Genomic DNA, 55,181 nt, shown 5'->3' with positions numbered 1-55,181 from the left:
TCCGTCGCGGGCAGGTGCGGGTCTATTACACGGCGCCGTCGGGCCGCGAGATCACGCTCGCCTATTGGACGCCGGGCCATTTCATCGGCGGCCCGGAGATTTCCGGCGGCGGCATTCACATGTGGTCCGGCATCGCCATCGAGGCCTGCGAGATCACCGCACTATCCGGGCCCGCGCTCGAGAAGCTGCTCACCGGCATGCCGCGCTTCGCGCTGGCGCTGATCGACGGGCTCATCGCCAAGGGCAAATGCTATTCCTCGATGGCGCAGATCCTCGGCACGCGCTCGGTGATCGAACGGCTGGCGCAGTTCCTGCTCACGCTGTCGGAGCTGCATGGTGTCGCCGACGGCGACACCATCATCATCAACCGCAAGATCACCCATGACCAGATCGCGGCGATGGTCGGCTCGACCCGGCAATGGGTCACGATGATGCTGAAGCGCTTCCAGAACCGCCGCATCATCGCCATCGACGGCAGCACGATCCGGATCAGGCGGATCGATCTGCTGGAGCAGATCCTGTTCAAGGATTGAAGCAGACGAGCGCGAGACGAGGTCTGCCTTCTCCCTTCTCCCCGTTCTTACGGGGAGAGGTGACAAGAGCTCACCTTGCCTCTTCGAACCCAGCCAGCACCGAGGTCAGGTTGGCACCGAGGATATCCGAGAGATAACCGCCTTCCTGCACGAACACGGTCGGCAGGCCCATCTTGGCGATGGCCTGGCCGATGCGGCGGAAGCCGGGTGTGGTGACGGCGAGGCCCTTCAGCGGATCGTGCTCGGAGGCATCGAGGCCGAGCGCGATGACGAGCGCGCCGGGCGCGAAGGATTCGATGGCCTTGCGCGCGACATCCATCGCCTGGATGTAGCCGTCATCGCCGGTGCCGATCGCGAGCGGGATGTTGAGATTGGTGCCGAGGCCGGGTCCCTCGCCGCGCTCATGCGCATAGCCCCACACATAGGGATAATACGCGACCGGATCGGCGTGGATCGAGACCGTGTACACGTCCGGCCGCGCGTAGAAGATGCCTTGCGTGCCGTTGCCGTGGTGGACGTCGACGTCGAGGATCACGACGCGCTCGTGCTTGAGGCGCAGATGTGCGGCGGCGATCGCGCTATTGTTCAGGAAGCAGAAGCCGCCGGCCATGTCGCGATAGGCGTGATGGCCGGGCGGACGGCAGAGCGCGTAGACCGCATCTTCGCCGTCCATCACCATCTGCGCCGCGGTGACCGCAACGTCCGTCGCAGCACAGGCCGCAGCCCAGGTGCCCGGACCGATCGGCGCGGCGGTGTCTGCGGTGTGCCAGCCGAGCTTGCCGACAATGTGGGTAGGATAGGTCGCGGCATGGCGCACGGGATGGATGTTGCCGATCATCTCCGGACCGGAATCGCCGAGCGCGGTCCAGGCGTCCCAGGCCTCGCTGAGGAACGACAGGTATTCCGGGCTGTGGATGCGTGCGCGGGGTCCCTGCCCAAACTTGGTCGGCTCGACCAGCTGATGCTTGCCGTCCTTGAGACCCTTGAGCAGGCGGTCGGCGCGCTCGGGCTGCTCGGTGGTGCGCTTGACGACACCGCGAACCAGGAAGAATTGCGGATCGTGGCTGCGATGCAGTTCGGTATGGACGGCTTTCACTCAAACACTCCGTGGTCGCATGGGCTCTACCACAGAAGTCTTGATCCCTGCGGCGGCCAGACGCAAGCAAGAAGAATGCCGCCTATGTCGCGTCGCCCTGCGCCGGAAGCAGATCGCCCCTGAGCTCAGCAACGTCCGCGCTGGAGGCAGTGCTCGCGGCCCTGCTGGTCGGTGCGGAAGGACTCGATGAAGCCGCCCTGGCGCTGGGTGACGAAGACGGTCTTGCCGTCGCTGCCGCCGAAGGCAAGGTTGGTCGGCTCCTTGGCCTTCAGTGCGATCTCGCGCTCGACCGCGCCATTGGGCTTCATCAGCGCGATCGTGCCTTTGAGGATGCGCGCGACGTAAAGGCGGCCGGCCACATCGGTACGCAGGCCGTCGACGGTGTCGGGCTGAAATGCCTTGACGAGTTTTGCGCCGGTGAGTTCGTTGCCTTTGATGATGTAGGACCAGATCTGGCCGTTGCTGGACTCGCCGACATAGAGCGTCTTGCCGTCGGGGCTGAGATCGATGCCGTTGGTCGTTCCCATCGCACGCGGCGCCGTCATGACCTGCCCCTGCACCGACCCATCCGCGGCTCTGGCAATCCGCCAGATGTGGCCTTCCCTGCCCTTCCAGTTCGGATCGGTCGCATAGATCGTGCCGTCGCGGGCGATGGTCATGTCGTTGGGCTGATTCATCTCATCGGAGTGAAACCAGACGCCGGGCTGGGTCGCGCCCTTCGGAATCGCGAAAATGTTGTGTTTCTTGTAGTCGGCAATGAACATGGTGCCGCTGCGGTCGAAACGGATCGCGTTGCCGACGCTGCCTTCGGGAAGAGTCGTGAACAGCACCGACGCCGCACCACCCGCGGGCAATTTGCCGATGGTGCCGGGCTTGCCGAAATTGACGACGAACAGATTGCCGTCGAGATCGGCGGCAGGCCCTTCGATGCCAGACGTGTATTCGCCCGGCGGAGTCACCTGAACGCTTTCAAACAGCTTCGTGTCCGCTTGCGCGGACGCCGTCGCGATAACGAGGAAGACGCTACTGCACAGGCACCAGAAATTCCTGCCGGATGTAATAGCCATCGTCGTCGCTGCACTCGCCGTTCAGATAGGGATCGGCCGGCCGGAAGAATCGGCTGAAGCCGGATTTGTCTACAGCGCTCCTTTGTGTCACGACGACGACCTTGCCGGCCGGTATTTCGCCGCATTCCTTGTTGGTTTTGCCGTAGAATTTGCGTTGCGGCGGACCGGGCTTGATCCGCATCCGCGTGCCCGGAACCATCTTGGCGACGAGCAGGTCCGCGGTATCGAGCAGGCGGGTGTAGCCGGGCTCGGTCTTCGGCAGGCGCTCGCCGCCGGGCGGCATCAGCTTCTCGGCGCCGAGACCGTGCAGCCGCGTACGCAGCCTGCCGGCGTTGGGGTCGCCGGGATAGATCCAGCCGTCCTGTGACAGCATGAAGCGGAGCGCCGTTGCATCCTTCTCCGCGTCCGATTGTCCTGCCTTCAGGCCGAAATCGGAATGGCAGCCGACGCAATGCTTCTCGACGAGACCCTTACGCAACGTCGTGAGACGAACGCTGTTCTGCGCGTCCCTGGCGACGAAGGCCGCGAGCTGGTCGATCATCGCCTGGCTGCGTGTGTCGCAGGGGAGCGGCGGGGGCGGATCGCCTGCGGCGCGATCGATGCGGATCACCGTCTGGTTCTTGTCCTCGACCAGCCAGATCGCGCCGTCCTCGGCGACCGTCATGCCGACGGGAGCGCCCTGCGGCCGCGCGCCGTTGACGCGATGCCAGCCGGCGATCAGCTCGTCGAACGGCGCGGCGGCGACGTCGACACCGTCGGCTTGAAAGCTGTGGGTCGGATCGGCCGCGCAACTGACATGATAGCGCACCGGCGGAGGGCTCGGCTTGGGAAAGCCGTGGTCATCGACATCGTAGACGATGAGGCGGCTGCCGGTCGGGCGATAACCGTGCAGGCCGACCAGCAGCTTGCCCTCCAGCTCCGGGAATTTTGCTCCGTGATAATAGAGCATCGCGAGCGGCGCGCCATGCGGCGGCATCAGCGAGAACGGCGCCTTGTAGAGTGCATTAGCGGTGCAGAGCGATTTGTAGACGCCGGATTGCAGCACGCTTTTGAATTCGGGGCTCGGCGTCGACAGGTCATAGCAATAGGGCCAGCCGTAGTGCCTGCCCTGCTCTATCGCGTTGATCTCCTCGTTCGGCTTGAAGATATCGGGCAGGTCGCGGCCGTTCTCGCCTTGCAGGAAGGCGTAGCCGGCATCGGGAAAATTCGGGTGCAGCGCGAGCGCCATCGAGTTGCGCAGGCCACGGGCGTAGACGATGTGCGGCGGGTCGGGATCCTTCGGCGCCAATGCCGGAAAGACGCCTCCGGCGGGCGGTGTGAACAGCCAGATCGAGGCCATCGCGGAGGTGCCCTCGGCGGCCGCGCATGGCTTCGTGATCGGCGCCGGCGTGATGCAGTCGTCGCTGTGCGCGCCGATATTGACGAACAGCCGGCCGTTCCTGTCGAACACGAACTGCTTGAGAGGGTGCGCGCTCTCGTCGAGTTTGGCGCCGTCGGGCAGCGTGATCCGGCGGCCCGGCATGTGACGGATGATGGTCTCGACGGTGCTGCGCGGATTGTCCGCGAGCGGGTCGAAGCGAAAGATGGTCTCGGCGGTCGCGGCGTAGAACTTCTTGTCCGGGGCGATCACGAGGCCGAACGGATACTCGACGCCGGTCAGCAGCTCCTTGAACCGCTGGCCCTGGGGCGCGCGCGGATCGAGCAGCAGCAGCCGTCCGTCGGTGTGGCCCCAGCCGCCCATGTCGGCGATCACGAACAGGTCGCGGCCGGGCACCTGGACGATCGAGCGCGGGAATTTGAGACGGTCCTCCTCGCTGGCGACGAGGCCGGCGCAAAATCCAGCCTTCATGTCGATCTGGAGTCTGGGAAAGGCGAGATCGCCGCTGCCGCAGGTCTCCGTGCCGATCGCGTAGCCGCTTTTCCTCACCGGTTCGGAGGAGACGCCGGGGGCAAGAGCGAGCAGCGCCCCAGCGACAGCAACCGCGAACAGGCGCGAGCGGCGGCGTTCGCGCCGGAATGTGAGGTGATGCACGGCAGGCTCCGGACTTTCCGGCCAGAGTTGTTCCATGTCGAGGGAACGCCGTCCAGTTGATCATCACCCGCCTGTGATGAAACCCGTAACGACCTTGGTGGCGACCAATCTCCGTAGATTCCCTTACCGGGCTCGCCCCGAATGTTTCGCGAATGCCTCGGGTGGTATCGGTTTGCCATCCCAATCGCTCCCAGTAGGAGACGGATATGGTCCAGGTCTACTTCCACTGCTCCAACACCGACGGCACCCTGATCGATCGCAGCGGCACTGCGGTGGCCAGCCTGACCGAGGCGCGTGACCGTGCGGCCCAGATCATGAATTCGATGATCCAGACGCCCGGCACTGAGGACTGGCGCGACTGGGTGATCCATGTCAGCGGCTCCGACGGCGAGGATCTGTTCGACCTCCCCTTCACCGCCATGCTCGGCAAGCCGCATTGAGGTGATGCCATGCTGTTCGCCTCACTGACCATGCTGTGCCAACCCCTCACCTTCGTCGCCACAAAATGGCAGAAGCTGGTGCGGATCGCCGGCAACCCCTACCGCCCCGAGCTGCACTACATGCGCGGCCCGGGCCCGAAATGGCGCGCCAAGTATCAGGCCAGCCGGCTGGACCGCGGGCTCTGAGCGCGCTTTCATAGAATCCCCACTGATCTCAGTCGTCATGGCCGGGCTTGTCCCGGCCATTTGCGTTTTTGGGAACCCGTCTTCACCTCCCGGTAAACTTCGCCTTCCGCTTCTCGACGAAGGCATTGCGGCCTTCGATGGCATCGGCGCTCTTGCGGATCGTGGCCTGAAGCTCGATCTCGCGGCGGAATTGCGCTTCGTAGGTCGCGTGCTCGCTCTCCTCGACCAGCGCACGGGTTGCGACCAAGGCGCGCGTCGGGCCGTCGGCGAGACGGCGCGCGAGGACCAGCGCCTCGTCCATCAGCCTGGCGTCGTCGACGACCTGCCGTACCAGGCCGATCTCCCGGGCGCGCTCCGCCGTGAGCGGCTCGTTCAGCAGCATCAGCTCGAGCGCTCGCTGGCGGCCGATCAGGCGCGGCAACATCCAGGTCGAGCCGAGATCGGGCACCAGCGCGATGCGGCTGAACACCTGGATGAAGCTCGCCGACCGCGCCGCAACAATCATGTCGCCGGCCATCGCCAGGCTGAAGCCGCCTCCGGCCGCAACGCCGTTGACGGCGACCACCACGGGCACGCGGCACTCGCGCAGCGCCCTGAACGCCGGCCAGTAGAACCGCATCACGCCGGCGGCGATGTCCTCGCCGAGCGCTTCGGACGCCTTCAAATTCTGCCCCGAGCAAAAACCACGCCCGGCGCCGGTGAGGATCAGGGCGCGGACGTCCTCATCCCCGGTCATCTCGGCGACGGCAGCGGCGAGTGCGCCAAGCAGGTCCGGCGTCATCGCGTTCAGGCTTGCCGGCTCGTCGAGCATCAAGATCCCGACCGCGCCATCCCGCGCCTGTTTCACACCTGCCATGTCGCGTCTCCCTTTGGATGTTCTCGTTGACGGCAATGTGCCATTCTTCGCGCGCTCCGCCAATTGCGGAGCTTCGACGTCAGCGCAACGAAGCCAAGACAACTGAATCCAGAGTTCAAGACGACATCATGCCTCATCAGTTCAGCCTCAACCAAACCGTCCGCAAACCCGCCGTCACATCCAAGGGCGGCATCGTCGCCTCGCAATCGCGGCGGGCGGCCGAGGTGGGGGCGCAGGTGCTGGCGGCGGGCGGCGACTGTGTCGACGCAATCGTGGCGACCACCTTTGCGCTGAACGTGCTGGAGCCCTGGAATAGCGGCATCGGCGGTGGCGGTGCGATGGTGCTCTACCGCGCCAAGGAAAATCGCTACGAGGTGATCGACTACGGCATGTGCGCGCCGCAGAGCATCCGCGCGGCCGATTACCCCATCGTTGGAGATCGCCTCGCGACCGACCTGTTTCCGTGGCCGCGGGTGAAGGACGACCGCAACGTTTACGGTCCGGGCGCGATCGCCGTGCCAGGTGTCGTTGCTGGCATGGAGCAAGTGCACCGTCGATACGCCCGGATGTCGTGGAAAGACCTGGTCGCTCCGGCGGTGGCGCTCGCCGGCGAAGGCCTGCTGGTGGATTGGTGGACCACTCAGACGATCGCGGGTTCGGCGGCGGATCTCCGGCGCTATCCCGCGAGCGCGGCAATGTTCTTGAAGGACGGCCTGCCCCCGAGCCCGCCCTGGAGCATCGCGGCCGAGATCCGGCTGCCGCAGGACAATCTGAAGGCGACGCTCTCGCATCTCGCCGAGGCCGGTCCGCGCGACTTCTATCAGGGCGATCTCGCCAGGAGCATCGCGTCCGACGTCAAGGCCGATGGCGGCTCGCTGTCGGTCGAGGATCTCGCCGCGTTCCGCGCCCATCTGCGCGAGCCGTTGGTAATCCCCTATCGCGGCGGCAAGGTGCTGGCGACGCCGGAGCTCACGGCCGGGCCGACCATGGCGCATGCGCTGCGCCTGTTGCAGCAGAATTTGAAGCCGGCAGCCGCGCCGGATGCGGCCGCCTATGCCGAATATGCCATTGCCCTGCAGGAGGCCTATCGCGAGCGGCTCAAGGACATGGGCGATGCCGACGGCAAGCGCTCGCTCGGCGCCGAATATCTGGCGCCGGCCTGCACCACGCATTTCTCCGTGGTCGACCGGGACGGCAACATCGCCGCGGTGACACAGACACTGCTCTCGTCCTTTGGCTCGAAATATGTGACGCCGCACACCGGCATTCCCATGAACAACGGCATCATGTGGTTCGATCCGACGCCGGGCAGCACCAACTCGCTCGCCCCCGGCAAGCGCTGCCTCACCAACTACACCCCTGTTATCGCCGAGACCAAGGACGGCAAGCGCCTCGCGGTCGGCGCCTCCGGCGGCCGCCGCATCCTGCCTTCGGTCATGCAGCTCGTGTCCTTTGCGATGGATTTCGACATGGACCTCGATGCCGCCATCCATCAGCCCCGCATCGATTGCAGCGAAGGCGCGATCGTGCTCGGCGACATCAGGCTGCCGGCGGATGCACGCAAGGCGCTTGCCGCACGCTTCGACTACAAGGAAACGCCGGTGCAGACTCTGCCGCAAAAGTTCGCTTGCCCGAGCGTGGTGATGCGCGACGGCGACATCAACTCCGGCGCGACCGAGATCTTCCAGCCTTGGGCCGACGCGGTGGCGGAAGGCTGAGGCCAAGCCGCCTTACCTCGCCCCGCTTGCGGGGCGAGGGAGCACATCTTCGCCGCGACTACAGCTCCGCCTAATCAAATCCCCAGCCGGTCTCGCACGCGGCCTGTGATCACGGCCGTTGTCACGCCCACCGGCCAGAACGCGTGCATCGGGATCGGCTTGATGCCGGTGACGGGCATGTCGATCTCGGCCTTCGCGCCGCCGATCAGCCGGCGCGCGAGCTGCGCGCCCATCGCGGTCGAGAGCGCGACGCCGCGGCCGTTGCAGCCGAGCGAGATCAGGACGTTTTCGGCCGGCTCGTGCACGTGCGGATAATGATCCTTTGTGATGGCGAGGCGGCTGTTCCAGCCATGGGTCCAGGCCACGCCCTTGAGCTGCGGCCACAGCCGCTCGGCATAGCGGATCAGATAGGCGACGTCGTTTGGCGAATTGATCCAGCGCATCGGGCCGCGACCGCCCATCAACAGGCGGTTCTGCTGGTCGATGCGGTAATAGACCGTGATATGGCCGCTCTCATAGAGGACGGGCCGCGTCGGCATGATCGAGCGGGCGACGTCATCCGACAGCGGCGCGGTCGCGGCGATCGACGAGAACACCGGGACGATGGTGCGGCGGAGCGCCGGCCAGAGATCGTCGGTGAACCCGTTGGTGGCGAGCAACACCTTGTCGGCGTGCACGACCGCGCGCGGCGTCTCGATGCGCCAGCGGCTACCGTCGCGACGCAGCGATAGTGCCGGCGTCTCGCCATGTACCTTCGCACCCGCCGAGATCGCGGCGCGCGCGAGACCACGGGCATAGCTGAGCGGATGCAGATCGCCGCCGCGGGTGTCGAGCATGGCGCCGATGTAGCGATCGGTGCCGGTCATCTCGCGGAGCTGCTCGCGGTTGAGATACGACACCGGCATCCCGCGACGGATACATTGCTGCGCCGTCTTTTCGATCGCGGCGGCGCTGGCCTCGTTATAGGCCGCGCGCAACGTGCCGTTCTGCCGCGCCTCGCAGGGAATCTGATAGCGGCGGATCAGATCGTGCGTGAAATTCGTGGTGCCGTAGGAGAAGTCGATCATGCGGCGGCCAAGCTCAGTGCCGAAGTCCGCCTCGATCTGATCGGGATCGTACTTCAGGCCGGGATTGGTGTGGCCACCATTGTTGCCGGACGCGCCCCAGCCCGGCTCCTGCGCCTCCAGCACCAGCGCCTCGACACCCTGCTCCGCCAGATGGAGCGCGGTGGACAGGCCCGTATAGCCGCCGCCGACGATCGCGACGGAAACGCTTCTGTCCGTATCGAGCGGCGGCGTCGCCACACGCGCGACGGCGGTGTCGGCATAGAGCGAGGGCGGCAGAGGCAGGCGCGTCATTGTAAAAATCCGGTCAGAGCGGATGCAGCACGCGGCGCAAGAAATCCTGCGTGCGCGGATGCTGGGGTTGGTTGAGCAGCGCCTTGGCCGGGCCTTGCTCGACGATGACGCCGCCGTCGATGAACAGCACGCGATCGGCGACATCGCGGGCAAAGCCCATCTCGTGGGTGACGACAACCATGGTCATGCCCTCGTCCGCGAGCTTGCGCATGACGCCGAGGACGTCGCCGACGAGCTCGGGATCGAGCGCCGAGGTCGGCTCGTCGAACAGGATCGCCTTGGGCTGCATCGCCAGCGCCCGCGCGATCGCAACGCGCTGCTGCTGGCCGCCCGAGAGTTGCGGCGGATGCACGTCGGCCTTCTCCGCGAGCCCGACCCGGGCGAGCAGCGCGCGGCCGCGCTCGAACGCCTGGGCACGCGGCTCTTTCTTCACGAACAGCGGGCCCTCGATGACGTTCTCGAGCGCGGTGCGATGCGGGAACAGGTTGAAGCGCTGGAACACCATCGAGACCTGGGTGCGGATTGCGACGATCGACGGCGCATCGCGATCGACCTTCAGGCCTTCGACGCTGATCTCGCCGCGGTCGTAGCTCTCCAGCCCGTTGATACAGCGCAGGATGGTGGACTTGCCGGAGCCTGACGGCCCGATGATGCAGACCACCTCGCCCTTCTGCACGGAGGCCGTGATGCCCTTGAGCACCTCGACCTTGCCAAAGCTCTTGTGGACGTCGTTCAGCTCGATCATCGCTTGCCGGCCCGCTTCTCGAAGTGACGGACCAGCAGGATCAGCGGAATGCTCATGGTGAGATACATCAGCGCCACCAGCGTGAAGACGTTGGTGTTCTTGAAGGTCGAGGACGCGATCAGCTTGCCCTGCAGCGCCAGCTCGGCGACCGTGATGGTCGAGGCCTGCGAGGAATCCTTCAGCATCATGATCATGACGTTGCCGTAAGGCGGCAGCACGATGCGCACCGCCTGCGGAAGCACCACGCGCCACATGGTCAGCCACCAGCCCATGCCGATCGACTGCGCCGCCTCGATCTGGCCCTTGTCGATGGCCTCGATGCCGGCGCGGAAGTTTTCCGCCTGATAGGCCGAGTAGGCGATACCGAGTCCGAGGATCGCGGCCTGCAACGCGCTGAGCGTGACGCCGAGATCGGGCATCACGAAGTAGAGATAGAACAAGAGCACAATGATCGGGATGCCGCGGATCACGTTGATCAGGCTGGCGCTGAGCATCGACAGCGCCTTGATGCCGGAGACCCGCATCATCGCCCAGATCAGGCCGAGCACCGTCGAGAGCAGCAGCGAGCCGATGGTGACGACGATCGTCAGCGCGACGCCGTTCATCAGGATCGGGAAGAACTCGATGGCGTCGTGCCAGAAGCCTTTCATCGGAAAGCCTGCGATGAGCCGCTATCAGCCCTGTGCCTTCAGGCCCCATTTATCGAGGATCTTGTCGATGGTGCCGTTGGCCTTCAGCTTGGCGAGCGAGGCGTTGATCTTGCCGAGCAGCGCGGCCTCGCCCTTGCGCACGCCGATGCCGACCGAGCCGACGGTGACGGGCTTGTAGCCGTCAACGAGGCGCACCTCGGGGAAGCCGCCCTGCTTGATGTTGTAGGCGAGGATCGGATAGTCGGCATAGCCGGCCTTGAGACGGCCGGTGTTCACGTCGCGCAGGATGTCGGGAATGGTGTCGTAGGCCTTCACGTCCGCGAACAGGCCGGTCTTCTTCAGCGCGTCGACGAAGGCGGTGCCGACCTGGGCGCCGACCGTCTCGCCCTTGAGATCGTCCTGCGTGGCATAGGCCTTGGTGTCGCTCTTCGGCACGACCAGGCCTTCGCCATAGGTGTAGATCGGATCGGAGAAGTCGACGACCTCCTTGCGCGGTGCCGTGATGAACATCGCGGCGGCGATGATGTCGATCTTGCTCGAGGTCAGCGACGGGATCAGCGCCGAGAATTGCATCGGCTCGATCTGCACGTTGAAGCCGGCATCCTTGCCGATTTCAGTGACGAGATCGACCATGATGCCCTGGATGGAGTTGGTCTTGGTGTCGAGGAAGGTGAAGGGAATGCCCGTCGGCGTCGAGCCGACCTTCAGCACCTGCTGCGCGGATGCCGGCGTCACCGCTGCAATCGCAAGCGCCGCGACCGCGGCCAGACCAAAACGCTTCATCGCATCCCCCTGTGGGTCCGGCCGATGGCGGCGCTCGCGCGTGTCGTGATCAGACGTTGCGGGCCAAGCCGTTTCGGCCTATTTTCACCAGTATGAAAATTTGGTCACACTTTCGCAGGTGATGCAAGCGGTTTTCATGCACATGAAGGAAGCGGTTTGACGTGAGCGGTGGCAAAAGAATGCGCAAACCGGCCGCCGCAAAGCCGGTCAGGAAGGTCAAGAAGGCTATCGCGAAGCCGGCGGAGCCCGCAATGGACGTCGCGGTCGGCCGCCGCATCCGGGATCTCCGCCGCGTCAGGCAATTCTCGCTCGAAACGGTCGCGGCGCGCACGGAGCTTTCGATCGGGTTCCTCAGCCAGATCGAGCGCGGCCTTTCGTCGCCGTCGCTGCGCGTGCTGGCCACGCTCGCCGACGTGCTCGGCGTCGGCATCGCCGCATTGTTCGGCGCGAGCCCGAGCGCCGACGGCGGATCCGATCAGGTGGTGACGCGCGGGCTGCAGCGACCGGAGCTGAAACTCTGGCGCACCGGCGTGTCGAAACAGCTGCTCAGCCCGGCCAGCGCCGACAACAAGCTGAACCTGTTCCTGGTGCATCTGGAACCCGGCGGCTCCACCGGCGACGAGCTCTACACCCATGACGGCGAGGAAGCCGGCCTCGTGCTCGAAGGCGAGATGATGCTGACGGTGGACAGCGAGACATGGTCGCTGAAGACCGGCGACAGCTTTCGCTTTGCCAGCCGCAGGCCGCACCGGTTTTCAAACCCGGCGAATGATGCGAAGGCGGTCGTGTTGTGGGTGAATTGCGTGACGGGGGCGGGCTAGCCCTTTTTTAGACAACGAGCGCAATTCCAGTCCCGTCATCCTGAGGTGCGAGCGCAGCGAGCCTCGAAGGATGCACGGCCCCGATAGAGCCGGGCCGTCACCCTTCGAGGATCGCTGAAGAAGCGGCCACCTCAGGGTGACGGTGATGGAGCTAGGTGCGCCGCCTCCACATCGTCATTGCGAGCGAAGCGAAGCAATCCAGACTTTTGCCGCGGAGGGATTCTGGATTGCTTCGTCGCAAGAGCTCCTCGCAATGACGTGGAGAGAGATCGTTAGCCAAACCGGTGATTATACCGGTCCACCGTCAGCGCGCTGACATCAACCTCCGGCTTCTTGCCCGACAGCATGTCCGCGAGCACGCGGCCGGAACCGCAGGACATGGTCCAGCCCAGCGTGCCGTGGCCGGTGTTGAGGTGGAGGTTGCCGTATTGCGTCGGGCCGATCACGGGCGGGCCGTCCGGCGTCATCGGACGCAGGCCGCTCCAGAACGTCGCCTTGGCGAGATCGCCGCCGCGCGGGAACAGGTCGGTCAGGGAGTGATCGAGCGTGGCGCGGCGCGCATCATAGAGCTTGGTCGAGAAGCCCGAGATTTCGGCGGTGCCGCCGACGCGGATGCGATCGCCGAGGCGCGTGATCGCGACCTTGTAGCTCTCGTCCATCACGGTCGATTCCGGCGCGCCGGAGGCGTCCTTGATCGGCACCGTGATCGAATAGCCCTTCACCGGATAGACCGGCAGCGAGATGCCGAGCGGCGCGACCATCTGCGACGAATAGCTGCCGAGCGCGAGCACGTAAGCATCCGCCTGCAACATCCCGGCGCTGGTCGCGACACCGCTGACGCGCGCGCCCTCGGTGACGATGCGGTCGATGCCGGTGTTGAACATGAAGCGCACGCCGAGCGCCTGGGCGTGCCTGGCCAGTGCCTGCGTGAACATGTGGCAGTCGCCGGTCTCGTCCTGCGGCAGGCGAAGCCCGCCGACGAACTTTTCCTTCACGCCGGCGAGTGCCGGCTCGACCGCGATGCAGCCCTCGCGGCTCAGCGTCTCGTAAGGCACGCCGTATTGCTTGAGCACGGCGACGTCTTCGCCGGTGCCGTCGAGCTGGGCCTGGTAACGGAACAGCTGCAGCGTGCCCTGCGAGCGCTCGTCATATTGAATGCCGATGTCGCGGCGCAGATCGCGGAGGCAATCGCGGCTGTACTCCGCGATCGGAATCATCCGGCTCTTGTTGACCGCGTAGCGCGCGCTGGTGCAGTTGCGCAGCATCTTGAGCAGCCAGACCCACATGACGGGATCGAGCTTCGGCCGGATCACCAGCGGGCCGTGCTTCATCAGGAGCCACTTGATCGCCTTCACCGGCACGCCGGGGCCGGCCCAGGGCGAGGAATAGCCGGGCGACACTTCGCCGGCATTGGCAAACGAGGTCTCCAGCGCCGGTTCGGGCTGACGGTCGACGACCGTCACTTCGTGGCCGGCACGTGCGAGGTAGTAGGCAGAGGTGACACCGATGACACCGCTGCCGAGGATCAGAACTTTCACGCTTCGTCAAACTCCCGCGGCATCACGCACGCCGCTGCAAGATAAAACCCTGCAGCGGCGAGAGCAATTATCAGGCCACCTTCTTGATGGCGTCACCGAGGATCGAGACCATCTGGTCGATGTGGCTCTTCTCGACGATGAGGGGCGGCGACATCGCGAAGCTGTCGCCGCTCATGCGCAGATAGAGGCCGGTGTTGAAGCAGTCGACCATGACGTCATAGCCGCGGGCGCCGACGACGCCGTCACGCGGGGCGAGCTCGACCGCGCCCATCAAGCCGCAATTGCGGATGTCGACGACGTTCGGCAGGCCCTTCAGCGAATGCAGCGCATCGCGCCAGTATTCGGCCATCGTCGCACCGCGCGTGAGCAGGCCTTCGTCCTTGTAGATGTCGAGCGTGGCGATACCGGCGGCGCAGGCGGTCGGATGCGCGGAATAGGTGTAGCCGTGGAACAGCTCCATCTGGTTCTCCGGGCCGACCATCATGCCGTCATGCACCTTGCGGCTGGCGAACACCGCGCCGCAGGGAATGGTGCCGTTGGTGATGCCTTTGGCGGTGGTCATCAGGTCCGGCGTGACGCCGAAGAAGTTGGCGGCGAACGGGGTGCCGAGACGACCGAAGCCGGTGATGACCTCGTCGAAGATCAGGAGGATGCCGTGCTTGTCGCAGATCTGGCGCAGGCGCTGCAGATAGCCCTTCGGCGGCGGCAGCACCGCGGTCGAACCCGGCACCGGCTCGACGATGACGGCGGCGATCGTCTCGGCGCCATGCAGGCCGACCAGACGCTCGAGATCGTCGGCGAGTTCGGCGCCGTGCTCGGGCTGGTCCTTGGCGAAGGCATTGCGGGAGAGATCGTGGGTGTGGCGGATGTGGTCGACGCCAGGAAGCAGGGTCGCGAAGGCGCGGCGGTTGGCGACCATGCCGCCGACCGAGGTGCCGCCGAAGCCGACGCCGTGATAGCCGCGCTCGCGGCCGATCAGGCGGGTGCGGCTCGACTGGCCGTTGGCGCGATGATAGGCGAGCGCGATCTTCAGCGCGGTGTCGACCGACTCGGAGCCGGAGTTGGTGAAGAAGATGCGGTCGAGGCCCTTCGGCGCGATCTCGGCGAGACGCTCGGCGAAGTCGAATGCCAGCGGATGGCCCATCTGGAAGGTCGGCGCGAAGTCCAGTGTCATCAGCTGCCGCTCGACCGCGGCGGCGATCTGCTTGCGGCCGTGGCCGGCATTGACGCACCAGAGGCCGGCGGAGCCGTCGATCACCTTGCGGCCGTCGACGGTGGTGTAGTGCATGCCCTCGGCCGAGGAGAACAGGCGCGGCGCCTTCTTGAACTGACGGTTGGCCGTGAACGGCATCCAGAACGAGTCGGTCTTGATAGTGTTCGGAATCTGATGAAGGGTCACGGGCCACGCTCCTTTGCTGACCCGCTAGCAGAGCCACGGCTTCCATGGCGCAACAAGTCCTTTTCTGGTGACTTGCAAGCCATTGATTTTACTGGAGCTGCTGGTCCATATTTGCGCGATCCGCAACACCTGAAACAGGGGCCAGGGGCATGAGCGTCGACATCGGTGGACGGCTGCGATTCATCCGGGCGCGCCACAAGCTGTCGCAGCGCGAGCTGGCGAAGCGCGCCGGCGTCACCAATTCGACGATCTCGCTGATCGAATCCAACCAGATGAACCCATCGGTCGGCGCGCTGAAGCGCATCCTCGACGGCATCCCGATGGGGCTCGCCGAGTTCTTCGCGCTCGAGCCGGAGAGCCGGCGCAAGATCTTCTACCGCGCGGAGGAGCTGACCGAAGTCGGCAAGAAGCCGATCTCCTATCGGCAGGTCGGTGACAATCTGTTCGGCCGCAGCCTGCAGATCTTGAAAGAACGCTACGAGCCCGGCAGCGACACCGGGCGCGTGCACCTCGTTCATGACGGCGAAGAGGGCGGCATCGTGATCTCGGGTAAGCTCGAAGTCACCGTCGAGGACGAGCGCCGCATTCTCAATCCGGGCGATGCCTATTATTTCGAGAGCCGCCGTCCGCATCGCTTCCGCTGCGTCGGCGGCAAGCCGTGCGAAGTGATCTCGGCCTGCACGCCGCCGACATTTTGACGCGCGTCCGGAACATCCGGGATCTTACGGAGCCACCGGTTTCTTACGGAGCTTGACCCATCTCAATTTCCGCGCCCGAAACCTCTATATGGTGCGAGCCGTAGCCGAGCAGCCTGACGCAGAGGTGCTGAGGTTACGGCCCCGGACACTTGAGCTCATTTGGGCACTCCGGGGCCGCTCCATAACAGAGCTCGCACGATGAAGATCACACTCGCCAACGCAGAAGCCGCGCTCGACGAAGTTCAGCGCGATGCCGACAAGCTCCATTCACGCGAGCTGCGCAAGGTTATTGCCGAATACATCGAGACCCAGCGCGAAGCCCTTAAAGCGCTCCGCAAGAAGCTGCATTGACGCGCAGCGGCGGAGCGAGAAAATCTCGCCCCGCCTCTTGCCTTAAGGCTGCAGCAGCAACTCCTCGATCTTGATCGGGAACCGGCGGACTCGCTTGCCCGTCGCATGCCAGACCGCGTTGGCGACGGCCCCGGCGCTGCCGGTGATGCCGATTTCGCCGACACCCTTGATGCCGAGCGCATTCACATGCGGATCGTGCTCCTCGACCGTGATGACGTCGAGCGGCGGCACGTCGGCATTCACGGGGATGTGGTACTCGCCGAGATTGGCATTCATGATCCGGCCGCTGCGGCGATCGGTGATGGCCTCCTCGTGCAGCGCGAACGACATGCCCCAGATCATGCCGCCGAACAGCTGGCTCTTCACCAGATGCGGATTGACGATGCGCCCCGCGGCGAAGGCGCCGACCATGCGGGTGACGCGGACCTGGCCGAGTTCGGGATCGACCTTCACCTCCGCGAACACCGCGCCATGCGCATGCATCGCATACTCCTCCATCGCCGCAGGGTTCGGCGCGCCGGTGCCGCGCGCGTCGATCTCGACAATGCCTGCGCGTGCGAGGATCTCGACATAGCTCTCGCCGCGGCTCTCGTCGTCACGCCGGATCAACCGGCCGTTGCGCGCGATCACGCCGGCATTGCCGGCACCGAACAGCGGCGAGCGCTCGTCGTTGGTGGCGAGGTCCGCGAGCTTGGCGATCACGGCAGCTCCAGCGCTGTGGATCGCAGCACCCGCGGTTGCCGTATGCGCCGAGCCGCCGGCAATGCCCGCGTCGGGCAAGTCGGATGAACCGGCCTTGAACTCGACGCGATCGATATCGAGCCCGAGCTCGTCGGCAGCGATCTGGGCCAACGCCGTCCAGGCGCCCTGCCCCATGTCATGTGCGCCGATCTCCATCGCACCGGAGCCGTCGAGGCGGATCACGGCGCGCGCCTCGGCCTGAAACATCAGCGCGGGGAAAGTCGCGGTGCCCATCCCCCAGCCGACCAGAAGTCCGGCGTCATCGCGCATCTGTCTAGGCTGGAGCGAGCGCTTCGCCCAGCCAAAACGCGCTGCGCCCTGATCGTAGCAGGCACGCAGCGCTTTCGAGGAAAATGGTTTTCCCGTGATCGGCTCGACCTCGGCATAGTTCTTGAGGCGGAACGCGAGCGGATCGATGCCGCAGGCCCAGGCCATCTCGTCGATCGCGCTTTCGAGCGCGATCGATCCGGTCGCCTCGCCCGGCGCGCGCATGAACAATGGCGTGCCGGTGTTGACGCGCACGGCATCGTGCGAGGTGCGGATCGCCGGACTGGCATAGAGCGTGTGCGAGGCGTCGGCCGCGGGCTCATAAAAGTCGTCGAACGTGCTCGACACGGTCCTGGCGTGGTGATCGAGCGCGGTCAGGCGTCCTTCACCATCAGTGCCGATCCGTAAGCGCTGGCGCGTCGGCGCACGATGGCCGACCGGGCCGTACATCTGCTCACGCCGCAGCACGAGCTTGACGGGCTTGCCGACGAGCTTGGCGGCCATGATGCCGAGGGTCGGCGGGCCGGACATCAGCCCCTTGGAGCCGAAACCACCGCCGAGGAACGGGCTGCGGATGTGGATCTTGTCCGGCGCGATGCCGAACAGCTCGGCGATGCGCCCGAGCGAGAGCATGAGGCCCTGGGTCGGCATGTCGATCTGGAGATTGTCGCCATCCCAAGACGCGACGATCGCATGCGGCTCCATCGCGTTGTGATATTGCGGCGGCGTCTCGTAGATCGCGTCGATCTGCTTGTCGGCCGAGGCAAGGCCCGCCTCGACATCGCCGTGATGATTCTCGGTGGGATTGCCGACACCGACGACAGGCGGCACGTAACTCTCGCCGGCATCGAGGCCGACCAGCGCAGGCAGCGTCTCGTAGCGCGGCGCCAGCAGCACCGCGCCTTCCGTCGCCGCCTCCAGCGTCTCGGCGATCACGACCGCGATCGGCTGGTTGGCGTAGCGGACCTCGTTGCTCTGCAACACTTCCATCCGGAACACGAACGGATTGGTCTTGATTTCGGGGTCGATCGCGAGCCGCGGCTTGTGGTCCGGCGTCATGACGTCCACGACGCCGGGATGGCGCTTTGCTGCGGCGACATCGAGCGAGGCGACGCGGCCGCGCGCGATGCCGGCGACCGCCATGACCGCGAACAGCATGCCGGGCGGATGGTTGTCGGCGGCATAGGTCGCCTGGCCCTTGACCTTGAGGACGCCGTCACGGCGGGTCAGCGGCTGGCCGATGTTCGAGCCGTGGCGCAGATGAGCGGGCGCGCTGGTGAGATTAAGCTCAGGCATGGATGGCTCCGGACGTGGAGGCAAAGGGAGAAGCCGGCAGCGCGGGGATGCGCGCGGGCGTACCGGCAGCGGCAAGGGTCAGCGCGCGCACGACGATGCGGCGTGCGAGCTCGATCTTGAAGGCGTTGTCGCCGGACGGCTTTGCGTCGGTGAGCGCGCGCCAGGCGGCTTCCTGGAACGCGTCGGCCGTGGGTGCAACGCCCCTCAGCACGTCTTCCGCGGCGCGGGCGCGCCAGGGCTTCGCGGCGACACCGCCAAGCGCAAGCCGTGCTTCCGCGACCTTGCCGTTCTCGATCCGCAACGCCGCTGCGGCAGAGACCACAGCAAAGGCATACGACGTGCGCTCGCGAACCTTGAGATAACGCGCATGCGTTGCGAAACCACGCGCCGCGGGTGGCAGGCGCACCGCGACGATGAGATCGCCGGGCTCGAGCGCGGATTCACGCTCAGGTGCGTTACCCGGCAGGCGATGCAGTTCGTCGAGCGCGATCTCGCGACGACCGTTCTTGCCCTCGATCTCGACGATGGCGTCGAGTGCGACCAGCGGCACGCAGAAGTCGGACGGATGCGTTGCGATGCAGCTCTCGCTCCAGCCGAGCACGGCATGGGTGCGGTTCTCGCCGTCGCGGGCGTCGCAGCCGCTGCCGGCCTCGCGCCTGTTGCAGTGGCTGGCGGTGTCATAGAAATACGCGCAGCGCGTCCGCTGCAGCAGATTGCCGCCGACCGTCGCAGCATTGCGCAATTGCGCGGACGCGCCCGAGAGCAGCGCTTCGGCCACGGCGGGATATGAGCGCGCGAACGCCGAATCGTGTGCAAGGTCGGCGTTGCTGACCAGCGCACCGATGCGCAACGATCCGTCGGCGAGAGTCTCGATTTGATCGAGCCCGTCGAGATGCGTGACGTCAACCAGGCGATCCGGCCGGCTGACGCCGCCCTTCATCAGGTCGAGCAAATTGGTGCCGGCGGCAAGATAGACGGCGCCCGGCTGCGCGGCCGCAGCGACGGCCTCGGCCACCGTGGCCGGCCTGACATAATCGAACTGTTTCATGCGGAGCGCCTCTGATTGGTTTCGTCCATGCCGGCCTGCGCCTCGAGCACGGCATCGACGATGCCGGCATAGGCGCCGCAGCGGCACAGATTGCCGCTCATGCATTCGCGGATGCGCTCGGGATCGTTGCCGGCCTGCGCTTCCTGCATCATGCCGATTGCGCTCATGATCTGGCCGGGCGTGCAGAAGCCGCACTGGAATCCGTCATGGGCGATGAAGGCGGCCTGCACGGGGTGAAGCTGGTCCCCGCGCGCGACGCCTTCGATGGTGAGGATGTCGGCGCCGTCATGGCTGATGGCGAGCGCGAGGCAGGAATTGATGCGCTTGCCGTCGACGAGAATGGTGCAGGCGCCGCACTGGCCGCGGTCGCATCCCTTCTTGGTTCCGGTCAAATGGAGGCGCTCACGCAGGAGATCGAGCAGCGTGACGCGCGGATCGTCGAGGACGAAGTCGCGCCGCGCACCGTTCACGGTGAGGCTGATGGAGTGGTTCATACAAGGCTCCGATCAGATATGGACATGAGTCATCGGCTAGCGCGCCACCTCCGTGGCCGCTGTCGATATGCGCTGGCCGGGGCGGAACCCGGCCAACATGTACGTGAAGATACGGAGGCACCCTCCGCTTAACAAGGGCCCCGGAAAAATATTTGGAATCCGTCAAAAGGGCCCGCGCAGACAACGCGATGCAGCTAGCTAAGGGTTCAATCTAACCAATTCGTGATCTACATTGCGGGCATGGACGACCACATCGACCAGATTCGGAAGCCCCGCGCCGACGCCGTGCGCAATCGCGAGCGCGTGCTCGAGGCTGCGAAGGTGGTTTTCAACGCCGGCGGTCCCGAGGCGAGCCTGGAAGCGGTGGCAAAACGCGCGGGCGTCGGCATCGGCACGCTCTATCGGCATTTCCCGACTCGCGAGGATTTGTTCGAGGCGGTGTACCGGCGCGAGGTCGAGCAGCTCAGCGAGCTTGCCGAACAATTGAAGAATGCCAAGGACCCGGTCGATGCCTTGCGGCGCTGGCTGCGCTCCAATGTCGAATTCGTCGCCACCAAGAAGGGCATGTCGGCCGCGCTGGCACTGACGTTCCAGAGCTCGTCGGACCTCGCGGCGTTCTCGATGGACCGGCTGACCAAGGCGATCGGCTCGCTGCTCGACCGCGCGGTCGCGGCCGGCGAGATGCGCGGCGACATCAGCCCGGAGGACCTGCTGCGGACGCTCGTCGGCATGTGTTACATGCACGACCAGCCCGGCTGGCAATCCTCGGTGCTGCGGATGCTCGACGTGTTCGTGGACGGGCTGCGGGTGCAGCCGGCCGGCAAGGCCAGGCCGCGCGCTGCCAAGCCAGCGAAGCCGGCGGTGAAACGGAAGCGATAGCGAGCCCGTATTTCCCATGGGTCGTGCTAGGATCAGCACCGCCGGGATTTCAACGCGGAGCCTGTCATGCGCATCGCCGCCTTGCTCGTTGCCCTCACTGTCATCCTCAGTTCCGTCTCAGCACGCGCCGGCGATGTCACGGCGGCACAGGGCGTCATCCGCGCCCAGGAGCAGGCCTTTGCGCGCGACGATGCGGCCGCGGCCTATTCCCACGCCGCGCCGGCGATCAGGGAGATCTTCCCCGCGCCCGACATCTTCATGTCCATGGTGCAGAACGGCTACGCGCCGGTCTACCGGCACAAGAGCTTCGAGTTCGGCGAGAGCACGAGCGAAGGCAACTGGATCTCCCAGCACGTTCACATCGTCGATGCCAATGGCGAAGCCTGGGAAGCGCTCTACACGCTCGAGCAACAGGCCGACGGCAACTACAAGATCACCGGCTGCTCGCTGCTGAAGGTGGGACGGGAGGCCTGAAGCATCAGCCGAGCATCGCCTTCGCGGCGCGCAGGACCTCGCCTTCGGCGGCCGCGATCCGGTCGAGCACCGTGAAGTGATTGCTGCCGGCGATCTCGCAATAATCGGCGATCGCGCCATGCGCGCGCCAGCCGGACACCAGATCCGCGGTCCAGTGCTTGAACCCCGCGGTCTCGTCGCCGCCGACGACGCCGAGCAGCGGTACGAGCTTCGCGCCCTTCGGCAGGTGCTCGAGCCGCACCAGCGGGCTTACCTTGCCGGCCTCGTCGGACGACAGTGACAGGTCGCGGTTGATCGAGGTCTTGAGCAACGGGCGCAAATCGAAGGCGCCGCTGACGCCAATCAAGCCGGCGATGCGCCCCTGGCCGCGCTCAGCCTGATCCAGTGCGAGCATCGCTGCGAGCTGACCGCCGGCGGAGTGCCCGGAGACGACCATGCGGGCGGGTTTCAGATGGGCCATCGTCCAGGCAAAAGACAGACGGACCTGCTCGACGATCTCGCTGACCCGCACCGCCGGCACCAGATCGTAGGTCGGCATCACCACGGTCATGCCGGCATTGCGATAGTGCTCGGCGATGAAGGACACGTAGGACTTGTCCAGCGCGCGCCAATAGCCGCCATGGATGAAGAAGAACACCGGCGCGCCGTCGCCCGCCGAGAAGATATCCAGCAGGCAGCGCGGTCCGCCACCGTAACGAATGTCGAGCCGGCAATCGCCCGCCTCCCGCAGCGCGGCGCTGCGCTGCTGGTGGTCGCGATAGATTTCGTCACGCTCAGGATGGCGCTTGCGCAGCGCATATTCCGCTTCGAGGCCGTCGTCGATGGCTTGCAGGATGTCGCGTCCAGAATGCATGTCAAAGTCCGAGATAGGCTGCACGTACGATCGGATCGCGCACGAGTGCGGTGGTTTCGGCCTCGCGCACGATCTCGCCCTCCGCGATAACGTAGCCCCGGTCGGCACTCTGCAGTGCCATGTTGGCGTTCTGCTCGGCGAGTAGGATCGAGATGCCCTGCTTGTTGAGGCGCCGGATGGTGGCGAAAATGTCCTGAACGACGCGCGGCGCGAGGCCCATCGACGGCTCGTCGAGCAGCAGCAGGCGCGGCCGCGACATCAGCGCGCGCCCGATCGCCAACATCTGCTGCTCGCCGCCGGAGAGCAGGCCCGCCGGCTGGCTCTGTCGCTCGCGCAGGCGCGGAAACATGTCGAAGACCTCCTCCATGTCGGCTTCGACCTTGCGGTCGCGCCGCGGCCACAGCCTGCGGAAGGCGCCCATTTCGAGGTTCTCTCGCACGGTCATCGGCGCGAAGACGCGGCGGCCCTCCGGCACCAGTGTCACGCCGAAATCGAGCCGTGCCGAGGCCGACCGCGCCGCGATGTCGTTGCCTCCGACGCGAATACGGCCACTGCCCGGCCGCAGCAGCCCGGCGAGGCAGCGCAGCAGCGTGGTCTTGCCGGCGCCGTTGGCGCCGATCAGGCAGACCGACTGACCCGCCTCGACGCGCAGCGAGATGCCGTGCAGCACGGAGACATGGCCATAGCCGGCCGACAGCCCTTCGACCTCAAGCATGCTCGCCCTCCCCGAGATAAGCGGCCAGCACGTCCGGATGGCGGCGAACGCTGTCTGCATCGCCCTCGGCGATCCGCATGCCGTTGTTGAGCACGAGGATGTCGTGCGAGAGCGACATCACCATGCGCATATTGTGCTCGACGAGTAGCACCGTCATGCCGTCGCGGTTGAGGCCTGAAATGATCTTGCCGATATGCTCGGCTTCCGCCTGCGGCAGGCCGGCAGCGGGTTCGTCAAGCAGCAGGAGCCGCGGCTCGCTTGCGAGCGCGCGCGCCAGCTCCAGCACCTTCATCTGGCCGAAGGAGAGATCGCCCGCGAACACATCCGCCTTGCCGTCGAGCTCGAACCGCGCCAGCAGCTCCATCGCCATGTCCGCCATCGCGCGATTTTCGGCGCGCAGCGACGGGCCGTGGAGCAACGCGCCGATCACCCCGGCGCGGCCGTGCATATGACGCCCAGTCATGACGTTCTCGAGCACAGTCATCTCGCGGAATATCTGCAGGTTCTGGAAGGTGCGGGCGATGCCGAGCCGGGCGCGGCGGAAGGTCGGCATCGTATCGATGCGGACGCCGTCGAAGAAGATCTCGCCCGAGGTCGGACGGGTCACGCCGGCGATCATGTTGAACAGCGTGCTCTTGCCGGCGCCGTTCGGTCCGATCACCGCCTTGATCTCGCCGGGGCGGACCTCGAAGCTGAGATCGGCGACGGCGCGCAGGCCATCGAAATAGCAATTCAACGTGTCGGTGCGAAGGAGCGGCTCGGTCATGCCGACCTCCTCGACAGAAGGCGGCGCATGACCGCCGGCAATCCTGCGATTCCGGTTGGCGACGCGATCAACACCACCAGCATGGCTAGACCGAAAAGCATCAGCTCGGCGTCTTCATAGTCGAGCAGGAGCTGCGGCACCGCGGTGTAGATCAGCGCACCGAACAGCGGGCCCCAGAACAGGCCGCTGCCGCCGATCGCGACCATCACCACGAGCAGGATCGAATTGGAGACGCTGAAGGTCTCGGGCGAGGCGAACTGGTTGACATGGACGTAGAGGCTGCCGGCAACGCCCGCCATGCCCGCAGACAGGACGAAGACCAGAAGCTTGGTGCGGAAGCTGTCGATGCCGACCGCGTCGGCACCGAGCTCGTTGGTGGCAACCGCCCGCAGCGCGCGACCGATGCGCGAGCCCAGGAGATTGAGAATCGCGAGCATGATCAGCAGCGAGACGAACCAGACCAGTGGAAATTGCCGGATGTCGGTATCGAGCGCAAACCGGCCAAATGCGAAGGGACGGACGCCGAGCAGTCCGTTGGGACCGCCGGTGACGTCGAGCAGCCGATTGAACATCACGACGAGAATGGCGTTCCATCCGAGCGTCGCCATCGACAGATAGAGCCCGCGCAGGCGCAGCGCCGGAATGCCGATGATGAGCGCGGCAAGACCTGTGAACAGGGCCGCGGCCGGCAGGCCGACCCAGGCGCTCAGCCCGAACTTCACGCCGAGCACGCCGCTGACATAGGCGCCAAGACCGTAGAAGCCGGCATGCCCGAGCGAAATCTGCCCGCCATAGCCCATCAGCAGGTTCAAGCTCGCGATCAGGATCAGGTTGATCAGCATCATGTTGGCGAGCGAGACGAAATAGGCGTTCGGCGCGACGACAGGCACCGCCAGCAGCGCGAGCCAGACGATCAGCAGCAGGCGATGATCGGACAGACGCGCTGCGGCCTTGCGCTGCGAAAGCGGCACGGGCCGCGACGCCGTCCCAGCCGGAACCGACGACAGCGAGGCGGATTTTGCGCGCGCGAGGGCCATCCCGTCAGACCTTCACGACGTCGGCGCGGCCGAGTAGGCCCGAGGGCCGCACGAACAGGATCAGGAGTAGCACGGTGAAAGCGATGGCATCCTTGAAGTCGGACGAGATGTAGAAGCTGCCGAACGCCTCCAGCAGCCCGAGCGCGAGGCCGCCGACGACGGCGCCCGGCAGGCTGCCGACACCCCCGAGCATCGCCGCGCTGAAGCCCTTGAATCCGAACATGGCGCCCTGGTCGTAGGAGGAAAGCGTCAGCGGCGTGATGATGGCGCCGGCCAGCGCTCCGGCAAGTGCTGCGATCGCAAACGAGAGCATCACCGTGGTTTCGACGCGCACGCCGACAATCGCCGCCGCATCGCGATCGGCCGCCGCCGCGCGCAGCGCCTTGCCGAGCATGCTGCGCTCGAAGAACAGGTGCATCGCGATCAGGAAGGCGATCGTCAGGCCGATGATCCACAGCGTCTGGGTCTGCACCGCGACGCCGCCCAACATCAGCGTCGGCACCTGTGAGAAACCGGGATAGCCGACCGGCTTCTTGCCGAGCACCAGCATGATCAGACTGCGGGTGCAGATCGCAAGCCCGATGCTGACCAGGGTGATCAGGAGCGTGTTCGGGCGCCGCAGCGGCCAGATCACCAGCCGCTCCGACACGATACCGACCAGAATCGCGATCACCACCGCGAAGACGCAGGCGAGCCCGATATTGCTCGTCGCGGCGAACAGCAGCGCCGAGATCATGCCCCCCATCACCACCCATTCGCCCTGCGCAAAATTCATCGCCCCCGTGCTCTTGAACACGACATTGAAGCCGAGGGCGATCAGCGCATAGATGCTGCCGGTACCGATTCCGGCGACGAGCAGTTGCAGGATGGCGGTCGTCATGGTTCAGAACGTCCGCATGCGGTTGGATTCGAACAGCGGCAACGCGACCCCGAGCTCGGCGAGCTTCGCCCGCGCGTTCGCGGTGTAGTTCACCAGCGTGTCCTCTTCCGCCGCGCGCGGCGCGCCGCCGAGACCGGCCGAGGCGGTCAGCGCATCCGCATCGGCTTCCGCCGTAGCGTGTTCCGGCGCGAGCCAGGGGCAGTGATACCCCTTCAGCTCGGTGTCGCGAACATGGACGGCCAGTTCGTCGGCGATCAGTGCGCGGTCCTTGGCGCTCCAATCCGGCGCGCGCGAGGCGAGATAGAGCCAGCCAAACGCAGCGTGGCGTTCCTTGTCCGTGATGACGCGGTCGAGCACCGCGATCACGACCGGATTGGTGGCGTGCGCACGCCAGGTCCGGCAGAGTTCAAGCTCGAGGCCGTCCTCGAAGGCCGCGTACGAAGCCACGTAGCTGTCGAGACTTTGGCCCGCATCCATCGCGCGGCGATGCAGATTGCGGTTGAAGGTGGCTTCATAGGCGCTGTCGGCCGGCGCGGCGATCCGCCCGCCGAAGGCCTCGGCCAGCCGGTCGAAACATTCGACGTGCCAGGCCTCTTCGGTGTTGCGGACCGTGAGATAGAATTTCGGATCGATCTCGCGTCCGGCCTCCATGCAGAAGCGCATCAGGAGCGCGGGCGTCTCGGTGAGGCCGGTCGCCTCGACCCAGAGCCGGCGGCTCCAGGTACGGCGCGCGGCCTGCCGCGCCGGCTCGTCATATTGCGAGGGATCGAGCGCCTTCCAGTCGACGTCGCGAAGCGGATTCCAGCGCCCGGCCTTGCCGGTGTCGTAGAGCTCCCGGATCTCCGGGAGCGTGACGTTCATTTCGAGCGGGAACCGCCGCTCGACCAAGAGCCGCGAGGGCGGCAAGGTCGGCTTGACCTGTTGCATGACCCTCTGCACGTCAGATCGTCCCGAGCTTGTCGTGATGGAACGGCGGCAAATTGATGCCGAGCGGCTTCATCTGATCGCGGATGCGCTGGACGGTGGCGACGAAGACCGGCTTCTCGGCCTCTTCCACCGTGGAGCCGAGACCGGCGTCGTAGGTGATGCGGTCGGCCTCGACCTCGGCACGCGAGGCGGGATTCTCCGGCGCGAGCCAGCTCGAATGGTAGCCGTTGAGCTCGACCTTCTCCATCATGGTGATGACCGAATTCTCGATCATCTTCTTCTGCTCCGGCGTCAACGTCTCGCAGATCGCCTCGAGGAAGTACCAGCCGAAGGCGCAGTGGCGAGATTCGTCGCGCATGATGAAGCGGACGATCTGCCTGGCGACGGGATCACGCGTTACGTCGTCGAGGTGCTTGAACACGTCGAAGGCAATCTCTTCGGCGGTGCAGACCAGCGCCGCGACGATGCCTTCGAGCGGAACGTCGGCGTTCAGCGTCGCACGGCGCACACCGTGGGTCGACACCGAGCCTTCGAACAGTTGCTGCACCGGCTTCTCGATGTAGCCGCCGAGCTTCTCCGCCATGGTGTGGCAGACCTCGGCGTGGCGTGCCTCCTCCTGCGAGCGGATGGTGAAGAACAGCTGCATGTCGGAGGGACGGTTCTCCAGACCGAAGCGGAGCTGGAGCGAGGGGCTCTCCGAGATCGCGCCATATTCGCTCCAGGCCCGCCGGCTCCAGTAGAGCCGCGCGGCATAGCGCTGCTCCTCGGTATAGATCTCGGGCTTGAGCTGATCCCAGTCCACGTCGGTCTTCGGATCCCACTGGTTGCGGGTCGCGGCGTGAAACAGCTCGCGGATCCGCGGCAGGTCCGAATTGAAGGTCAGCGGGAAGCGGCTTTCGGGCGCATCGAGCAGCGATTGCACCAGCTCGAAGGTCTGCTCTTCCGACATATCTTGCGAGAGCGCCATGGCATTCTCCTTCCTGTTCAGGCCTATTCGTAATCGGCGAGATTGAAACGGCCGTCGCGCCAGTTGATCAGCACGATGTCCTTCTTCGACAGGCCCGAATGGCGCTCCGGCGAGAAGCTGAAGACGCCGCTCATGCCCGCGAAATTCTTGATCTGCTCCATGCCCTGCGGGAGCTTGGAGACGTCACCGCCGACCTTGCTCAGCGCTTCTTTCGCCAGCATGGCCGCGTCGTAGGATTCGGCCGCGTAGAGACTGGCCGCGCGGTTGAAGCGCTCCTGGTAGGAGCGGAACAGGCGGAGAATGCCGACCTTGAGCGGATCGCTGTCCGGGAGCTGCTCGCCGACCGGGAATTTCAGGCTCGCGAGCAACACCGACTTGGCGGCATCGCCCGCCAGCGTCATGTAGTGCGACGAAACGAAGCCGTAGCTGTGGATCAGGGTGCGGCTGTCGAGGCCGAGCTGCTGCGCCTGCTTCAGGAACACGACGCCGGCCGGCGTGACGGTCCAGCAGATGATCGCCTCCGCGCCGCTGTCGCGGATGCGGGTGAGCTGCGGCATCATGTCCGTATCGGCCGGATCGAACGATTCATAGACGACGTCGAGATTGCGACGCGGCCCGACCTTCTTCATCTGCGTCACCGCGCCCTGGCCGAAGCCGGAGGTATCGGCGATCAGCGCGACCTTCTTGATTTTCTTCTTGGCGAAATAGTCGGCGATGCGTTCGAGCACGTCCTCGTCGTCGACGGTGCTCTTGAACACGAATTTGCGCTCCGCAACCGGTGTGACGATGGCGAGCGCGCCCTCGCTCGAGATGAAGGGAATGCTGGCGGATTCCGCCATCGGCGCCATCGCGAGCGCGATGCCGCTCATGTTTCCTCCGCTGAGAATGAGCTGGACCTTGTCCTGGCTGATCAGGCGCCGCGTCGCCGAGATCGCCTTCTGGGTCTGGCTCTCCGCATCGTAAAAGGTCCAGGCGATCTTGCGGCCGCCGATACCGCCGGCGGCGTTGATCTCGTCAACCGCGAGCTGCAGGCCGGCCTTCATGTCCTCGCCGAGAAATGCGCCCGGTCCGGTGACCGAGAGGATCGAACCGACGCGCAGCGGCTCGTCCGCCGCCCAGCCGGTCCGCGCGCCGGTCGCGGCCAGTGCGGTGCCGCCGATGAGTTGCAGGAAATTGCGCCGGTCAAAACTCACGATACCCTCCACTCAGAATGGGCGCCTCGCAGCGACCCGTTGCCCTCGTTCAATCGTCGTGCACGCGGCTCTTGTCGACCTCATGGGCCGGCGCCTTGCCGTCGCGCGACAGCGGCACGCTCAGCGAGTAGCGCACGAGGTCGCCGCGATGGACGGTGTGCCCGGCCATCACCAGCCGGCCGGTCGAGTCGCGATAGCGGAGCGTGCGCGTCAGCACCGGCGCGCCCGCGGCAAGATGCAGATATTCGACCTCCTCGGGCCCGGCGATGCCGGCCTCGATGCCAAAGTCGCCGGTGCGGAGCTCGACACGCTGCCAGAGCAGATGAAGCGGAGACGCAAGCGCCGCGCTCTCGTCCCAATCGGCGACGAGATCGGCCGGCAGATAGCGGTAATCGATGGCGACCGGCACGCGTGCCGCGGCGCGTGTCCGCTTGATGAAGAGAATCCGGGTGCCGACCTCGACCTCGAGCGCGGCAGCGACCTGCTCGTCGGCGCCACAGCGCTCAAAGACGAGAAGGGTCGGCTGGATCGGGGTACCTGCGGCTTCCCACTGCCGCATGAAATCCATGCCCGGACCGAACCGCTCCTCCAGCTTGTGGACGGCGACGAAGGTGCCGAGGCCGCGGCTTCGCGTGAGCATGCCTTCGCGGACCAGCTCGGAGACTGCCTGACGCACGGTGTCACGGCTGACGCAGAACATCTCGCACAATTGCTCGTCGGAGAAGAAGCGCCGGTCTGGATGCTGCCAGCGTAGGATCGTACCGATAAGCCGTTGTTTTATCTGAGCATAAAGTGGGAGCGGCGAACTGCGATCAAGCGGCGGATTGGCCCAATCCGCTTCCAGCACCAGCACGCTGTCGCTCACGTCCTGCATCACACCAACCACATTTGTCGGCTCTCGATTGGATGATTGTCTGCCTAAGCATACATTTAAGCAAGCGTAAATTCTCGCCAGACCGTGCCCGACGATGCGTCACGTTGTGGCGGGCGTGGATGGATCGCTTTTTTCCGGCAAGTGAGGTCCGTCGCGGCTAGGCGGCCGCGGGCTTTGTCATTATCTTGCAGTTCGCGTGTGCGATATGGACACACGATGAGTCGTTCGGGCGGATGTTCTTGCAGCTTAGAAGGTCGATGCGGATCAGGGTGGGGCGGATCATCGCCCTCGCCTATCTGTTCTGCGTGCTCGCGCCGGCTGCGGCACTTGCCTGGGGCAGTGGTCCAGCGCCGTGCCTCGACGACGCGATCCTTGCCGACCTCGTTCCGGTGCATCACCAAATGGCCGCGGACCATACGCATGGCGATATGTCGCACGGCCACGCGGGACCGCATGCGCATCTGCAGACCGCCGCACAGGACGTACCGGCGTCGCATCACCATGACGGCAAGGGCAAGGCTGGCCCGTGCTGCGCGATGATGTGCGTCAGCGCGCTGCCGGCCGATCTGCCCAGCGTCGCCAAGCCGCTGCAGCCGATCTCTGCCTGCGCGCCCGAGATCGTGGTGAGCCTGCACAGCGCGGCGCCGCCGCAGCGCTACCGCCCTCCCATCGCCTGATCTGACACGACGTCAGGGCCGACGCGCGTCTGCGCGCGCGAACCCGTGGTCTCACGACAGATCAAGGATGATTCATGCTGACCCTTTCCGGGGCGAAGTCTGCCGCCGCATCTGCGACGCGTGCAGGACACTCTCTATTTAGTTGGCCGCTGCTGGCCCTGATTGCGCTGGCGCTGGCCGGCTGCATGCCGGCAACGACGCAGGTGGCCACCGCCGATCCCGCTGATCCCGCGGCGAAGGTCGCGCCCGTCGGCTATCGGTCGACCACCGCGCCCTACACCAGCCTGCGGCCCGCGACGCCGGCGCCATGGCGCGACCGCAACGACGCTGTTGCGCCGCAGCCGAAGCAAGACCGGTAGGAGCGCGCCATGACACGCCGTTTTGCGCGCAGCCTGCTCGCTCTCGCCTCGTTCGGTCTCTTTGCACCCGGTCTTGCCGGCTGCGCCGCGTTCTCGCCCGACAGCGGCATGACCGAGGTCGCGGACCTGACCAGCCGGACCATCAACAAGGATGTCGCCTTCGTGCGCACGCCCGAGGGCGCCGGCGCGGTCGACGCGCGCGTTCGCCAATTGCTGTCGCGGACACTTAGTGCGGACGCGGCGGTCCAGATCGCGCTACTCAACAACAAGGGGCTGCAGGCCGCCTATAACGAGCTGGCGCTGGCCGAAACCGAGCTGGTCGAGCAGAGCCTGCCGCCCAATCCGGTGTTCTCGATCTCGCGCATTTCAGGCAATGGCGCCAACGAGATCGAGCGTCAGGTGGTTGGCGACATCCTCGCGCTCGCCACACTGCCGTTCCGCTCCGACATCGCCCGCGAGCGTTTTCGCCAGGCGCAATTGCGCGCGGCGCTGGCGACATTGCGGCTCGCCGCCGACGTACGGCGCGCTCATGTCCGCGCCGCCGCCGCCAACGAAATGGTGGTGCTGCTCACGGACGCAAAGGCGACGGCGGAATCGACCGCGCAGCTTGCCGTCAAGCTCGGCGAGACCGGCTCGCTCAACAAGCTCGACCAGGCCCGCGAACAGGTGTTCTACGCCGAGACGACAGCCGATCTCGCCACCGCCCGTCAGGCGGCAACGAGCGGGCGCGAAAGACTGGCTCGGCTGATGGGGCTGTGGGACGGCGGCCTCGACTTCCGTCTCCCGAACCAGTTGCCGCCGCTGCCGCGCCGGCCGCAAGCGCTACCCTCGATCGAAGCCGACGCGGTCGCCCACCGCATCGACCTGCAGATCGCCCGGCTGGAACTGACGGCGCTGGCGAAATCGCTCAACCTCACCGAAGCCACGCGCTTCGTGACGCTGCTCGATCTCGCCGGCATCTCCCGCCGCACCCAGGATCCCGAAGGTCCGCCGTTCCGCGAACGCGGCTTCGACGTGCAGTTCCAGATCCCGATCTTCGATGGCGGCGAGGTGCGCGTGCGGCAGGCGGCGGAGACCTACAACCTCGCCTTCAACCGTCTCACCGAGCGCGCCGTCAACGTGCGCTCGGAGGCGCGTGATGCTTATCGCGCCTACCGCTCGACCTACGACATCGCCAGCCACTACCAGCGCGAGATCATCCCGTTGCGAAAAATCATCACCGAGGAGATGCAGCTCCGCTTCTCCAGCATGCAGGTGGACATCTTCGCGCTGCTGACCGAGGCACGGCAACGCCTGGCCGCGCTGCGCGGGGCGATCGACGCCAAGCAACGATTCTTTCTCGCCCAGTCCGAGTTGCAGACCGCCGTCAATGGCGGCGGCGCGCCTGCGGCCAGTGGCGACAATCCAACCACGATCGCCGCGGCAGCGCCTGCCGATGGCGGCCACTGACATGGAGAGCAGCATGTTTTCCCGCCGAGGATTTTTGGGCACCGCCGCGCTTGCCAGCGCCTCGGTCGTCAGCGGCCGCGTGCAGGCGGCCTCGATTCCGGAAGCGCCCATCATGGACAAGGTGGTGATGCAGCCGCCGCTGCATCCGATCAGCGGACCCGACTATCGCCCCGTGGTCACGCTGAACGGCTGGTCGCTGCCGTTCCGCATGAACGGTGACTGGAAGGAATTCCATCTCGTCGCAGAACCCGTGGTGCGCGAATTCGCCGAAGGCATGAAGGTGAACCTCTGGGGCTATAACGGCCAGTCGCCGGGCCCGACGATTGAAGCCGTCGAGGGCGACAAGGTCCGCATCTTCGTCACCAACCGCCTGCCCGAATACACCACCGTGCACTGGCACGGCATGATCATTCCGAGCGGCATGGACGGCGTCGGCGGGCTGACCCAGCCGCACATCGATCCGGGCAAGACCTTCGTCTACGAGTTCGAGATGAAGAAGAGCGGGACCTTCATGTACCACCCGCATTCCGACGAGATGGTGCAGATGGCGATGGGCATGATGGGCATGGTCGTCGTGCACCCGCGCGACCAGAGCTTCCGGCCCGTCGACCGCGACTTCGTCTTCGTGATGAGCACCTATCGGGTCGATCCCGGCACTTATCTGCCGCAGGTCAACGAGATGACCGACTTCAATATGTGGACCTGGAATTCGCGGGTGTTTCCGGGCATCGATCCCTTGGCGGTGCGGCTCGGCGACAAGGTGCGCGTGCGCATCGGCAATCTCAGCATGACCAACCATCCGATCCATCTGCACGGCCACAGCTTCGCCGTGACCTGCACCGACGGCGGCTGGATTCCGGAGAGCGCGCAATATCCGGAGACGACCACCGACGTTCCCGTCGGCGCGGTGCGCGTGTTCGACGTGCTCGCCGACAATCCCGGCGACTGGGCGTTCCACTGCCACAAATCGCACCACACCATGAACGCCATGGGACACGAGGTGCGCAACCTGATCGGCGTGTCGCGCAAGGATCTCGCCAGGGCCGTCGGCAAGCTCGCGCCGGACGCGATGGCGATGGGCTCGACCGGCATGGCGATGGACAAGATGGAGATGCCCGCGCCCGACAACACGCTGCCGATGATGACCGGCACCGGCCAGTTCGGCTCGATCGAGATGGGCGGGATGTTCACGGTGATGAAGATCCGCGAGAACCTCGCGCGCGACGATTACCGCGATCCCGGCCCCTACCAATTCCCGAAAGGCACCGTCGCCTACGAGGTCGAGGCGCCCGATGCAGCGCCGGCACGGCAACCCAACGCGCCGACGCACAAGATGAAGATGTGAAATTTTCGATGAACCACCAACTGGAGAACAAGATGAAGACGATCAAACTTGCACTCGCGCTGGCAGCGCTTTCGATCGCGCCGGCTTTTGCCCACGAAAAGCACGATCATGGGACCTTCTCGGCCGGCGAGCCCGGCAATCCCGACAAGCCCGCGCGCACCATCGAGGTCCTGCTGAACGAGATGGACTATGCACCCGCCAAGATCGAGGTCAAACGCGGCGAGCAGATCCGCTTCATGCTGCGCAATGTCGGCAAGGAGGACCACGAATTCCTGCTCGCGACCACGAAGGAGAATCTGGCCCATGGCGAGGTGATGAAGAAGCATCCGCACATGGAGCACGACGATCCGAACGGCGTGCGCCTCGCGCCGAGCAAGACGGCCGAGATCCTCTGGAAATTCACCAAGGCCGGCACGTTCGAATTTTCCTGCCTGATCCCCGGCCATCGCGACTACGGCATGGTCGGCCACGTCACCGTGAAATGAAGGAGACTGCCATGAACCGCATCATCCGGATCGCGGCAGCGCTGGCGTTGACCGCCGGCCTTGCCACGGGAACTCTCGCAGCCGGGGCCGCCTCGATCAGCGGCGAGGTCAAGAAGATCGACGAGAGCGCCGGCAAGATCACGCTCAAGCACGGGCCGGCCAAGAGCCTCGGCATGGAGGAACCCATGACCATGGTCTACCGCGTCAAGGACCCGGCTCTGCTCAAGCAGGTCAAGGTCGGCGACAAGGTGACCTTCGAGGCCGAGGAGGCGGCGTCGGGGTACACGGTGACGAAGATGGAGAAGGCCAAGTAGCGGCCTCCCCTCAACTGGCATTCCGGGGCGCGCCCCCTTGGCGCGAGCCCGGAATGACCGCCAAGGCCCCGAAACAGCCCGGTCCGACCTCCTGCCGCACCCTCCGTTAACCCTTTGCTAACCATACACCCGGCAAGAATTGCCGGGTGGAGTCGAGTGTCGTCAGCCGCGTTTAGAACGGGAGACCCCCCGTGGACGCCAGTGCGGTGCCTCACTTTCGGAACGGCGGCCCTTCGGCCGCCGCGCAGACGTTCGGGGCGCGCGGCCGGCGGTCGCGCGGGGAGGCAGCTACCATGGTCGACGTCACCGCAGGACAGGGCGTAGGCAGCCCGAAGCCCAGCATCCCCTCCCTCAACGACATCGTCAGCGTCCTCAAGCGCGGCGACATCGCGCTGGCGCTCGGCGTCCTCACCATCCTGGTGGTGCTGATCCTGCCGCTGCCCGCGATCGTGCTGGACCTGTTCCTGGCGATCTCGATCACGCTCTCGATCCTGATCCTGATGACCTCGCTGTTCATCCAGGCGCCGCTGGAATTCTCCGCCTTCCCGACCATCCTCTTGATCTCGACCATGCTGCGCCTGTCGCTCAACATGGCCTCGACCCGCCTGATCCTGTCGCACGGGCACGAGGGCACGGATGCCGCCGGTCACGTCATCGAAGCCTTCGGCAGCTTCGTGATGGGCGGCAATTTCGTCATCGGCATCATCGTCTTCGCCATCCTGATCATCGTCAATTTCGTCGTCATCACCAAGGGTTCGGGCCGTATCGCCGAAGTCGCCGCGCGCTTCCACCTCGACGCCATGCCCGGCAAGCAGATGGCGATCGACGCCGACCTCTCCGCCGGCCTGATCGACGAGAAGGTCGCCAAGCAGCGCCGCAAGGAGCTGGAGGACGAGAGCGGCTTCTTCGGCGCGATGGACGGTGCCTCGAAGTTCGTCCGCGGCGATGCCATCGCCGGCCTTCTGATCGTCTTCATCAACGTCGTCGGCGGCATGATCATCGGCGTCGCGCAGCAGGGCCTCTCCTTCGCCGACGCCGGGCGCAGCTACACGCTGCTGACCGTCGGTGACGGCCTCGTCACCCAGGTGCCGGCGCTGATCGTCTCGACCGCGGCCGGCCTGCTGGTCTCCAAGGCCGGTGTCTCCGGCGCCGCCGACAAGGCGCTGATGAAGCAGTTCTCCGGCTATCCGCAGGCGCTCGCGATGTCCTCGGCGGTCATGCTGGTGCTGGCGGCCCTGCCGGGCATTCCGACCATCCCCTTCCTGGCGCTCGGTGCCGGCGCCGGCGCGCTGGCCTGGCACGCCCGCAACCGCAACCGGGTGACCGCCAAGGCCGAGGAAGCCGCCAGGACCGCGGCCGCTCCGGGAACGCCGGGTGCGCCGGGCGCCGCAGCGGCCGAAGAGCCGATCTCGGCCGCGCTCAAGATCGACGACCTCAAGATCGAGCTCGGCTATGCCCTGTTGCCACTCGTCAACGGCCCCGATGGCACCGACCGCCTCACCGAGCAGATCAAGGCGCTGCGCCGTTCGCTCGCGATCGAGATGGGTTTTGTCATGCCGGCGGTGCGCATTCTCGACAACGTCCAGCTCGAGGCCAACACCTACATCATCAAGATCAAGGAGGTCGACGCCGGCAGCGGCAAGATCTGGCCGAACCAGTTCATGGTCATGGATCCCGGCGGCAGCCAGGTGCAGGTGCCCGGCATCCACACCACCGAGCCGACCTTCGGCCTTCCCGCGACCTGGGTCGATGCCAGCCTCAAGGAAGAGGCCTCGCTCAAGGGCTACACCGTCGTCGACGCCGCGACCGTGCTCTCGACCCACCTCACCGAGCTGCTCAAGGCCAACATGTCGGATCTGCTCTCCTATGGCGAGGTGCAGAAGCTGCTCAAGGAGCTGCCGAAGGAGCAGAGCGAACTGGTCAAGGACATCGTCCCCGGCCAGGTCACGGTCTCCGGCATCCAGCGCGTGCTGCAGCTGCTGCTGGCCGAGCGCATCTCGATCCGCGACCTCTCGACCATCCTCGAAGGCATCGCGGATTCGCTGGCCTTCTCGCGCAATCCCGCGACCATGGTCGAGCACGTCCGCGCCCGCCTCGCCCGGCAGATCTGCGCCCAGAACACCTCCTACAACGGCTATCTGCCGCTGATCGCGCTGTCGGCGCGGTGGGAGCAGGCCTTTGCCGAATCCATCATCGGCCAGGGCGAGGAGCGCAGCCTCGCGATGCAGCCCTCGAAACTGTCGGAGTTCATGACCGCCGTGCGCGAGGCATTCGAGCGCGCCGCGCGCGAAGGCGAGGCCCCGGTGCTGGTCACCTCTGCGGCAATTCGTCCCTTCGTGCGTTCCCTGGTGGAGCGGTTCCGCGCCCAAACCACCGTGTTGTCACAGGCTGAAATCCACCCCCGCGCGAGACTGAAAACGGTCGGAAGCATCTGATTTGCCTTAAGAAGCCGTGTGTTTTTCGGCCACAGGCAAATGGTTTTTGAGTTCCTGGCGCCTTGTCGACCACATGCCGGCAGGGCGCCTCGCAAGCACATTAAATCTTTGAAATAATTATATAATCGAACGATCTCGCATCGTTTTTGATCGCGATCTTTCACGTCCTGTCACGCTCTTGTGATCGCCCCTTGGGAACGAATCCCCCCAATACTAGGTTGTTGGTCACCGGAAGCATGAACCTGCCTGAACTGGCTGGAGACTACTTCGGGTAGATGGCGGCAGGAGCCTTCCATGAACCACTCGATCTACAGCGCAGATCGCTCGACCCACCTGAAGGTTGTGGTCGTGGCCCTCGTCGCCGGGATCGCGTTGGCGGGCTTCGGCATCACGGCACGCTCGGGCTCGGATGAAGGTCTGACCCAGACGGCCCGCGTCATCAAGGCCGGCAAGCCGGTCGTTATCACCAGCTCGAACGCGTCCCTCGTTCGATAAGGAGAACTGACAAGTTTTGTGAATTCACGCGGCTCTTTACCAGCCCCCCAAAGTCGCCACGTGGATATGTAGACGACCCCAACCCCAAGTCGACTACGGAAAGCGCCCGCCCCCCACGGGCGCTTTCTCACGTCTGGGGTATGTTTCTCATTCCTCCATGGTGAGCAGTAGGATGGGTAGAGCGAAGCGAAACCCATCGCCCTTCCTCCCCGCTGAAGCATGATGGGTTTCGCTGCGCTCTACCCATCCTACGGCTATCGCAGGCACACTTTCGCATTCTCGCGGCTCATCTCGCCCGAGCTTTGCCTGGCCGTCTCACCCTCGATTGAAAGAGGGCGCAGGGAAGGCCGGGCGCCGGCTGGCACCCGCGGTCCACTGTGCGAAGTCGGAGTCAGAAGATCTGCACAGCGGCATACAGGTGAAGCCCAACACACGGCCTTCCCTGCGCAGTGGGTTGACGGCTTATGTCGCGCTCTCCCCGGGGAGCGATGCACTATTGCCCCCGTCGCCTCGCGGATGGCTGATGCGAAGGCCCGGTTGGGCCGCACGTATCACCACAAGACTTGGCGCACAGACCCCGGGCGCCAGGACCACACGATTTTGCCGTACGCCGATCACACCGGTCGTGTGCGCGACGTTTTGCTCACGGTTGCCCGCCCTGCAAAACCCTTCGCGCCGATGTGGCCTGCGTCCACCGCCGTCCGGCCCGCGTCGTGACGATCGCGATACGCCCCTCTTCCTTGGGCCGGGTCGCCCGAAACATAAGCCATTTCCGAATTTCGGTAAAGAAGAATATTTTTGGCGGCACCGATTGACCGAGGGCTTGGGTGTTTTGCCCGTCGGGCAACGCAAGGGCTTGTCATTGAGCCGGCGGTGCCTTGACAACGAATGGCTTCACTTGGTCAGGTTCACTGCACTCCGGTGGAGTCTATTCGACGTGATGAGGCACAATTCCGAGTCTCGCCATCGCCTCGCGCTCAGCCAAGATCGAGCCCTTGGGATTGCAACCGTCGCCAACGGAAGCATGGCGACCATGGTCACCGAGTGGGTTTGACGGCATACCATTGAGATCGATATCCCAATAGTACGATACGCAAACCTGCTTCTCGGAAGGCATCGCAAAGCAAGTCCTCGGGGGACCCGGATTGCATTGCATCAGATCCTGATAGAAGGAAATCGGCACGCCTTCGCAGCTTACATGCCATCTCCAGAAAGACCTTTCAATCGCGCAGGTGTCTGGGTGAAGCGCGAACGCTATTGTAAGCTCTGGCAGATTCAATTCCTTGAGCGATCTCTGCATGGCCTCCTGTGTGGATGGCGCACGAGCGAAGTGAAAGATCACAAAGGCGACGCACAGAAGAGCGACCGCGCCGAACACGTGAGGCCCGAAGGGCCAAATCCTATCCTTACCATCCATGCGAGCCGCCTCTCGCCACACACTCGACGCGTGGCCTACCTATAGCACGCCTGCCGACATCGATGGTTAACGTCAGCCACGGGTCCATTGGCGTCGATTTGATCGCGCCGCCACCATGTCCGGTCTGACCTCAACGGCTGACTCTTCGGGTTACGGTGACAGTGCTGTCACCGTAATCTTGGAGTTCGCCAAGGGCTGTTATCGGGCTTCGGATATCGGGCTGCCGGCATCTTGGCAAAGGGCCAGAAGCCGACTGACCGCTCACCAGCCCGGCTGAGCCGGTGGACTGGCCCAATCGGATCGCAGGTTGTTCGGGTTATTCCGATCGAATAAGTCCTGCCTAATAACGCCGCTCGGGCGAGAATCAATTGAGGGTGGGATTCGGCGAGGCTCGTGGCTTGGTGCGATTACGAGCCCGGGACGTGCGGCGCAATTAGCGGGATAGCCAACGTAGTGGCAGTAGACTGCGGCGCTTCCCGGTCCAGTGCTTCCAGCCAAAAACCCAATTGTCAGCAACGCCGACAGCGCGATTGGTCGCTCCATTTTTTGCCTCCCGTGGCCAACTCAATCCCGCAGCCAACTTACGAACAGCATGATCGCAAAATAAGTGTGCCGCTATACAAAATTGCAAGGTTTTGGCGGCGAGTGTCCGCTTCGGGGCCAGAAGCTGACGTAAGTGATTTTCGATCACACGGAGACGCTTCAGCGAAAGCCTGCGGCGAGATCAACCACTTGGTCGTCGAGGCCCTTGAATCCATGATAAGCGTCTGCGTAGCAGGGATTACCTTGGTTGACGCCGCCCAAGAGCCAACTCACCCGCGCGCGGCCGCTCGCCCATTTGATGAAGGGATCGACGCCAGAAGGCCGCGTTAGATTGCAGCCGTCATAGCGGTGATGAATCACAAGCGTGGGCGGCAGTGCCGACGGCGAGCCGAGGATTGATTCAACATTCCTCGAGGCCGGCCCCGACTCCGGACTGAGGATACCCGAGGTCAATACCAGCGCGTCCGGCCTCGCGCCACGCGCAATCCCCTCTGCAGCGCGCCACGTGCCGGCGCTGGTGGCTATCACCGTCACGGGCCGCTTGATCTCCGCCATATAGTCGACAGCACTCTTTAGGTTTGTCCCAACATCGACGACCAGTACCGCGAGCCCACGCGCGACGTAGGCATCGCGGGTGCGGACCAGCTGGTTGCCGTTCAGGCCGTGGATGTCGCCGTGGTCGCCGGCTAAGATCGCACCATCGCTCCCGGGCATCAGGATCACGCTCGCTCGCGGTGAATACGGCATAATCAGCACCGCGCGAGACCCTGCGATGGTGACGGTCTCGGCGGCAAACGCGGGGGCATTAGGGAGGATAGCGATGAGACCGAAAAAGGCTGCACAAATGCGCTTCATCATACGTCCGATGAATTGGGGTCGAAGCGACGTATTGTACGCCAGGACTCGGGATCACGCACCAAGACACCGGCTCGGTCAGCGGCCCTCCCATTAGTCGAAGAATCGTATCGTGTCCAAGCCCGGCGATGCCCGCTAGATCACAAGCGGACAAATCGGCAGACGTCTCGGAAGGTCGGCTAAGGGTCAAAACGCGAAGAACTCAGGTAGAGCAAATCTGGTCCGCTCTGGGCTCAACGAGCGGACTTCTGACCGCCGAGGCGCAACTTCGCAGATGGGGCAAAAACGGACTTCGCGGTACCGAGCTTAACAATGGCTCAAGCGAGGGACGTCTGCAGTCCTCAACTTACGCTATGGATGGACTGACATAACCTGCTACGTTGTCCCTGTTACGAAGACGGGGCGAGGTAAAATGGGCACACGAGCCGGAGCATGTCTTCGTTTAGCAGTATTGGTTACGTGCGTTTGCACCAACGCCGTCACCATGGCACAAGAGTTGGTCAGGTTCGACAGTGCTCCAGTCCGCCTTGGCCAGCTCCAGCAGCGCTTGGCGCGCGAGCGCGGCGAAGCGCCGAAGGCGGGGGATACGATCGAGGGCTACCTCGCGAAACCTGAGGGCGACGGCCCATTCGCAGCCATTGTGTATCTCCATGGATGCGATGGACTTTCGAAAGATGCCCCAAAGTTCATCGCTCAATTCGTGACCGGTTTGGGGTATGTGTCACTTGCAGTCGATAGCTTTGCGACCCGTGGCATCAAGGACGCCTGCACCAAACCGATGCCTGCCCTGATGCTTGCCCGCCAAGGTGATGCCTTAGGCGCTCTATCCTATCTTTCCAAACTTCCTTTTGTCGATCCTCAACGTATCGCTGTCCTGGGAGGATCGATGGGTGCAATGGTTGCGCTGCAATTAGCGTCGACCCACCACGTGGAAACATTCGACGCTCCTCGGGATCTGAAGTTCAAGGCCGCGGTGGCCTATTATCCGCTGTGCGGCGTTGCTTCCGAGGAACTCATCGTTCCCACATTAATCCTGATCGGCGAACTCGACGACTGGACGCCTGCGAGGGACTGCGAACTTTGGATGAAGAGGCGGGCCGACAGGGGTGCACCCGTTAAGCTGGTCGTCTATCCCGGTGCCTATCACGCCTTTAGCGTCCCGGCTTTCGCTGACGGCAGGGAAATGCACGGGCACTGGCTCAAGTACGATGCGGAAGCGGCCAGGAAGGCAGTCCAGGAGATGCAGAGTTTCCTCTCTGCTCAATTTTCCCGTTGAGTGACAGCGAAGCGAATGCCCCCATACGCGGCTTAGAGCAGCTTCCGCTTTGGGGTCATTTGCCGATATCGCGGGAGCGGACGAACCACGCCAATCGCTCAGCTGCAGCCGGTCGCCTTGATGACACGGCGGACATTGCATTAATTGCATCGTTTTCGCTTGGTCGATCGACGCGGGCGCCAACTCAACTACGTGGCGCCCCATAGGTCGGCGGCGGCGCCTGCACGGTCGGCGCAGCGGCAGCGAACAGCTCGTCCCTGCTCCCCGTCAACGGCGGATAGATCCGCTTGCGATTGATCGTCTCCTTCGTCGCTTTCGCGGCTGCACCTGTCGCCCGCACCTCGCGGTCCCACCCCTCCGTATAGAGCGCACCCCAGCCGCCGAGATCGAGCACGGTGACGTACCAGTCGATCCGCAGCGGCAGCATCGGCTGGCCGACGAGATCGGCGACGACGTTGTGGCCGGCGAAGCGGCCCATGGGGCGCGCGAACTGGCAGGACATCACGGTCGGATGCAGGCCGTCGACCACGCTGGAGGCGACGTCGCCAGCCGCGAAGACGCCGGGCAGATCGGCCACGCGCATGAAGGGATCGACGAGAAGGCGCCCGAGATGATCGCGCGCGCCCGGAAAGTTTTCGGTCAGCCGGCTCGCGCGCATCCCGGCGCACCAGATCACGGTCTGCGTCGGGATGAACTCGCCCGAGCTCAGGTGCATGCCAGCCGCCTCGACCGAGACCACGCGCCCGCCGAGCCGCGTCTCGACGTCGAGCGAGGCCAACGCCGTTGCGATCACGGGGCGCGCATGCGCGCCGATGGTGGCGCCAACAAATGGATTGGGATCGACCAGGATGATACGCCGGCTGCCGGTGATGCCGGCACGCGCCAAGCGGTTCGGCATCTCGGCCGCGACCTCGATGCCGGTGAAGCCGGCGCCGACCACGACGACCGTCGAACGCCCCGGCGACGGCGCGCTATGTCCGAGCGAGGTCAGGTGATCCTCGAGGCGGAGCGCAGCCGCATAGGTATCGACATCGAATGCGTGTTCGGCGAGGCCTGGAATATCCGGCCGCATCACCTCGCTGCCGAGCGCCAGCACGAGACGGTCGTAGGACAGCATCTCATCGCCGCTGCTGGTGACCAGCGATATCTGCCGTCGCACCGGATCAATGGTCTCGACCTCGCCGATGCCGTGCGTGACGCCGATCGGATCGAGCAGTTGCGGCAGCGGAAGCGCGACCTCGCTGAGATCGGCCTCGTAATTGCGCACGCGGATGTTGTGATAGGGATTGCGATCGACGAGGCGGATCTCGATGTCGCTGTTCGCACCGATCTCGTCACGCTTGCGCGCGGCACCGATGGCCGCCCACAGGCCTGCAAACCCGGCGCCGAGCACGACGATACGCGCCATGTCCGTTGACTTCGCTGTTCGAGGCAATCCGGTGATCCGCCCTGCGCGGACAGATATAACTCATTCGCCTGGATCGACCAACTGCGGCGGCGGCGCGCCGCTGCACAAAACCGGGACTCAGGCCTCGCGCAGCTCCGACGGCGTCGCACCAAAGCGCTTGCGGAAGGCGCGGTTGAAATAGGACAAATCGGAAAAACCGGAGGAATGCGCGATGTCGCTGATCTTGCGCGTCCTCGCGCGGGGATCGCCGAGCAGCTTGCGCGCCAGCAGCAGGCGCTGCTCCAGCACGAATTCGGTGAAGGTGGTGCCGGCCTGCTCGAACAGACGTTGCGCCTGGCGCGGGCTCAGGCCCGAGCGCGTCGCGACTTCGGACAGGCAGAGATCGTTGCGGCCGAGCGCGGCCATCACGTCGGCGCGCATGAGATCGAGGCGAGCCGCCGCATGTCCGCGGCCGCGCGCCAGACTGGCATGCTCGGCATCGGTGCCGAGCAGCAGGCCGACGAGATCGACCATGTGCTGTGCGGTGAGGCGTTGGCCGACGGCATCGAGATGCGGCCCGTGATTGGCGGCAAGCGCGTGGTAGCGGAAAATGGTCTCGGCCACCGCACCGTCCGAGAGCACTTGCGAGAGCTTCTCCTCGGCGCGCGGATTGATGTCGAGCAGCGCGCGGCGCGGCATGCGGATGGTGGTGAAGCGGTCGTCGTCGGTGTGGCCGACGGTGCCGGTGACGCCCATGTCGACGAGCACCATCTGCGCCGGCGCGAGCTCGACGGTGTGGCCGTTCTGTCCGACGCGGACGAGACCCGCATGCGCCGATATCAGCACGAGATCGTCGCTGCCGTCGGCCAGGTTGCTCTGCGTGCGTGAGTATTGCGCCGACGCGCCTTCCGGGATGGCGAGCGCGATATTGTCGACCACGCTGATCTGGAGCCGGCAATCGATGCTGTCGCCATGGCTCGGCCCGATGTCGAGACCGCAGGACCCGAAGGCCCGCTCGCGCCAATGTTCGAAGGCCGGACCGTGCGGCAGGCCCGCATATTGGTGGACGAAGATGCCCGGCGTCTTTGCTGCATCCATTTGATTTCCAAGCCCCTCTCCGGCGCCATGATCGTCGGCGCCGACTGCAAATTCCGGGCATTTGACGCCGCGGAATGGACAGAGGTTCAAATTGAGGGCGGATTCAGCGGGATTTGTCGGATTGCGACGGCGGGATGGACCATGGCGACAGTTTTGCGGCCTTGTAGCCCGCATAAGCGAAGCGACATGCGGGGAACACTGTCCCCGGATATCGCTTCGCTCATCCGGGCTACGGAACGGCAGCAGCACCTACTTCTTCGCCGGAACCTGCGGCTGCGACGGCGGCACGGTCTCGATCAGCTTGCCGGAAAACACCGGCGCGGAGGTCGGCTGGCCGCTGGGCGAGCCGCCGGCCTGCTCGACCGTGACGGCGTAGGTGGCGCCGTTGACGAGCTCGGCATCGTAGCCGCCGAGCACCGGACGCGCGGTGAATTCGCCGGCGCCGATCACGCCGAGCGAGCGCGGGCGCGGCAGCTTGTCGGAGATCAGCCAGAGCTCAAAGCTCTTGCCGGGCTCCGGCGTCGCGCCGACCTTGCGCACCGTGAAATTCCTGGTCGCACCGTCGATCGTGAGAATGAAGGCCGGACCGCCGCCCGGCCCCTGCAGCAGCGCGACATATTGCGACGACGCGGTCAGCGGCGCGGCCGGCGTCTTGACCTCGACCGTCTGGATGCGCGGCGCGGGACGGAGCGCGCCCGGCAGCCTGTCGGGCTGGAATATCTGCAGCGACAGCGTCACCAGCAGCGCGGCCGCGAGCGCGCCGACAGCGGATGCGATCGTGCGCCAGCGCTTCACGCGGCTCTCGAGCCGGATGACGCTGCTGTTGTCGGCGACCGGCGGGGGCGGCGCGCGCACGATCTCGGGATCGGGCGCATGGACCTGCGGCATATAGATCGGCACGACCTCAGGCCGCGCGTCGGAGGCCGGCGGCACCGTTTCAGGCTGCGCGGCGTTAGGAGGCTCAACTGCGGGAGGCTGCGGCTCGGCTTGCCTGGTATCCTCCGGCGGCAATTCAGGCGGCGCGGTATCGAGCGGGGAAAACTCCGGCACGGGCGGAGGCGGTGGCGGCGGCGACGCTTCCGGCAGCGCAGGCGACCCTTGCGCAAAATTCGTCCGCGCGAGTTCCGCGCGGATGTTCTCCCACACGATCGGACGCGGCTCGATGGTGCCGACCATCTGGTTGAGGACGCCGAGCCGGTAGGCCCAGGCCCGCACGACATCGGCAAACCCAGGGTCCACCGCCATCATGGTCTCGACCTGCGCGCGCTCGTCGGCGTCGAGCGTACCGAGCGCATATTCCGCGGCGAGCGCGATATGATCCTCCGTGTAGGCCATCACATGCAGTCCAGAACCACCCTCACATCATCCTCACAATCCGAGGCACTCGCGAATATCCAGCATGCTGCGCCGCAGCCACGTCTTCACCGTGTTGACGGGCGCGGCGAATTTCTCCGCCAATTGCTCGCGGCTCCAGCCGTTGTAATAGGCGAGAAGCACGAGCCTCTGACGGTCCGGCGCGAGCCGGCCGATACATTCCAGGAGCCGCTTCAGCTCCTCGGTCATCTCCCGGCGCGCCAGCGGATCGGGACTGTCGGCCGCGACCTCCATCGCCCGAGGCTCTTCCTCGATGGAGACTTCCGACTTCTTGCGCACGATGTCGATCGCACGGTTGCGCGCGATCGACGCCATCCATGTGATCGGCGACGACAAGGCCGGATTGAACTGGCCTGCGCTGTTCCAGATCTTGACGTAGGTCTCCTGAATGACCTCCTCTGCGAGATCCTGCCGGCGCAAGATACGGAGCACGACGCCATAGAGTTTCGCGCGCGTGGCGACGTAGAGGCGCTCGAACGCGGCCTGATCGCCCTTGGCGACCGCCTCAATCAGCCCGACCAGCTCGGCTGGCGTCAGCATTCAGCCCCCCAACACGCGGGCCTCGACGCTTTGCGCGCTGGCCCCGGCACTCGACTACCATAGCGCGCGGCAGCGCCGACCACCAAGGGGCGCGGCGCCGCGCTGTGGACAGCACATACGAAAACCCGGACCTTGCGGGTCCGGGTTCTGCAAATTCGCGTTGGGTCTGGCGGCTGAAGCCGCTAGGCGACGGCGCCGATGCGGGCGCGCATCAGGCCGATGCTGTCGAGGTCGGCCTGCTCGCGGGCGTTCTCTTCGGCGCGTTCGCGGGCCTGGTCGCGCTCGTCGAGGAGCTCGACCTTCTTCAGCTCCTCGAAGGCCTCGGCCAGCGCGGCCTTGGCTTCGTCGAGCTGGCCCTTGAGCTCGTCGGCCGAGCGGGTCAGGTTCTCGCGGCGCTGGATCGCGGCCTTGGCATAGGTCGGATAGGCAAAGTGCGAGGGATCGTTGATCCCGGCGCGCTCCTGCTCGGTCGTGATCTCGCGCTCGAGATCGGTCGACATCCGCTGGAAGTCGGCGATCATGGTCTCGATCTGGGTGACCCGGCGGCGCTTCTCGTCGACCTGAAATTTCTTCAGGCGGATGAGGGTGTCTCGTGACTTCATCGACTCATACTCCCCAGAAGTCCCTTGGCTGCACGTGGGACGTCACCGGTCTCCCCACAGGCCCGACGGGGGCCAAGACCGGCTCTGCTACTCTGTGGGATCGGATGATGACGGGACAAAGTTAGCGTTCCGTTTCCAAATTACCGAGGATTTGCGCCAACTGGCGGTAACCGTCCGCCAGTGAGGCATTTTCGTCCTTGCGCTGCCGCAAGAACGCTTCCAGCGGCTCGTGCAGGCGGATCGCCTCGTCGACCTCGGGGCTGGAGCCGGCCCGGTAGGCGCCGAGCCGGATCAATTCCTCCATGTCGGCATAGGTCGCCATCACCTGGCGCGCCCGCTGGATGGTCGGCCAGAACTGCGGATCGGCCGATTTCGGCATGGTGCGGGAGACGGATTTGAGGATGTTGATGGCGGGATAGCGGCCGCGCTCGGCGATCGAGCGCTGCATCACGATGTGGCCGTCGAGGATGCCGCGGACCGCGTCCGCGATCGGCTCGTTGTGATCGTCGCCGTCGACCAGCACCGTGAAGATCGCGGTGATCGCGCCCTCGCCCAGGCCCGGTCCGGCCCGCTCGAGCAGCTTCGGCAGCTCGGTGAAGACGGTCGGCGTATAGCCCTTGGCGGTCGGCGGCTCGCCGGCGGAGAGGCCGATCTCGCGCTGGGCCATGGCAAAGCGCGTCACCGAGTCCATCAGGCAGAGGACGTCCTTGTCCTCGTCGCGAAAATACTCGGCGACCGCGAGCGTGAGATACGCCGCCTGGCGGCGCATCAGCGCCGGCTCGTCGGAGGTTGCGACCACGACGACGGAGCGCGCCAGCCCCTCCTCGCCGAGATCATCCTGCAGGAACTCCTGCACCTCGCGGCCGCGTTCGCCGATCAGCCCGATGACGCTGACGGCCGCATCGACGTTGCGCGCCAGCATCGACAGCAGCACCGACTTGCCGACGCCGGACCCCGCGAAGATGCCCATGCGCTGGCCGCGGCAGCAGGTGAGGAAGGTGTTCATCGCGCGCACGCCGAGATCGAGCGGCGCGCCTACGCGCTTGCGCGAATGCGCCGGCGGCGGCGTGTTGCGATACGGCATCGGCGCCGGTCCCTGCGGCAGCGGCCCCTTGCCGTCGATCGGCTCACCGAGCGCGTTGATGACGCGGCCGAGCCAGGCCGACGACGGCCGCACTTGATTGGCGGCATTGGCGATCACCGCCTTGCAGCCGCGGCGCACGCCATCGAGCCCGGCGAACGGCATCACGACGGCATTGTTGCCGGAGAAGCCGATCACCTCGCAGGGGATGGAGCGGTTCGCACCGGTCTCGATCACGAGCCGCGCGCCGACCGACATCGCGTGAATGGGGCCGGCCACTTCGACCATCAGGCCGCGCACGCCGACGACACGGCCATAGATATTGACGCCGTCGATATCGCCGATCTGTTCGGCAAGCGCCTTCATAAGGTGGTCGCCTTCGACATCCGGGCCTTCACGGTGAAACTCTTAAGTTTCGCCATATTTCTGAACGGCGCTTAACTTCGTGTTTACCCGCATCGTTAATCATTGCGTCACTGTCTTTGTGGCTGAGCGTGGCTCCCTTTCAGAAGAAGGCTGAGTCGCGGGAGTCGGTTAGGTCCGATTCTTAAAGTGGAACTTGAACGGAGCTGGGTGACGAAAGCTGCTTCTTGCGCAAGACCTTAGGGCGATTCGACAAAAATTGCACCGGGGGGACTTGCGTTCCAGAATCAGGATTTGTTAACCATCTGTTGTCAGGATCCGAATCAGTTGTTCAAAGGCGTTTTGTTGAGTGCCGCGAATGCGGCCGACCTGACGCCCAGGAGCGGCGACTATGGGGAACTGGCATGCGCGTTTTGCTGATTGAAGATGACAGCGCCGTCGCGCAGTCGATCGAGCTGATGCTGAAGTCTGAGAGCTTCAACGTCTACACGACCGATTTGGGGGAAGAAGGCGTCGATCTCGGTAAACTCTACGATTACGACATCATTCTTCTCGACCTTAACCTGCCCGACATGTCCGGTTACGACGTGCTCAAGCAGCTCCGGGTCTCCAAGATCAAGACACCGATTTTGATCCTCTCCGGCCTCGCCGGCATCGAGGATAAGGTCAAGGGTCTCGGCGTCGGCGCCGACGACTACATGACCAAGCCCTTCCACAAGGACGAGCTGGTGGCCCGCATCCACGCGATCGTGCGCCGCTCCAAGGGTCACGCCCAGTCGGTCATCCAGACCGGCGATCTCGTCGTCAACCTCGACACCAAGACGGTGGAAGTCGGCGGCCAGCGCGTGCATCTGACCGGCAAGGAATACCAGATGCTGGAGCTGCTCTCGCTCCGCAAGGGGACGACCCTCACCAAGGAAATGTTCCTCAACCACCTCTATGGCGGCATGGACGAGCCCGAGCTGAAGATCATCGACGTCTTCATCTGCAAGCTCCGCAAGAAGCTCGCCAACGCTTCCGAAGGCCGTAACTTCATCGAGACCGTGTGGGGCCGCGGCTACGTGCTGCGCGAGCCGCACGAGGCCGACGAGCGCATCCCCGCCTGATCCTCACGTTACGTCGCGAGCCCTGAGGGCTCGCTCCTCCCCAGCCTGGACCCCGCCGCAAATGGCGGGGTTTTATTTTTGGGGCACGCTTCATCCGAAGCTTAATGATTGAACCGCTACCCTCCCCCCGCCGACGAATGGTCGCTGCACGATGGGGGAACGATGATCCTGCAATCACTCGCCGGCCTGCCTGCCTTCCTGGTCTATTTCTGCACCGGCCTGATCGCGATCGTGGCCTATCTGCTGGTCTACACCCGCATCACCCCGCACAACGAGTTCCAGCTGATCCGCGACAACGAGCCGGCCGCGGCGATCGCGCTCGGGCTCAGCCTGCTCGGCTTCGTCGCGCCGCTGGTCAGCGCCATCGCGCATTCGGCCAATGTACTGGACTGCATGGTCTGGGCGATCATCGCGCTGATCGTGCAGATCATCGTGCTGTTCCTGGTCAGGGTCCCGGTGCCGAACCTGTCGGCGCGAATTGCCGCAGGTGAACTGGCGCCGGCGATCTGGCTCGGACTGTCCTCGCTCGCGGCGGGCCTCTTGAACGCCGCCTGCATGATCTACTGACCTGGTAGCTAAGTGATATGGCCAACAAGCCTCCCAGCAAGGAGTTCAGCAGGCGCCGGCCGCGCCTGCCGGCGGACCTGCCACTGCCGCCGAGGGAGCCGCCGGCGAAGCGCTCCGGCCATGTCGCGCTGCTGGTGATGGGCACGATCGCGGTCGGCACCACCGCCTACACGCTGATGCCGCGGCAGACCTGCGAGCCCACGCCCGGCGCCGTGCCGGGGCAGACGACCACGACGTGCACCAGTAGCGGCAGCAGTTCGTCGGGTGGCAGCGGCGGCTCGCACTCGTCGTCGCGATCGAGCTTCTACAGCAGCGATTCCTCGAGCCATTCCTCGTCGGGAACGTCGTCCGATTCAGGCTCCAGCAGCGTGAGCCGCGGCGGCTTCGGCTCGTTCGGTCACGGCTTCTCGGGCGGTGGTTGATCCATGCAACGCATCGTGTGTCCCGAGCGCGACGACTGGCGGCAGACCGCCGCGCAATGCGGCTTCGCCTTCCACACCATCGACGGCGAACGCTATTGGGACGAGAGCGCCTATTACGGCTTCACGCTCGACGAGATCGAGCGCGGCATCGAGACGCCGACCGGCGAGATCGACGCGATGTGCCTGGAGCTTGCCGGCCGCGTGATCAAAGACGAGCGCCATCTGCGGCGCCTGAAGATCCCGGAGACGTTCTGGAGCTTCATCGCCGAAAGCTGGCAGCGCGACGATCGCAGCCTCTATGGCCGGCTCGACCTGAAGTTCGACGGACAAGGCCCGGCCAAGCTGCTCGAATACAACGCGGACACGCCGACCTCGATCTTCGAGGCCGCGGTGTTTCAATGGACCTGGCTCGAACAGGCGATCGAACGCCGCATCATCCCGGCGCGGGCCGACCAGTTCAACTCGATCCACGAGCGGCTGATCGCGGCGTGGAAGGAGATTGCCAAAGGCCGCCATCTCCATCTCACCGGCACCACCGGCAACGAAGAGGACGCCGGCACGCTCGCCTATCTCGAGGACACCGCGCGGCAGGCAGGGCTCTCGACCCGGCTGCTCGACATCGAGGAGGTCGGCTGGCGCGACGAAGGTGGCGGCTTCGTCGATCTCGACAACAGCGACATCGCGCTCGCCTTCAAGCTCTATCCCTGGGAGTGGATGTTCCACGATGCCTTCGGCGCCAAGCTCGCGAGCGCGCCGACGCGCTGGATCGAGCCGCCGTGGAAGGCAGTGCTCTCCAACAAGGGCATCCTGCCGCTGCTCTGGGAGATGTTTCCGAACCATCCCAACCTGCTGCCGGCCTTCTTCGAGGACGATCCGCGTGCCGCTGAGCTCGGGACGTCCTATGTCCGCAAGCCGCTGCTGTCGCGCGAAGGCGCCAACGTCACGCTGGTCTCCGGCGGCATGCCGCTCGACGAGCAGGCGGGTCCCTATGGCGCGGAGGGTTTTGTACGGCAGGCACTGTCGCCGCTGCCGAACTTCTCGAGCTTCTATGTGGTGGTGGGAAGTTGGCTGGTGAACCACGAGCCCTGCGGCCTGTCGATCCGCGAGGACGAAAGCCCGATCACGGGCAACCGCTCGCGGTTTCTGCCGCATGCGATTTTGTGAAGTGCGCTCGCGGCCTCGTCGGAAAGGACGCGAGCGCGTAGGTTCGCGCGCTTGAGTTACGGGGTCTTGACGATCAACCTGCCGTCGAACAGGCCTGCGCCCTTGAATCCGCTTTGCATGCTTTCGAAGCCGCCCGTGCCCGTCGCGTTGGCGTACGCCCCGGTGCCCGACAGGATGGTATATTCGCCCTTTGCCTTACCGTCCTTGACCACGCCGGCGTAGCGCGCCGTGATCGAGGACCCGTCGTCGAACGTGTAGGTGCTGTAGCCGAACATGGGTCCTGAGCCCTTGAGCATGTCGGAGGAGTTGACGAAGTCCTTCACGGCAATGCGGCCGTCCTTGAAAAAGGCAACGCCGAACATCTTGCCGGACATGACCGTCTGACCTTCGACGTTCGCAACCTCACTGACCTTAACGTCCATTGCTTTGGTGACGAGCTTGAATTCGAGCACCTGTTCGCCGGCGAGAGCCGTCGCGGGCAACGAAAGCGCAGCCAACAGGAAATAAGAGGCGCAAGACATTCGCATGGTATGTCCTCCTCAAAGCAGTTCATGTTGGAATGAAATCCCGTCTCAGTCTGGCGGGACGATCGGGAGCATAGCACGCTGCTCGGGTGCTGATGAGAGGCGCGATCGCATTGCATCGCGGTGCGAGCTCACCTCGCGCGCGGTAGCTGAGTAATCCGCGGTGGTGAAACGTCACGCACATTGACGGAGAAAGAATGCCATCAGGTGCTACCCGTCATCCGCACCAACAATGCTTTCTCGGATCGAGGGTCGCTCGGCTGATTACCTTGCCGCTGCGACCTTCAGCGGCTGCGGCATCAAGCCGCCCATCGGACGGCCGGAGCGCGCGGGATTGAGCTGATAGAGACCGCGACGATCGACGATCGGACGGAACGCATCGGTGATGCCGACGACGGATTCGGCGGCGCCGAGCAGCAGCGTACCGTCGGCTTCCAGGCACTTCGCCATGCGCTCGAAGATCACCGCCTTGGTGTCCTGATCGAAATAGATCAGCACGTTGCGGCAGAAGATCACGTCGAACGTGCCGAGATGCGAGAAGTCCTGCAGCAGGTTGAGCTGGCGGAACTGCACCATCGCACGAATATCGGCATTGAGCTGCCAGAGCTCGCCGGCTTGCGTGAAATACTTCATCAGGTGCTGGATCGGCAGGCCCCGCTGCACTTCGAACTGGCTGTAGATGCCGGCCCTGGATTTCTCCAGTACCTCCTGCGACAGATCCGTGGCGACGATCTCGATGCGCCAGCCGGCGAGAGCCGCGCCCATCTCCTTCACGCACATCGCGATCGAATAAGGCTCCTGCCCCGTCGAGGACGCCGCCGACCAGATGCGGAGCGACTTGCGCGCCGCGCGCGCCTGGATCAGGCCCGGCAGGATGGTCTCGCGCAGATGATCGAACGGAATCTTGTCGCGATAGAAGAACGTCTCGTTGGTGGTCATCGCTTCGACCACATCGGTCGCAAGCCGGCCGTCGCCGTTCCTGATCTTCAGCACGAGATCGGGAATGCCGGGAAGGCTTGCCTTGCGCGCGAGCGGCAGCAAGCGGCTTTCGACCAGGTACTGCTTGTCGGGAGAGAGATCGAGGCCCGAACGCTCTTTCAGGAACTTGCGCAGATAATCGTAATCCGCGGGTGTCACGAGCGGTCTCCCGCGAACAGGCGGTTGATCTTGGTGCCGATCTGGTTGAGCGGAAGGATCGCCGCGCAGATGCCGGCGTTGGCCGCGGCGCCCGGCATGCCCCAGACCACGCTGGAGGCTTCGTCCTGCGCGATCACGCTGCCGCCGGCGGCGACGATGTCCTTGCCGCCGCGCATGCCGTCCGAGCCCATGCCCGTCAGGATCACGGAGAGGATGCTGCCGTGCCAGATGTCGATGGCGGAGGTGAAGAGCGGATCGACCGCGGGCTTGCAGAAATTGACGGCGGGGCCGTCATCGAGCGCGATCGCCACGTCGGCGCCGCTGCGCGCGACACGCATGTGCTTGCCGCCTGGCGCAAGATAAATCCGTCCCGGCTTCACCGGCTCGCCGTCGATCGCCTCGGCCGCCGGGCGGCGGCTCGCGCGCGCCAGATGCTCGGCGAGAATGGTGGTGAAGGTCGGCGGCATGTGCTGGGTGATCAGCACCGGGTAGCGGTCGATGACAGGACCGAGCTCGGTGACGAGCGCCATCAGCGCCTGCGGGCCGCCGGTCGAGGAGCCGATCAGCAGCACCTTCGGCACCTGGGTCGAGAACGGACGCGTCGACAGCGCCCCCGACGACAGCGCATGCACGGCCGGGGCCGGTGCGGGCGCGGCAGGCCGCGCGACAGCCGGTGCACGGGCAGCCGGCGCAGCGGGGCTCGCAGGCGCGAGCGGCGGGCTCGCAACTGCCGCCCTTCGGCGCAGACGCGCGCCGAGATGACGGATCTTCTGGATCAGATCGTGATGGAAGATGTCCGCGGCCGAGGCCTCGCGCGTGGACTCCGGCTTCGGAATGTAGTCGGCCGCGCCGAGCGACAGCGCCTTGAAGCTGATCTCCGCGTTGCGGCGGGTCAGGGTCGAGGCCATGATGATGACGAGATCGCGCTTCTTCGCCAGCAATTGCGGCAGCGCCGAGATGCCGTCGAGCTCGGGCATTTCGATGTCGAGCACGGCAACGTCGGGATTGATGCGTTCGAGCTGGTTGACCGCTTCGAGCCCGGTGCGCAAGGAGGCCGCGACCTCCATGTCGTGCTCGGCACCGATCCAGCGCGAGATGAGGCCGCGGATGACGACGGAGTCGTCAACGACCATCACCCGCAGCGGACCGGCTTCGCGCGACGTGCCCGTGGTCGAATTCCCTGCGAACGCAACACTCATTACTCACCAACTCAGACTGAAACGGTTCAGTTGAAAACAAAACGCCGAAGGAGCCGTTCAGCCTCCGGAGTTCGCTCAGATAAGGCCGACTTCCTGGAACTTCGCCGTCACGATGTCCTTGTCGAACGGCTTCATGATGTACTCGTTGGCGCCGGCGTGCAGCGCACGCGCAATATGGGCCACGTCGTTCTCGGTGGTGCAGAACACCACCTTCGGCTGGTCGCCGCCGGGCATGCGCCGGAGATGGCCGAGAAATTCGTAGCCGTCCATCACGGGCATGTTCCAGTCGAGCAGCACCGCGTCGGGCAAGCCGCGCTTGCAGGCCTCGAGCGCCTTCTCACCGTCCTCGGCTTCGAGAATCTGGAAGTCGAGGCCCTCCAGGATCCGGCGCGCAACCTTGCGGATGACGCTGGAATCATCAACGACGAGACAAGTTCGCATGTGAACCTCTGCTTCCTCCCCCTTTGCGAGGGCACTTCCAATTGCAACTCTGCCGACGGCAATGCCGCCGGATCAGGCCGCCATCATCTCGGGCGCGAGCTCGAGCACGCGATCGACGTCGAGGACGACCATGAGCTGGCCGTCGAGACGGTGAACGCCGCCGGCGAGCTTGGCCATGCGGGGATCGAGGTTGACCGGGTTCTCTTCCATGCCGGCCTCGGGCAGGCGCAGCACCTCGCCGATCTGGTCGATCAGGAGGCCATAGGATTCGCCGCGCAGGTCGACACCGACCGCCATCGGGGTCTTGCCGTCCTCGGCCTTGGGCAGGCCGAGACGGGCGCGCATGTCGATCACGGTGACGATGCGGCCGCGCAGGTTCAGCACGCCCGCGATCTCGCGCGAGGACAGCGGAACGCGGGTGACGCGCTCGGGCATGAACACGTCCTGGACGCGGGAGATCGGCAGGCCGAACAGTTGGCCACCGATCATCGCGGTGACGTATTCGACCATGGTGCCTTCGGTGGACTGCATCTTGGTGCTCATAAGCGTATCTCCTGATCCCGCTGGTTACGCCGCTGCCCGGCTCAGCTCGGAGGCGCCGGCGGCACCCGCGGTCTGCTCCTTCAGCGCCGCGATCAGACCGGGACGGTCGAACTTGGCGACATAGTCGTGGAAGCCGGCCTGACGGCCGCGTTCGATCGCCGCCGGCGACACCAGCGCCGACAGGCCGATGATCGGCATCGAACCGAGATTGCTGTCGGAGCGGATGGTCTCGGCGAACTCGAACCCGTTCATGTCGGGCATCTCGATGTCGGTCAGGACCACGTCGAAGTTTTGCGCACGG

Annotated in this window: 57 protein-coding genes (1 of these 57 running past the window's edge); 22 read left to right on the top strand and 35 right to left on the bottom strand. The window is 65.1% G+C overall.

Annotation, left to right across the window (positions count from 1 at the left end; genetic code table 11):
- On the top strand, positions 1-533 hold the 3' portion of the coding sequence (locus VGR99_RS08045; RefSeq protein ID WP_414645099.1) for a Crp/Fnr family transcriptional regulator. Its footprint begins 298 nt before the window's first position; 533 of the gene's 831 nt are visible here — the last part of the coding sequence; its start codon lies beyond the left edge, outside the window; it ends in the stop codon at positions 531-533.
- A 70-nt stretch (positions 534-603) separates the two neighbouring features.
- Here the strand turns inward: VGR99_RS08045 and VGR99_RS08040 are convergent, their stop codons facing one another.
- The 3 genes from VGR99_RS08040 to VGR99_RS08030 all read right to left on the bottom strand — a co-directional run bounded on the left by VGR99_RS08040 (position 604) and on the right by VGR99_RS08030 (position 4,728).
- Positions 604-1,629, bottom strand: coding sequence for a histone deacetylase family protein (locus VGR99_RS08040; protein ID WP_326897805.1), 1,026 nt, complete (start codon positions 1,627-1,629; stop codon positions 604-606).
- Positions 1,630-1,754: 125 nt separating this feature from the next.
- Positions 1,755-2,696, bottom strand: a complete 942-nt coding sequence (locus tag VGR99_RS08035; protein WP_326897804.1) for an SMP-30/gluconolactonase/LRE family protein — start codon at positions 2,694-2,696, stop codon at positions 1,755-1,757.
- Positions 2,653-4,728, bottom strand: a complete 2,076-nt coding sequence (locus tag VGR99_RS08030) for a PQQ-dependent sugar dehydrogenase (protein WP_326897803.1) — start codon at positions 4,726-4,728, stop codon at positions 2,653-2,655. The genes VGR99_RS08035 and VGR99_RS08030 overlap by 44 nt, the downstream gene beginning before the upstream one ends.
- Before the next feature lie 206 nt (positions 4,729-4,934).
- Here VGR99_RS08030 and VGR99_RS08025 point away from each other — a divergent pair, with 206 nt between their 5' ends.
- Positions 4,935-5,168, top strand: coding sequence for a DUF6894 family protein (locus VGR99_RS08025; protein ID WP_326897802.1), 234 nt, complete (start codon positions 4,935-4,937; stop codon positions 5,166-5,168).
- Between the two features lie 9 nt (positions 5,169-5,177).
- Positions 5,178-5,354: a hypothetical protein gene (locus VGR99_RS08020; RefSeq protein WP_326897801.1), complete on the top strand. Its 177-nt coding sequence runs from the start codon at positions 5,178-5,180 to the stop codon at positions 5,352-5,354.
- Positions 5,355-5,436: 82 nt separating this feature from the next.
- Here VGR99_RS08020 and VGR99_RS08015 read toward each other — a convergent pair whose 3' ends face one another.
- Entirely contained in the window at positions 5,437-6,210 is a 774-nt protein-coding gene (locus VGR99_RS08015; RefSeq protein ID WP_326897800.1) for an enoyl-CoA hydratase-related protein, read from the bottom strand.
- A 128-nt stretch (positions 6,211-6,338) separates the two neighbouring features.
- Between VGR99_RS08015 and VGR99_RS08010 the strand changes: the two genes are divergently transcribed.
- Positions 6,339-7,928 (top strand): gamma-glutamyltransferase family protein, encoded by a 1,590-nt coding sequence (locus VGR99_RS08010; RefSeq protein WP_326897799.1) that lies wholly within the window; start codon positions 6,339-6,341, stop codon positions 7,926-7,928.
- A gap of 74 nt (positions 7,929-8,002) precedes the next feature.
- Here the strand turns inward: VGR99_RS08010 and VGR99_RS08005 are convergent, their stop codons facing one another.
- From VGR99_RS08005 to VGR99_RS07990, 4 genes are read right to left on the bottom strand one after another with little or no spacing between them, the layout of a single operon-like run.
- Complete coding sequence (locus VGR99_RS08005) at positions 8,003-9,286, bottom strand: FAD-binding oxidoreductase (RefSeq protein WP_326897798.1); 1,284 nt, start codon at positions 9,284-9,286, stop codon at positions 8,003-8,005.
- 13 nt (positions 9,287-9,299) lie between these two features.
- Positions 9,300-10,031: an amino acid ABC transporter ATP-binding protein gene (locus VGR99_RS08000; protein ID WP_326897797.1), complete on the bottom strand. Its 732-nt coding sequence runs from the start codon at positions 10,029-10,031 to the stop codon at positions 9,300-9,302.
- Complete coding sequence (locus tag VGR99_RS07995; protein WP_326897796.1) at positions 10,028-10,681, bottom strand: amino acid ABC transporter permease; 654 nt, start codon at positions 10,679-10,681, stop codon at positions 10,028-10,030. Before VGR99_RS07995 ends, VGR99_RS08000 begins: the two co-directional genes overlap by 4 nt.
- A 24-nt stretch (positions 10,682-10,705) precedes the next feature.
- Positions 10,706-11,464 (bottom strand): ABC transporter substrate-binding protein, encoded by a 759-nt coding sequence (locus tag VGR99_RS07990; protein WP_326897795.1) that lies wholly within the window; start codon positions 11,462-11,464, stop codon positions 10,706-10,708.
- 179 nt (positions 11,465-11,643) lie between these two features.
- On the opposite strand from VGR99_RS07990, the gene VGR99_RS07985 reads away from it, so the two are divergent.
- A complete protein-coding gene (locus VGR99_RS07985; protein WP_326897794.1) occupies positions 11,644-12,285 on the top strand; it encodes an XRE family transcriptional regulator in 642 nt (213 codons plus the stop codon).
- 272 nt (positions 12,286-12,557) lie between these two features.
- Here VGR99_RS07985 and VGR99_RS07980 read toward each other — a convergent pair whose 3' ends face one another.
- Together VGR99_RS07980 and VGR99_RS07975 are read right to left on the bottom strand one after the other, a co-directional pair.
- Positions 12,558-13,823 carry a D-amino acid dehydrogenase gene (locus VGR99_RS07980; RefSeq protein WP_326897793.1) on the bottom strand — a complete coding sequence of 422 codons (1,266 nt, stop codon included), beginning with the start codon at positions 13,821-13,823 and terminating at the stop codon, positions 12,558-12,560.
- A gap of 70 nt (positions 13,824-13,893) precedes the next feature.
- Positions 13,894-15,222: an aspartate aminotransferase family protein gene (locus VGR99_RS07975; RefSeq protein WP_326897792.1), complete on the bottom strand. Its 1,329-nt coding sequence runs from the start codon at positions 15,220-15,222 to the stop codon at positions 13,894-13,896.
- 149 nt (positions 15,223-15,371) lie between these two features.
- Between VGR99_RS07975 and VGR99_RS07970 the strand changes: the two genes are divergently transcribed.
- Both VGR99_RS07970 and VGR99_RS07965 read left to right on the top strand, forming a co-directional pair.
- The gene (locus VGR99_RS07970) at positions 15,372-15,920 is read left to right on the top strand and encodes a cupin domain-containing protein (protein ID WP_018646206.1); all 549 of its coding nucleotides are present in this window, start codon (positions 15,372-15,374) and stop codon (positions 15,918-15,920) included.
- Positions 15,921-16,118: 198 nt separating this feature from the next.
- Entirely contained in the window at positions 16,119-16,271 is a 153-nt protein-coding gene (locus VGR99_RS07965; protein WP_239621588.1) for a hypothetical protein, read from the top strand.
- Between the two features lie 42 nt (positions 16,272-16,313).
- Here VGR99_RS07965 and VGR99_RS07960 read toward each other — a convergent pair whose 3' ends face one another.
- From VGR99_RS07960 to VGR99_RS07950, 3 genes are read right to left on the bottom strand one after another with little or no spacing between them, the layout of a single operon-like run.
- Complete coding sequence (locus VGR99_RS07960) at positions 16,314-18,575, bottom strand: xanthine dehydrogenase family protein molybdopterin-binding subunit (RefSeq protein WP_326897789.1); 2,262 nt, start codon at positions 18,573-18,575, stop codon at positions 16,314-16,316.
- On the bottom strand, positions 18,568-19,623 hold the full coding sequence (locus VGR99_RS07955) for a xanthine dehydrogenase family protein subunit M (RefSeq protein ID WP_326897788.1): 1,056 nt from the start codon (positions 19,621-19,623) through the stop codon (positions 18,568-18,570). The genes VGR99_RS07960 and VGR99_RS07955 overlap by 8 nt, the downstream gene beginning before the upstream one ends.
- Entirely contained in the window at positions 19,620-20,117 is a 498-nt protein-coding gene (locus VGR99_RS07950) for a (2Fe-2S)-binding protein (protein ID WP_027562563.1), read from the bottom strand. The genes VGR99_RS07955 and VGR99_RS07950 overlap by 4 nt, the downstream gene beginning before the upstream one ends.
- A gap of 240 nt (positions 20,118-20,357) precedes the next feature.
- Here VGR99_RS07950 and VGR99_RS07945 point away from each other — a divergent pair, with 240 nt between their 5' ends.
- Both VGR99_RS07945 and VGR99_RS07940 read left to right on the top strand, forming a co-directional pair.
- Positions 20,358-20,996 carry a TetR/AcrR family transcriptional regulator gene (locus VGR99_RS07945; protein ID WP_326897969.1) on the top strand — a complete coding sequence of 213 codons (639 nt, stop codon included), beginning with the start codon at positions 20,358-20,360 and terminating at the stop codon, positions 20,994-20,996.
- 66 nt (positions 20,997-21,062) lie between these two features.
- Positions 21,063-21,470 carry a DUF4864 domain-containing protein gene (locus tag VGR99_RS07940; RefSeq protein WP_326897787.1) on the top strand — a complete coding sequence of 136 codons (408 nt, stop codon included), beginning with the start codon at positions 21,063-21,065 and terminating at the stop codon, positions 21,468-21,470.
- 4 nt (positions 21,471-21,474) lie between these two features.
- On the opposite strand, the gene VGR99_RS07935 is transcribed toward VGR99_RS07940, so the two are convergent.
- Genes VGR99_RS07935 through VGR99_RS07895 form a run of 9 tightly spaced genes read right to left on the bottom strand, consistent with a single transcriptional unit; the run spans position 21,475 to position 29,682 of the window.
- Positions 21,475-22,323 (bottom strand): alpha/beta hydrolase, encoded by an 849-nt coding sequence (locus VGR99_RS07935; RefSeq protein WP_326897786.1) that lies wholly within the window; start codon positions 22,321-22,323, stop codon positions 21,475-21,477.
- A 1-nt stretch (position 22,324) separates the two neighbouring features.
- Positions 22,325-23,038, bottom strand: coding sequence for an ABC transporter ATP-binding protein (locus VGR99_RS07930; RefSeq protein ID WP_326897785.1), 714 nt, complete (start codon positions 23,036-23,038; stop codon positions 22,325-22,327).
- A complete protein-coding gene (locus tag VGR99_RS07925) occupies positions 23,031-23,804 on the bottom strand; it encodes an ABC transporter ATP-binding protein (protein WP_326897784.1) in 774 nt (257 codons plus the stop codon). Before VGR99_RS07925 ends, VGR99_RS07930 begins: the two co-directional genes overlap by 8 nt.
- Positions 23,801-24,841, bottom strand: a complete 1,041-nt coding sequence (locus VGR99_RS07920) for a branched-chain amino acid ABC transporter permease (RefSeq protein ID WP_326897783.1) — start codon at positions 24,839-24,841, stop codon at positions 23,801-23,803. The genes VGR99_RS07925 and VGR99_RS07920 overlap by 4 nt, the downstream gene beginning before the upstream one ends.
- A gap of 4 nt (positions 24,842-24,845) precedes the next feature.
- Positions 24,846-25,721: a branched-chain amino acid ABC transporter permease gene (locus VGR99_RS07915; protein ID WP_326897782.1), complete on the bottom strand. Its 876-nt coding sequence runs from the start codon at positions 25,719-25,721 to the stop codon at positions 24,846-24,848.
- Between the two features lie 3 nt (positions 25,722-25,724).
- Entirely contained in the window at positions 25,725-26,648 is a 924-nt protein-coding gene (locus VGR99_RS07910; protein WP_326897781.1) for a hypothetical protein, read from the bottom strand.
- A gap of 13 nt (positions 26,649-26,661) precedes the next feature.
- Positions 26,662-27,615 carry a hypothetical protein gene (locus VGR99_RS07905; protein WP_326897780.1) on the bottom strand — a complete coding sequence of 318 codons (954 nt, stop codon included), beginning with the start codon at positions 27,613-27,615 and terminating at the stop codon, positions 26,662-26,664.
- A gap of 23 nt (positions 27,616-27,638) precedes the next feature.
- On the bottom strand, positions 27,639-28,808 hold the full coding sequence (locus VGR99_RS07900) for an ABC transporter substrate-binding protein (protein WP_326897779.1): 1,170 nt from the start codon (positions 28,806-28,808) through the stop codon (positions 27,639-27,641).
- A 49-nt stretch (positions 28,809-28,857) separates the two neighbouring features.
- Positions 28,858-29,682: a GntR family transcriptional regulator gene (locus VGR99_RS07895; RefSeq protein ID WP_326897778.1), complete on the bottom strand. Its 825-nt coding sequence runs from the start codon at positions 29,680-29,682 to the stop codon at positions 28,858-28,860.
- Between the two features lie 233 nt (positions 29,683-29,915).
- Between VGR99_RS07895 and VGR99_RS07890 the strand changes: the two genes are divergently transcribed.
- From VGR99_RS07890 to VGR99_RS07855, 8 genes are all read left to right on the top strand, one after another.
- The gene (locus tag VGR99_RS07890) at positions 29,916-30,359 is read left to right on the top strand and encodes a hypothetical protein (protein ID WP_326897777.1); all 444 of its coding nucleotides are present in this window, start codon (positions 29,916-29,918) and stop codon (positions 30,357-30,359) included.
- A 74-nt stretch (positions 30,360-30,433) separates the two neighbouring features.
- Entirely contained in the window at positions 30,434-30,718 is a 285-nt protein-coding gene (locus tag VGR99_RS07885) for a hypothetical protein (protein WP_326897776.1), read from the top strand.
- Between the two features lie 9 nt (positions 30,719-30,727).
- Positions 30,728-32,167 (top strand): TolC family protein, encoded by a 1,440-nt coding sequence (locus tag VGR99_RS07880; RefSeq protein ID WP_326897775.1) that lies wholly within the window; start codon positions 30,728-30,730, stop codon positions 32,165-32,167.
- Positions 32,168-32,180: 13 nt separating this feature from the next.
- The gene (locus VGR99_RS07875) at positions 32,181-33,512 is read left to right on the top strand and encodes a copper oxidase (RefSeq protein ID WP_326897774.1); all 1,332 of its coding nucleotides are present in this window, start codon (positions 32,181-32,183) and stop codon (positions 33,510-33,512) included.
- A 32-nt stretch (positions 33,513-33,544) separates the two neighbouring features.
- Positions 33,545-33,997 carry a cupredoxin family protein gene (locus VGR99_RS07870; RefSeq protein ID WP_326897773.1) on the top strand — a complete coding sequence of 151 codons (453 nt, stop codon included), beginning with the start codon at positions 33,545-33,547 and terminating at the stop codon, positions 33,995-33,997.
- Between the two features lie 11 nt (positions 33,998-34,008).
- Positions 34,009-34,311 carry a copper-binding protein gene (locus VGR99_RS07865; RefSeq protein ID WP_326897772.1) on the top strand — a complete coding sequence of 101 codons (303 nt, stop codon included), beginning with the start codon at positions 34,009-34,011 and terminating at the stop codon, positions 34,309-34,311.
- 293 nt (positions 34,312-34,604) lie between these two features.
- Complete coding sequence (gene flhA, locus VGR99_RS07860; protein WP_326897771.1) at positions 34,605-36,746, top strand: flagellar biosynthesis protein FlhA; 2,142 nt, start codon at positions 34,605-34,607, stop codon at positions 36,744-36,746.
- A gap of 294 nt (positions 36,747-37,040) precedes the next feature.
- The gene (locus VGR99_RS07855; protein WP_326897770.1) at positions 37,041-37,241 is read left to right on the top strand and encodes a hypothetical protein; all 201 of its coding nucleotides are present in this window, start codon (positions 37,041-37,043) and stop codon (positions 37,239-37,241) included.
- A 2,119-nt stretch (positions 37,242-39,360) separates the two neighbouring features.
- On the opposite strand, the gene VGR99_RS07850 is transcribed toward VGR99_RS07855, so the two are convergent.
- Entirely contained in the window at positions 39,361-40,059 is a 699-nt protein-coding gene (locus VGR99_RS07850; RefSeq protein WP_326897769.1) for an alpha/beta hydrolase, read from the bottom strand.
- 481 nt (positions 40,060-40,540) lie between these two features.
- Here VGR99_RS07850 and VGR99_RS07845 point away from each other — a divergent pair, with 481 nt between their 5' ends.
- Positions 40,541-41,332 carry a dienelactone hydrolase family protein gene (locus tag VGR99_RS07845; RefSeq protein ID WP_326897768.1) on the top strand — a complete coding sequence of 264 codons (792 nt, stop codon included), beginning with the start codon at positions 40,541-40,543 and terminating at the stop codon, positions 41,330-41,332.
- Between the two features lie 184 nt (positions 41,333-41,516).
- Here the strand turns inward: VGR99_RS07845 and VGR99_RS07840 are convergent, their stop codons facing one another.
- The 6 genes from VGR99_RS07840 to fliI form a co-directional block, all read right to left on the bottom strand.
- On the bottom strand, positions 41,517-42,740 hold the full coding sequence (locus VGR99_RS07840; protein WP_326897767.1) for an NAD(P)/FAD-dependent oxidoreductase: 1,224 nt from the start codon (positions 42,738-42,740) through the stop codon (positions 41,517-41,519).
- A 117-nt stretch (positions 42,741-42,857) separates the two neighbouring features.
- On the bottom strand, positions 42,858-43,817 hold the full coding sequence (locus tag VGR99_RS07835) for an AraC family transcriptional regulator (protein WP_326897766.1): 960 nt from the start codon (positions 43,815-43,817) through the stop codon (positions 42,858-42,860).
- Positions 43,818-44,066: 249 nt separating this feature from the next.
- A complete protein-coding gene (locus VGR99_RS07830; RefSeq protein WP_326897765.1) occupies positions 44,067-45,152 on the bottom strand; it encodes an anti-sigma factor in 1,086 nt (361 codons plus the stop codon).
- Positions 45,153-45,185: 33 nt separating this feature from the next.
- Positions 45,186-45,731 (bottom strand): sigma-70 family RNA polymerase sigma factor, encoded by a 546-nt coding sequence (locus tag VGR99_RS07825; RefSeq protein ID WP_326897764.1) that lies wholly within the window; start codon positions 45,729-45,731, stop codon positions 45,186-45,188.
- Between the two features lie 182 nt (positions 45,732-45,913).
- Positions 45,914-46,333, bottom strand: coding sequence for a flagellar export protein FliJ (fliJ, locus tag VGR99_RS07820; RefSeq protein ID WP_008138882.1), 420 nt, complete (start codon positions 46,331-46,333; stop codon positions 45,914-45,916).
- Positions 46,334-46,454: 121 nt separating this feature from the next.
- Positions 46,455-47,780, bottom strand: a complete 1,326-nt coding sequence (fliI, locus tag VGR99_RS07815) for a flagellar protein export ATPase FliI (protein ID WP_326897763.1) — start codon at positions 47,778-47,780, stop codon at positions 46,455-46,457.
- Positions 47,781-48,181: 401 nt separating this feature from the next.
- Here fliI and ctrA point away from each other — a divergent pair, with 401 nt between their 5' ends.
- The 4 genes from ctrA (at position 48,182) to VGR99_RS07795 (ending at position 51,036) form a co-directional block, all read left to right on the top strand.
- The gene (ctrA, locus tag VGR99_RS07810; RefSeq protein WP_016848562.1) at positions 48,182-48,883 is read left to right on the top strand and encodes a response regulator transcription factor CtrA; all 702 of its coding nucleotides are present in this window, start codon (positions 48,182-48,184) and stop codon (positions 48,881-48,883) included.
- Positions 48,884-49,045: 162 nt separating this feature from the next.
- Positions 49,046-49,450: a DUF350 domain-containing protein gene (locus VGR99_RS07805; RefSeq protein WP_326897762.1), complete on the top strand. Its 405-nt coding sequence runs from the start codon at positions 49,046-49,048 to the stop codon at positions 49,448-49,450.
- A gap of 17 nt (positions 49,451-49,467) precedes the next feature.
- A complete protein-coding gene (locus VGR99_RS07800) occupies positions 49,468-49,872 on the top strand; it encodes a hypothetical protein (protein WP_326897761.1) in 405 nt (134 codons plus the stop codon).
- A gap of 3 nt (positions 49,873-49,875) precedes the next feature.
- A complete protein-coding gene (locus VGR99_RS07795; RefSeq protein WP_326897760.1) occupies positions 49,876-51,036 on the top strand; it encodes a glutathionylspermidine synthase family protein in 1,161 nt (386 codons plus the stop codon).
- A 56-nt stretch (positions 51,037-51,092) separates the two neighbouring features.
- Here the strand turns inward: VGR99_RS07795 and VGR99_RS07790 are convergent, their stop codons facing one another.
- The 6 genes from VGR99_RS07790 to VGR99_RS07765 form a co-directional block, all read right to left on the bottom strand.
- Entirely contained in the window at positions 51,093-51,533 is a 441-nt protein-coding gene (locus tag VGR99_RS07790) for a hypothetical protein (RefSeq protein ID WP_326897759.1), read from the bottom strand.
- A gap of 291 nt (positions 51,534-51,824) precedes the next feature.
- Complete coding sequence (locus tag VGR99_RS07785) at positions 51,825-52,697, bottom strand: protein-glutamate O-methyltransferase CheR (RefSeq protein ID WP_326897758.1); 873 nt, start codon at positions 52,695-52,697, stop codon at positions 51,825-51,827.
- Entirely contained in the window at positions 52,694-53,896 is a 1,203-nt protein-coding gene (locus VGR99_RS07780) for a chemotaxis response regulator protein-glutamate methylesterase (protein WP_326897757.1), read from the bottom strand. Before VGR99_RS07780 ends, VGR99_RS07785 begins: the two co-directional genes overlap by 4 nt.
- A gap of 75 nt (positions 53,897-53,971) precedes the next feature.
- Positions 53,972-54,337, bottom strand: coding sequence for a response regulator (locus VGR99_RS07775; protein WP_007600538.1), 366 nt, complete (start codon positions 54,335-54,337; stop codon positions 53,972-53,974).
- 72 nt (positions 54,338-54,409) lie between these two features.
- Positions 54,410-54,880, bottom strand: coding sequence for a chemotaxis protein CheW (locus VGR99_RS07770; RefSeq protein WP_326897754.1), 471 nt, complete (start codon positions 54,878-54,880; stop codon positions 54,410-54,412).
- A gap of 24 nt (positions 54,881-54,904) precedes the next feature.
- A partial coding sequence (locus VGR99_RS07765; protein ID WP_326896594.1) for a response regulator occupies positions 54,905-55,181 on the bottom strand: 277 nt, incomplete at its 5' end.

This window comes from Bradyrhizobium sp. (assembly GCF_035935975.1).
Classification (GTDB): Bacteria; Pseudomonadota; Alphaproteobacteria; order Rhizobiales; family Xanthobacteraceae; genus Bradyrhizobium.
This window is presented reverse-complemented; position numbering and strand designations above follow the sequence as displayed.

What these genes read in the sequence shown, in the direction of transcription:
- VGR99_RS08035 (WP_326897804.1), bottom strand. Translation starts at nt 2,696, where the DNA reads ATGGCTATTACATCCGGCAGGAATTTCTGGTGCCTGTGCAGTAGCGTC.
- VGR99_RS08025 (WP_326897802.1), top strand. Translation starts at nt 4,935, where the DNA reads ATGGTCCAGGTCTACTTCCACTGCTCCAACACCGACGGCACCCTGATC.
- VGR99_RS08020 (WP_326897801.1), top strand. Translation starts at nt 5,178, where the DNA reads ATGCTGTTCGCCTCACTGACCATGCTGTGCCAACCCCTCACCTTCGTC.
- VGR99_RS08015 (WP_326897800.1), bottom strand. Translation starts at nt 6,210, where the DNA reads ATGGCAGGTGTGAAACAGGCGCGGGATGGCGCGGTCGGGATCTTGATG.
- VGR99_RS08010 (WP_326897799.1), top strand. Translation starts at nt 6,339, where the DNA reads ATGCCTCATCAGTTCAGCCTCAACCAAACCGTCCGCAAACCCGCCGTC.
- VGR99_RS08005 (WP_326897798.1), bottom strand. Translation starts at nt 9,286, where the DNA reads ATGACGCGCCTGCCTCTGCCGCCCTCGCTCTATGCCGACACCGCCGTC.
- VGR99_RS08000 (WP_326897797.1), bottom strand. Translation starts at nt 10,031, where the DNA reads ATGATCGAGCTGAACGACGTCCACAAGAGCTTTGGCAAGGTCGAGGTG.
- VGR99_RS07995 (WP_326897796.1), bottom strand. Translation starts at nt 10,681, where the DNA reads ATGAAAGGCTTCTGGCACGACGCCATCGAGTTCTTCCCGATCCTGATG.
- VGR99_RS07990 (WP_326897795.1), bottom strand. Translation starts at nt 11,464, where the DNA reads ATGAAGCGTTTTGGTCTGGCCGCGGTCGCGGCGCTTGCGATTGCAGCG.
- VGR99_RS07985 (WP_326897794.1), top strand. Translation starts at nt 11,644, where the DNA reads ATGCGCAAACCGGCCGCCGCAAAGCCGGTCAGGAAGGTCAAGAAGGCT.
- VGR99_RS07970 (WP_018646206.1), top strand. Translation starts at nt 15,372, where the DNA reads ATGAGCGTCGACATCGGTGGACGGCTGCGATTCATCCGGGCGCGCCAC.
- VGR99_RS07965 (WP_239621588.1), top strand. Translation starts at nt 16,119, where the DNA reads ATGAAGATCACACTCGCCAACGCAGAAGCCGCGCTCGACGAAGTTCAG.
- VGR99_RS07960 (WP_326897789.1), bottom strand. Translation starts at nt 18,575, where the DNA reads ATGCCTGAGCTTAATCTCACCAGCGCGCCCGCTCATCTGCGCCACGGC.
- VGR99_RS07955 (WP_326897788.1), bottom strand. Translation starts at nt 19,623, where the DNA reads ATGAAACAGTTCGATTATGTCAGGCCGGCCACGGTGGCCGAGGCCGTC.
- VGR99_RS07950 (WP_027562563.1), bottom strand. Translation starts at nt 20,117, where the DNA reads ATGAACCACTCCATCAGCCTCACCGTGAACGGTGCGCGGCGCGACTTC.
- VGR99_RS07945 (WP_326897969.1), top strand. Translation starts at nt 20,358, where the DNA reads ATGGACGACCACATCGACCAGATTCGGAAGCCCCGCGCCGACGCCGTG.
- VGR99_RS07940 (WP_326897787.1), top strand. Translation starts at nt 21,063, where the DNA reads ATGCGCATCGCCGCCTTGCTCGTTGCCCTCACTGTCATCCTCAGTTCC.
- VGR99_RS07935 (WP_326897786.1), bottom strand. Translation starts at nt 22,323, where the DNA reads ATGCATTCTGGACGCGACATCCTGCAAGCCATCGACGACGGCCTCGAA.
- VGR99_RS07930 (WP_326897785.1), bottom strand. Translation starts at nt 23,038, where the DNA reads ATGCTTGAGGTCGAAGGGCTGTCGGCCGGCTATGGCCATGTCTCCGTG.
- VGR99_RS07925 (WP_326897784.1), bottom strand. Translation starts at nt 23,804, where the DNA reads ATGACCGAGCCGCTCCTTCGCACCGACACGTTGAATTGCTATTTCGAT.
- VGR99_RS07920 (WP_326897783.1), bottom strand. Translation starts at nt 24,841, where the DNA reads ATGGCCCTCGCGCGCGCAAAATCCGCCTCGCTGTCGTCGGTTCCGGCT.
- VGR99_RS07915 (WP_326897782.1), bottom strand. Translation starts at nt 25,721, where the DNA reads ATGACGACCGCCATCCTGCAACTGCTCGTCGCCGGAATCGGTACCGGC.
- VGR99_RS07910 (WP_326897781.1), bottom strand. Translation starts at nt 26,648, where the DNA reads ATGCAACAGGTCAAGCCGACCTTGCCGCCCTCGCGGCTCTTGGTCGAG.
- VGR99_RS07905 (WP_326897780.1), bottom strand. Translation starts at nt 27,615, where the DNA reads ATGGCGCTCTCGCAAGATATGTCGGAAGAGCAGACCTTCGAGCTGGTG.
- VGR99_RS07895 (WP_326897778.1), bottom strand. Translation starts at nt 29,682, where the DNA reads ATGCAGGACGTGAGCGACAGCGTGCTGGTGCTGGAAGCGGATTGGGCC.
- VGR99_RS07890 (WP_326897777.1), top strand. Translation starts at nt 29,916, where the DNA reads ATGTTCTTGCAGCTTAGAAGGTCGATGCGGATCAGGGTGGGGCGGATC.
- VGR99_RS07885 (WP_326897776.1), top strand. Translation starts at nt 30,434, where the DNA reads ATGCTGACCCTTTCCGGGGCGAAGTCTGCCGCCGCATCTGCGACGCGT.
- VGR99_RS07880 (WP_326897775.1), top strand. Translation starts at nt 30,728, where the DNA reads ATGACACGCCGTTTTGCGCGCAGCCTGCTCGCTCTCGCCTCGTTCGGT.
- VGR99_RS07875 (WP_326897774.1), top strand. Translation starts at nt 32,181, where the DNA reads ATGTTTTCCCGCCGAGGATTTTTGGGCACCGCCGCGCTTGCCAGCGCC.
- VGR99_RS07870 (WP_326897773.1), top strand. Translation starts at nt 33,545, where the DNA reads ATGAAGACGATCAAACTTGCACTCGCGCTGGCAGCGCTTTCGATCGCG.
- VGR99_RS07865 (WP_326897772.1), top strand. Translation starts at nt 34,009, where the DNA reads ATGAACCGCATCATCCGGATCGCGGCAGCGCTGGCGTTGACCGCCGGC.
- flhA (WP_326897771.1), top strand. Translation starts at nt 34,605, where the DNA reads ATGGTCGACGTCACCGCAGGACAGGGCGTAGGCAGCCCGAAGCCCAGC.
- VGR99_RS07855 (WP_326897770.1), top strand. Translation starts at nt 37,041, where the DNA reads ATGAACCACTCGATCTACAGCGCAGATCGCTCGACCCACCTGAAGGTT.
- VGR99_RS07850 (WP_326897769.1), bottom strand. Translation starts at nt 40,059, where the DNA reads ATGATGAAGCGCATTTGTGCAGCCTTTTTCGGTCTCATCGCTATCCTC.
- VGR99_RS07845 (WP_326897768.1), top strand. Translation starts at nt 40,541, where the DNA reads ATGGCACAAGAGTTGGTCAGGTTCGACAGTGCTCCAGTCCGCCTTGGC.
- VGR99_RS07840 (WP_326897767.1), bottom strand. Translation starts at nt 42,740, where the DNA reads ATGGCGCGTATCGTCGTGCTCGGCGCCGGGTTTGCAGGCCTGTGGGCG.
- VGR99_RS07835 (WP_326897766.1), bottom strand. Translation starts at nt 43,817, where the DNA reads ATGGATGCAGCAAAGACGCCGGGCATCTTCGTCCACCAATATGCGGGC.
- VGR99_RS07830 (WP_326897765.1), bottom strand. Translation starts at nt 45,152, where the DNA reads ATGGCCTACACGGAGGATCATATCGCGCTCGCCGCGGAATATGCGCTC.
- VGR99_RS07825 (WP_326897764.1), bottom strand. Translation starts at nt 45,731, where the DNA reads ATGCTGACGCCAGCCGAGCTGGTCGGGCTGATTGAGGCGGTCGCCAAG.
- fliJ (WP_008138882.1), bottom strand. Translation starts at nt 46,333, where the DNA reads ATGAAGTCACGAGACACCCTCATCCGCCTGAAGAAATTTCAGGTCGAC.
- fliI (WP_326897763.1), bottom strand. Translation starts at nt 47,780, where the DNA reads ATGAAGGCGCTTGCCGAACAGATCGGCGATATCGACGGCGTCAATATC.
- ctrA (WP_016848562.1), top strand. Translation starts at nt 48,182, where the DNA reads ATGCGCGTTTTGCTGATTGAAGATGACAGCGCCGTCGCGCAGTCGATC.
- VGR99_RS07805 (WP_326897762.1), top strand. Translation starts at nt 49,046, where the DNA reads ATGATCCTGCAATCACTCGCCGGCCTGCCTGCCTTCCTGGTCTATTTC.
- VGR99_RS07800 (WP_326897761.1), top strand. Translation starts at nt 49,468, where the DNA reads ATGGCCAACAAGCCTCCCAGCAAGGAGTTCAGCAGGCGCCGGCCGCGC.
- VGR99_RS07795 (WP_326897760.1), top strand. Translation starts at nt 49,876, where the DNA reads ATGCAACGCATCGTGTGTCCCGAGCGCGACGACTGGCGGCAGACCGCC.
- VGR99_RS07780 (WP_326897757.1), bottom strand. Translation starts at nt 53,896, where the DNA reads ATGAGTGTTGCGTTCGCAGGGAATTCGACCACGGGCACGTCGCGCGAA.
- VGR99_RS07775 (WP_007600538.1), bottom strand. Translation starts at nt 54,337, where the DNA reads ATGCGAACTTGTCTCGTCGTTGATGATTCCAGCGTCATCCGCAAGGTT.
- VGR99_RS07770 (WP_326897754.1), bottom strand. Translation starts at nt 54,880, where the DNA reads ATGAGCACCAAGATGCAGTCCACCGAAGGCACCATGGTCGAATACGTC.